Source organism: Dyadobacter sp. CY351 (assembly GCF_021502625.1).
Lineage (GTDB): Bacteria > Bacteroidota > Bacteroidia > Cytophagales > Spirosomataceae > Dyadobacter > Dyadobacter chenhuakuii.
This window is the reverse complement of sequence record NZ_JAKFFU010000002.1, coordinates 519,043-576,713: the sequence shown is the minus strand read 5'-3', so window position 1 is coordinate 576,713 and position 57,671 is coordinate 519,043. Positions and strand designations below refer to the sequence as shown.

Sequence of the window (57,671 nt, the reverse complement as noted above, 5' to 3'; positions counted from 1 at the left end):
GGCGGCTTGCAATGGAAGCAGCTGGACCCGAACACATTGATCCACAAAACCAACCAGGGCGCACGGATCATCCGCACCGGTGTAGGTAACTTATCCAAAGCCGCTCAGGTGCACACCCGCATTCCCGCAGGTCACCCGGAAGGCTATTTTGAGGCATTTGCGAACCTATACCGCAATTTTGCCATCCATTTGAGAGCATACTGGGAAGGCGGCAAAGCTGATCCCGTTTATGATTTCCCGTCGGCACAGGATGGCCTTAGGGGTATGAAGTTCATTGATGCCGTCATAGCATCAAATGCTTCGGATACCAAATGGACAAATTTCTGATCTAATCTTTTTTCACCTTTTCATTCAATACCCGTTTTATGAACAAAATTAAAGTTGGCGTTGTCGGAACCGGCTTCATTGGGCCCGCACACATCGAAGCTTTGAGACGTCTTCCCAATGTAGAAGTTGCTGCACTTTGCGAAGTAACCGCTGAGCTTGCAAAAGAAAAAGCAGATGGACTCGGAATCGCCCGTTCCTACACATTTGATGAATTACTGAAACAAGATGACATTCAGGCAATTCACATTTGTACACCAAACTTTCTTCACTATTCCCAGTCAAAAGCCGCATTGCTTGCCGGGAAACATGTTATTTGTGAAAAACCACTTGCTAAGGACCTGCATGAGGCAGAGGAACTGGTAAAACTGGCTGCTGAAACTGGCTTGGTTAATGCAGTTCACTTTAATTTGCGTTATTACCCTCTGGCGCGCCAGATGAAATCCATGCGTGAAAAAGGTGAATTGGGAGAAATTTATTCTTTCATCGGTTCTTACCTGCAAGACTGGCTGTTCTACCAAACCGATTACAACTGGCGCCTTGAACCGGACAAATCCGGCGATTCCCGCGCGATTGCTGACATTGGCTCGCACTTAATGGATATTCTCGAATACATTACGGGATTGAAAACCGTTGCCGTTATGGCCGATTTCAACACCGTTCATAAAACGCGTAAAAAGCCGCTCAAAGCCGTTGAAACTTATTCAGGCAAAATGTTACAGCCGGAAGATTACGCAGACGTCCCCATTACAACCGAAGATCATGCGAACGTTTTGCTTCGTTTCGATAATGGTAACAAAGGGGTCATCACTGTTTCACAAGTTTCCGCAGGCCGTAAAAACCGCATGAGCCTGGAAATTTCCGGTTCGAAGAAAACATTCAGCTGGTGCTCCGAATCTCCCAACGAAATGTGGATCGGAAACCGCGATAAAGCGAATGAAATCCTGATGCGCGACCCGTCTCTGGTGAATGAAGACGTTCGCTCCACTATCACATTCCCGGGCGGACACAACGAAGGCTTCCCGGACACTTCAAAACAAATGTTCAAAGAAGTGTACGCCGCCATCGCAGAAGGCAAACAACCAGAAAAACCAACATTCCCAACCTTCGCAGACGGCTACCGCGAACTGCTGATCTGCGAAAAAATCCTGGAAAGCAATAAAGCACAGGCTTGGGTAACTATTTAATTTTGAATCAATAACATTATGAAAACAATAAAAGGACCTGGAATCTTTCTTGCCCAGTTTTTGGGCGATGAGGCTCCGTTTAATTCATTGGATTCTATCGCTGATTACATGGCGGGGTTGGGCTATAAAGGCTTGCAGCTTCCTACCTGGGATCCGCGTGTGATTGATGTGAAGCAGGCTGCTGAATCGCAGACCTATGCGGATGAGCTGAAAGGAAAGCTGGCTGATAAAGGTTTGGAAATCACTGAACTGGCGTCTCACATTATCGGACAATTGGTTGCTTCGCACCCGGTGTATGATGAAATGTATGACGGTTTTGCGGTTCCGGAAGTTCGGAATAACCCAAAAGCACGTGCAGAATGGGCAACGCAGCATTTGAAATATGTTGCCAAAGCGAGCGCAAACCTGGGTTTGAAAGCCAGTGCAACATTCTCAGGCGCATTGGCGTGGCCATTCCTTTATCCATGGCCGCAACGCCCTGCCGGTTTGGTTGAAACTGCTTTCAAAGAACTGGCAGCGCGCTGGAAACCGATCCTGGATGTTTATGACGAAAACGGCGTGGATGTATGCTACGAGCTGCACCCGGGCGAGGACTTGTTCGATGGCTCAACATTCGAAATGTTTGTTGACTATCTGGACGGCCATACGCGCGCTAACATTAACTACGATCCAAGCCATTTTGTACTGCAGCAATTGGATTATCTGCAATTCATCGACCTTTACCACGACCGTATCAAGGCGTTCCACGTAAAAGACGCGGAATTCAATCCAACCGGTAAGCAAGGCGTTTACAGCGGTTTTGCAGGCTGGGCCGATCGTGCCGGACGTTTCCGCTCATTAGGCGATGGTCAGGTTGATTTTAACAGCATTTTCTCGAAATTATCTCAGTATGATTATGATAGCTGGGCGGTTTTGGAATGGGAATGCTGCATTAAGTCACCCGTTCAGGGAGCTGCGGAAGGCGCACCGTTTATTGAGAGCCATATTATTGAAGTTACAACCAAAGCATTTGACGATTTTGCCGGAACCGGTGCCGATGAGGCATTCAACCGCAAGGTGTTAGGACTTTAATTGTCGACTTCACAAGTATATTGAAAACCTATTTTCCTTATGGAAGATAGGTTTTTTTGCTATATCAGTTAACCCCATTATGACTCTAAGAATGAGTAATTTTTTAAATCAGATTTTACCAAAACAGCTGCGGAAGATTGGCATTGTGGCTATGGCCTGTTTTTGTGTAAATGCAACCGCGCAAACGGTGACCCCTGAAAAGCGGGTGCTTGTTTTCTCAAAAACGGCAGGCTTCCGACATGCATCAATCCCTGCCGGACGGACGGCGCTTATTAAGCTGGGCAAAGAGAAGGGCTTTGCAGTGGATACAACAGAGAATTCCTCTGTTTTTAATGAAAAAAACTTACAAAAATACAGCGCTGTCGTTTTCCTGAATACAACAGGCGACATCCTGAACGACAAGCAGCAGGATGCATTTGAACGTTACATTCAGGCTGGCGGTGGTTACCTCGGCATTCACGCGTCTACGGACACAGAATACGAATGGCCGTGGTATAACAAGCTGGCAGGCGCGCAATTCCTGAGCCATCCGGGCAATCCGAATGTGCAGGAAGGTGAGGCGTATGTGGTGAATGAAAAGCACGAATCGATGACCGATTTTCCTAAAAAATGGAAGATTAAGGATGAGTTTTATGATTTCAAAAACTTCAATCCGAAAGTGAATGTGTTGGTTAAGATCGATGAAAAGTCTTACAAAGACGGCAAAATGGGCGATGACCATCCCATGTCATGGTATCACGAATACGACGGTGGAAAGGCATTTTATACCAATTTCGGCCACGAGGACGCAACATTCGTTAACCCGGTTTTTGTAAAACATTTAACAGGCGGCTTGAATTACGTCATGGCTTCCAAGCTGGATTATTCCAAATCCCGTCCGGAAGAAAACCGCTTCACCAAGAAAGTACTGGCAACAAAACTGGACGAGCCAACCGAGCTTGTTGTGCTTGACGATCAACGCGTTTTATTAAGTGAGCGTAAAGGGAAGCTTAAACTTTATAATCCGAAAACAGGTAAGATCAAGGTCGTTGCTGATGTTCCGGTTTATATCAAACAAGAATATGGCTTAATGGGATTAAACATTGATCCTAATTTCAAGACCAACAAGCTGGTTTACCTTTACTATTCGCCGCCTTCAACTGAAAAAGACACCGCTCAGCATTTGTCGCGCTTCAAATATGATGATGTAAAAGACACCTTGCTGCTTTCAACCGAGGAAGTTTTGCTGACTGTGCCTGTGAAAAGAAATGATTGCTGCCATACGGGAGGTTCTATCGCCTGGGATGCAAAGGGCAATCTGTATTTATCTACGGGTGATGACGTAAACCCTTTCCAATCAAATGGTTATGGACCAATCGACGGACGTCCGGGACGTGAAGGCTGGGATGGTCGCCATACTTCGTCAAACACGAATTCCTTGCGTGGTAAGGTGCTCAGGATCAAGCCAAGATATGGCGATCGTCGTGCTAATATGCCGGGCGGAACCAACTTGTATGACATTCCGGAAGGAAACCTGTTTCCTCCCGGAGACCCCAAAGCCAGACCAGAGATTTATGTTATGGGAACGAGAAACCCGTATCGTATTTCAGTCGATCAGCATACAGGTTATTTGTATTGGGGTGACGTAGGCCCTGATGCATCCAATGATGATCCAAAACGCGGCCCGCGCGGTTATGACGAGGTTAACCAGGCAAGAAAAGCAGGCTACTTCGGTTATCCGCTGTTTATTGCTGACAATAAGCCATACGTCGAATTCAATTTTGCGGACAGCACGTCGGGAAAACCGTTCGATCCGGCTAAGCCTATCAACAATTCACCGCATAACACTGGTTTACAGGAACTTCCGCCTGCGCAGCCTGCATACATTTACTACCCATATGCCGATTCACCTGACTTTGGCGCTATTGTAGGCAAAGGCGGCCGTAATGCAATGGCTGGCCCTGTTTACTATGCTGCTGATTTTCAGGATAGCAAGAGCAAATTCCCTGGTTATTATAGTGGCAAATTCTTCTCTTACGACTGGATCCGTGATTACATTAATGTTGTAACCATGAATGAGCAGGGTGATTTGCAGAACATTGAGCGCTTCCTGCCTAATACGAAATTCAGTCACCCGATTGATATGCAGTTTGCTAATGACGGCTCATTGTATACATTGGAATACGGCCCGAACTGGTTTGCACAAAATGATGAGGCGAGCTTGTCGCACATTACTTACAATGCAGGAAACCGCGTTCCGGTTGCATTAGCAACTGCTACAAATACAGTGGGAGCGGTTCCTTTAAAAGTTAATTTCTCGTCAAAAGGCTCTATCGATCATGACGGCGATGCGGTGAAATATGAATGGACGTTTGGTAAAGGATTTCCAAAAAGCACGGTTGCCAATCCAAGCTTCACTTATGCAAAACCAGGTGAGTACATCGCGATTTTGAAAGTGACGGACAGCGCCGGCAATTCGAACACTTCTGAAGTAACTGTGAAAGCTGGCAATGCGATTCCAAAAGTGGATGTGGCCATCAAGGGAAACAAGACTTTCTATTGGAATGATAAACCTGTAAACTACGAAGTTTCCGTTGCGGATAAGGAAGACGGAAGCCTGGCCGACAAGAAGATTCCGGAAGATGAGGTAACATTGACCATCAATTATCTGGAAGGCTTTGATAAAACGCAATTGGCACAGGGCCACGTTGCGAATACAGGTTTTGAAACGGGCAAACGGCTGATCGAGCTGAGCGATTGCAAGGCTTGCCATTCGATTGATAAGAAATCGATCGGACCGGCTTACATAGAAGTAGCAAAACGCTATGAAAAAGAACGCAACTCGGTTAAAACACTGGCTGACAAGGTGATCAGAGGCGGTGGCGGTGTTTGGGGAGAGCAGGCTATGGCAGCGCATCCGCAGCATAAGCCGGAAGAAGCGGAAGAAATGGTGAAATACATTCTTTCCCTGGCGAAGGAAAAAGTGGTGGATAAAAAGCCGCTCAAAAGCAGTTATGTGACCGAAGCCAAGAAAAAAGACGGTTCGTACATTTTCACGGCCAGCTATACCGACAAAGGGAGCGCAGCCATGGGACCATTAACCGGCTCAAAAACGATTGCATTGCGTCCTGCAACATTGCTGGCGAACGCGGCAGACAGCACCAGCAACATTTTCAAATTCAAAAATGAAAAGAGCGGTGAAATGGTCATTGGAACAAAAAACGGCAGTTTCATCACATTTGATGACATTGATCTGAGTGGAATTTCAAATCTGTCGGTGGCCGTTACTTCGGTTGCGGAACGGACAGCAGGCGGAATACTTGAAATTCACCTCGATGGTGTTGCCGGACCAAAAGTTGGCGAAGGAAAGGTTGATAAGGCCGAAACCATCAACATTGCTATTAAAGCGCCGGCAGACAACAAGATGCACAAGCTATTTTTCGTGTTCAGAAACTCCTCAGCAGGCCCGAAACCGCTTTTCGGAATCGAATGGATAAAGTTCGATAGCGCAGCGATGTAAGGTTTTGATGTTGATTTAAATAAAAAATGCTGGCTTCGAGATGGAGCCAGCATTTTTTTATTTTGTACAGGAAAAAATCACTTCGCAAATCCCTCAATCCCTAACCCAAAAAGCGCGAAATCATACTTCACGGGATCTTCCGGGCTTAGTTGCTTTAATGATGCGGTGAGCTCTTTGGCGGTTTGCCAGTCGGTGAGCGGGCGTTTGATGAGGCCTAGCAGTCGTGCGACGCGGTCCACGTGGACGTCGCAGGGGCAGACTAGCTGGGATGGTTTAATGGTGTTCCAGATGCCAAAGTCTACGCCTTTGTCGTCTTTCCTGACCATCCAGCGCAGGAACATGTTCAGGCGCTTGCAGGAGGATTTTCTTAGTGGTGTGGCAATGTGTTTGGCCGTTCTGGTTGGGAAGTCCTCCGAGTCGCGGAATAAATTATGAAAACCTATTAATGCGTTTTCAATAGTTTCTTCGCCTTCCTGCATATGGCTGCTGAATGCAAATTCAAGCGATTCATGCTGGCGGTAATACTGTTGGAAAAAATGCAGGAAATAAAGCGTATCCGTCGAGTTGAATGTGCGGTGTTTAAAATGCAGGAATGGTTTTAGGTCGCTTTCTGTGTGATTCAGAACGAAGTCGTAAGGTGCGCCATCCATCAGCGCAGACAATTCGTGACATTTATTAATAATCGTTTTTCGTTGTCCCCAGGCAAGCACAGCCGCCCAAAAGCCCATAATCTCAATGTCCTGTTTTACAGAAAATGAATGCGGAATGCTGATCGGGTCCATAGGAATGAATGCGGGCTGATTATATTGCTCAGCCTTTTCTTCCAGTAAATCCGTGACGAATGATGAAAATGTAGGGATGATAACCTCAGTGCCGTGCATGGCTTCCTCCGAACAGGTAAGCCAAAACTTTTGAAATACCCGAAAAAAACATAATGATGCCCGAAAACAAGAAGGTAAAGATGGCAATAAACGGATAGAGAATCGTGAACATCACGCTCCATAATTTATAGCCGGTTGTGTTTTTCAGTGCTGCTCGCTCCTCTTCTCTTTTTGAACGAAATTGAGGTAAATGCTTCATAATGTTGATGTGGGATGCTTATTCAAGATAACTCACAACTGCCCGGAATCGTTTGCTGTTAGGCGAAACTTTTTCAAAAGCCCTTGAAGATAACTTGATTACAATGTCATCGTTAATGCTCGTATCGGGAATACGGCCAATGATGCGTACAATGATTTTTTCCTGATTATATTCATTCAAAACCTCCACCAAAGCGCCCACAGGAGCGGTGCGGTGCAAGCCCAGAAATTTGCTGGTGCTTTCATCCGTCTCGATCACTTCCGCAAGACCGGATTCTGATTTCTTCTTGCCCTTTACGACTTTTGGAGGCGCAACTTCTTCAACCGGCTTTACTACTTTCTCAGGAACAATGGCTTTTGCCTTTACAGAATCCTTTACCACAGTGGTTGTAGTAGTAACCTTTGGCGCAGGCGCTGCAACCGTTGGAGCCGGCTTTTCTGGTGCTTTCTCGCTGACGATCAGCTCCTGTCCGTCTTTCAGATTGTCGTCGGCCAGGTTGTTCCACTTTCTCAGATCGGCCATTAATACGCCGTATTTTACTGCAACACGGTAAAGCGTCTCGCCTGGTTCAACTTTGTGTATGCCGTTGGCTGGCGCAGCGACGGTTGCGCTGGCAGTTGGTGCAGATGTTGTTGTAGGTGCCGGTGCAGCGGGTGTCGCAGCGGCGGGTGCTGTGGGAGCAGGTGTTGAAGCCGCCGGCGTGGTTACAGTCGGTTTTACCTCCTTCACCTCAGCTTTTGCTGCTTCTTTTTTATCTTCTTTTTTATCCTCTTTCCTGTCTTCTTTTTTCGAATCCTTCTTGCTGGTTTTTGGCGTGTAAGGCACCCTTATCGTTTGTCCCGACTGGATCTGATCAGCCATACCGGGGTTAGCCTCGCGAAGTGCCTGAATGGAAGTGCCATACTGACGGACCACCGCAAACATGGTCTGCCCCTGGTTTACCCTATGCAGAACGAAAATCTTACCTCCCACTCTTTCGACCCCAACGGAGTCAACCTTATAACTCCCGTTTGACCGGGCCTCACTCATACCTGTCAACAAACCTAACAAAATGGTCAGGCAAAAAATGTATTTCATTTATTATGAAAGTGTTAGACTCGAAAACTCGTTGTTATTTTTAAGATAAACCAATGTAGATGCTTTTAACATCATCGTTGAGCGGCCCATTCCTTCGCGTTCTTCAGATAGTTGTTCATGTAAAACCAACTGCCTTTGATCTGTCACAATGAGGAGGTATTGAACTGATTTATCCCGATCGTAAATATAATAAGAAAACATTATATAGGGTCTTTTCTCCAAATAATCAATCGTTACGGCTTCATGCCCGTTGGTTATTTCACGGATAAAGGAGGCCAGCTTTTGGAAATAAACACTGTCCTTCCTGTAACGAACCGGTTCCTGTAAAATTACTTTTTCCATTTGGGGCCCATAATTTTCTTTCAGCGACGCGGTTGCAGCTGTCTCCACATCACATTCTTTATGAATAAACTGCTCTCCCGACTTGGTTGCGACTTCTATATGCCTGGAATCCAGCTGCCTTACCATTAAATGTCCGGGTAAGGCCCACCGAAAATGCCCGTCGGTGGCTGAGAATGCCAGTAAGTCTGTGGGTTCGGGAATATCCGGATAACGATAATTGTGCAGGAAAATGCTGTTCTGGGAAAATGCGGTCAGGGAGCTCCACCAATCGGCTTCGTCGGGCGAATGATGCCAAAGTTGTGTCATTTGTGCCGTATCAATGACAGAAAATGATACTTTTTTCAATGTCGTGTCGCGCAATTCCACCACCCAAAGATCGCTGTCGGGATCGGCGTTTGGTAAAATCCGCCAGATATTTTGTAAAAACCGTTGAGAAAAGACCTTTTGCAATTTTTTAGCTTTATTTTGAAACAAAATTCAACAAAAATATAGACCAACCGACCTCGTGCGAATATTAGGAATAATCCCTGCCCGCTACGCTTCCACCCGTTTTCCAGCCAAAGCACTGGTTGATATAGGCGGAAAAAGCATGATCCAGCGGGTTTACGAACAATCGTCCAAAGCTACACAACTCGATCAGGTAATTGTTGCCACGGATGACGAAAGAATCTTTAACCATGTTGTGGATTTTGGCGGCAAAGCCATTATGACGGACAGCGCGCACCAGAGCGGGACGGACCGTTGTTTCGAAGCACTTTCCAAAACGGATGGCATATACGAATATGTGATCAACATTCAGGGCGACGAGCCATTTATCAGCCCGGAACCCATTGATAATCTGGCAGAAGCATTGAATGGGGAAGTGGAACTCGCAACGCTTGTCAAAGTGATTGACAGCGATGAAATCCTTTTCAATCACAATGTACCCAAAGCCGTTCTGAACAAACGCAACGAAGTCCTGTATTTCAGCAGGCAGACAATCCCTTATTTACGCAACCCGGAATCGGGCCAATGGCTTGGCGCTCATACATTTTACAAACATATAGGCATCTACGCTTACCGGGCGGACGTCCTTGCGGAAATCACGAAATTACCCGTTTCCTCGCTCGAAAAAGCAGAAGCACTGGAGCAACTTCGGTGGCTGGAAAATGGTTATGCAATCAAAGCGGTGATCACTTCTGACGACTCTCATGGCGTGGATACGCCGGAGGACCTGATTCGCGTAAGCAGAAAGTTTTTGCTTTAAATACCGGCATCTGGAACGCTATTTGTAACTTTTTAGGCAACGCGCTTTCAGATTTTATTCTCTTAAAAAACGTTAAAATGGGTATTTTTATACGACCCGTTCAAACTGGGGCGTTACCCTTGTAGTGATTTTTATTAACAACAATTGAAAAAACGTATCTATGCAATATAACATTCTTTGGGCCGATGACGAAATAGATCTTCTCAAACCACATATCATGTTTTTGACCAATAAAGGTTACAGTGTTACGCCCGTGAACAGCGGTGCCGATGCACTGGACCGCATTGAAAATGATCGGTTTGACATTGTTTTTCTGGACGAAATGATGCCGGGTATGACCGGCCTCGAAACATTGGCACAAATAAAACAGCAACAGCCGAATTTGCCTGTTGTGATGATTACAAAGAGTGAGGAAGAGCATATTATGGAAGATGCCATCGGTTCCAAAATCGATGACTACTTGATCAAACCACTGAATCCCAATCAAATATTACTTTCTGTAAAGAAGATCCTGGACAATAAAAGACTCGTTACTGAAAAAACGACATTAAGTTACCAGCAGGAATTCCGGAATCTGGCGATGCAATATCAGGACCGGATTGGACATGAAGAATGGGCGGATATTTATAAAAAGCTGATTTACTGGGAGTTGGAACTGGAAAGCTCCGAAGACCAAGGTATGGCGGAGGTTTTCAGCATGCAAAAAAGCGAGGCGAATGCTAATTTCTGCAAATTCATTGAAGACGAGTATGAAGAATGGCTGAACGATCCGCGTTCGGATAAGCCTATTTTGTCACATCAATTGATGAAACAAAAGGTTTTCCCGCATCTTAAGGGATCGGATGAACCATTGTTTTTCCTGCTGATCGATAATTTCCGTTATGATCAATGGAAAATGATCCAGCCGATTTTGCAGGAATATTTCAACATTGAGGAAGAGTCTTCCTACTACTCGATCCTGCCTACAACGACCGGGTATGCCCGTAATGCGATTTTCTCAGGCCTTATGCCGAGCGAAATGGAGCGTAAGCATCCGCAATGGTGGGTAAGTGACGAAAATACGCCCGAAGGTGAAGAGGGATTGAACAATCACGAGCATGACTTCCTGCAAAAGCAGTTGGAAATGAATCACCTTAATAACGTAAAAAGCTCATATCACAAGATCCTGAACGCCAACCAGGGTAAAGCATTGATTGACAACTTCAACAACATGCTGAATAACCAGCTGAATGTGGTGGTTTACAACTTTGTGGATATGCTATCGCATGCACGGACGGACGTTCAGATGATAAAAGAACTGGCGCCGGATGAGGCTGCTTACAGGTCTATTACCAAATCCTGGTTCCAGCATTCACCACTTTTGGACTTCATTAAAAAGGTGGCGGAGAAAAAATGCAGATTGATCCTGACTACGGACCACGGCATGATCCGCGTTCAGAAACCGGTAAAAATCATTGGTTATCGTGAAACGAATACGAACCTCCGTTACAAACACGGAAAGAATTTGGGCTTTGATGATAAAAACCTGATGGTGTGCCGCAAGCCTGAAAGAATTTTCCTTCCAAAACCACACGTTTCTACATCTTATGTGTTTACCAAGGAAGATTATTTCTTTGCTTACCCGAACAACTATAATCAATACGTGAATTTGTACCGGGATACATTCCAGCACGGAGGTGTGTCACTGGAAGAAATGATTATTCCGATCATTGATTTGACTGCAAAGTAATTTAAGGTTCATATAAAAAAGTAAAGCATCCCGTCGCTCGACAGGATGCTTTTCCCTTTACAGGCTTATTTAATTCAGCCTTCTATAACACTTCCGTTCTCGCATTTCAAAACACGCGCCGGGAATTTCCTCAGGAATTCGTGGTTATGGGTTGCCATCAGAATAGCAACGCCAGCGTTGTTGATCGTCTTAAAAACCTGCATAATCTGCTCCGCTACTTCTGGGTCCAGATTACCCGTGGGCTCATCGGCGATTAGTATCCGCGGCTCGTTCAGCATGGCGCGGGCAATTACTACCCGCTGCTGCTCACCGCCCGAAAGCTGGTGAGGCATTCTTTTCTGTGCAGTTCCAAGTCCTACCTGCATTAAAACCTCAGCAATGCGCTTTGAGATTTTGCCCTTATCGTCCCAGCCAGTTGCTTTTAAAACAAATGAAAGGTTATCCTCAACAGAGCGATCGGAAAGCAACTGAAAGTCCTGAAAAACAATGCCTATTTTACGGCGGAGAAAAGGAATATCAGATCTTTTAATGTTGTGCAGCTCGTAACCAACTACTTTGGCAGATCCTGTGTGCAGCCACAAGTCCGCGTACAACGTCTTCAAAAGAGAACTTTTTCCGCTTCCGGTCCGTCCGATCATATAGACGAACTCACCGTTTTTTATTTCAAAATGTACATCGTTTAAAACAGGCCGCTCACCCTGATAAATATCTGCCCGATCCAGTATGATAATTGGCTCTGTTGACTCCGTCATAAAAAATTAGGTATTTGGATTTCCCTTTTTGTAATCAGCAAGGAATTTTTCCAGTCCGATATCCGTAAGCGGGTGTTTCAGCAATGCTTCCATCGCGCTCAAAGGACCAGTCATTACATCTGCACCAACTTCTGCGCATTGGATAATGTGCATTGGGTGACGAACAGATGCTGCCAGAACTTGTGTATCAAAACCGTAGTTTCTGTAAATCAAAAGGATTTGCTCGATCAACGCGATACCGTCTGTTGAAATATCGTCCAGACGACCAATGAATGGAGAAACATATGTAGCACCTGCTTTTGCAGCCAAAAGAGCCTGTCCTGCTGAGAAAATCAATGTACAGTTGGTACGAACACCTTTTCCAGAGAAATATTTCAAAGCTTTAACGCCTTCTTTCGTCATAGGGATCTTCACAACGATCTTGTCGTCGATCTCGATCAATTCTTCACCTTCACGGATCATTCCAGCCAAATCGATTGAAATAACCTCTGCACTTACATCTCCTTCTACGATGTCGCAGATTGCTTTGTAGTGGCGCATGATGTTATCCCTGCCCGTAATTCCTTCCTTAGCCATTAACGATGGGTTGGTAGTAACGCCGTCCAAAACACCAAGTGCCTGTGCTTCCTGAATCTCTGCCAGGTTAGCAGTATCAATAAAAAATTTCATAACGGGAATTTATTGGTTAGAATATTCCACAAAAGTAGAAAACCCTGGTCAAAAGCAAAAAGAAAGAGGAGAATAGAACCGAAAGGACATAAAAAAAGGCAAACCGAGAATCTCACCGCATCGACCACCTACCCTTGCTTCCGTCAGGACCTGGGGGATTCGGAAGGAGCTGGTAGTTCCGATTTGCCAGGTGCAAAGATAAAGACATTTTATTGACAAAAAGAAAACATTCATTTAACGTTTGGGCTTACTTTTGTGCGAATCAATTAGAAATGAACAGTTATGCCGCGTTATTTTTTTTTATTTTTCCTCTATTTATGTGTTTCATGTGCCCAATCTTCTGATGCTTTTTTGCAAAAAGGGAAAGAATTAATGCAACAGGGCAAGACCCGTGAAGCCATTGAGTTCATCAACAAAGCCATTGAAAAAGACGATGCGAACGCTGATGCATTCAATTTACGGGGCGTTGCTTATTACGAACTGAAAGAATACCCAAGCGCACTCCTCGACTTTGGCCAGGCAATCAAGATAAAACCAACCTCCTACCGACCCTATTTTAACCGTGCGCTGCTTTACACAGATGAGAACAAGCTGGATTCCGCATTTGCAGATTACAACAAATCAGCCGAACTCGCGCCGGACACCGCCGACGTCTTCCTTAACCGCGGTCAGTTATTGGTTTTGATGGAAAAACCCACCGAAGCCATCGCTGACTTTGAGAAAGCCACCAAACTGGATGACAACAATAAAATGGCCTGGTATAACCTCGGAAACACCTACTATCGCAACAAAGACTACAAGAAAGCCACACTGGCCTTTCGCCAGACCGTACGTTTGGACGCAGCTTATGGCAAAGCATTTTATGGGCTCGGCCTTGCGCAATGGAATGACGGTGAAAAGGATTTGGGTTGTACGAATCTGAAACAAGCCCTTAATGTTGGTTACTCGGATGCTGCCAATGCGCTGGCGCAATTTTGTAAATAAAACCAATCTAACCCCACTTCGATATGAGACTTTTTAAGATTGCTTCCGGAATACTTTTCATCGCTTTTGCTTATTTACAGCTTAACGACCCCGATTCGGGCTTATGGATTGCTATTTACAGTTTTGCAGCGCTTGCCTGTTTTATGAGCATTCGTGAACTGTGGCCTAGCTGGGTGTTTTATGCGCTTGGGGCGGGATATCTGGTCGCGGCTGTGCTGCAATGGCCGCCGGAATTTGAAGGGGTATTCTTTGGAGAAACTGCCATGCGAAGCCTCAACATTGAATTGGCAAGAGAATCGCTCGGCTTGGGAATCTGTACGATTGTGATGATTGTGATAGGCAAATGGGGCTGATCTAATCTTTCAGCCATTCTATTTCTTTCAGCCCGACTTCCAGCATGCCGCTTTCGGAAAGCAATTTCAAAACCAGCTTGCCCTGCAAAGTAACATGGCTTACCGTGCCTTCAAGAACGCGGTCCTGATATTTAAACCGAACAGCGTGATTGTATCCGAACAGGTTTGTCAAATAATCTTTACGGATACGATCATTTAATGTTCTGGATTTCAAATCAGCATAGGAATGATCGAGGCAGCGAAGCAGCTTGTGAAATTCTTCGCTAAGCACAAACTGCCGTCCTGTTTCCCTGCCAATAGACGTGGCGTAAGAATTCGTAAATGCTGTCTGGTTAATGTTAACGCCTATGCCTATGATAGAGCTGGCAATTTTGCGTCCCTGAATGGAATTTTCAATCAGGACGCCGCTTACTTTTTTGCCATTCACATGCACATCATTTGGCCATTTCACTTTGGCGTCATTTACGTATAATGCAGCATAAGCTCGGATTCCCAAAGCCACTGTCTGGCTCAATAAAAACTGGTCTGCAACCGGCAGGAAACCTGGCGTTAAAATAACCGAAAATGTGAGATTCTGACCCGGATCGGCCACCCATTCGGTCCCTCGCTGCCCCCTCCCTTTTACCTGATTGTCGGTTATGACAATAGTCCCTTCGTCGAACAACCCTGCGTGCACTATTTCAGCCGCTATGTCGTTTGTAGAGTGACAAGTTGGCAGATATATAACTTTTTTACCAATTATTAAGGTATCCTGTATAGAGTTGTACAATTTTTTTGTTTTACTTTAGGGTTTAGAAAAGGAATTAACTACGAATGAAAGAACGCAAAAATAAAGAACTATCCTCAAAAGATCTCTCTGAGCTGGTAGCAAAAGGAATGATAGAAAAGAAGGGCCTGGACATCGCAATACTTGACCTCAGAAATGTAAAAAACTCAATCACTGATTTTTTTGTAATTTGTTCGGGTAACTCCGACACGCAGATAGATGCTTTGGCCAATTCGGTTGAAGACGAAGTTTATAAAATGTCCAAAACAGAACCCTGGCAGAAGGAAGGAAAGGCGAATGGAGAGTGGATCTTGATTGATTATGTTGACGTTGTCGCACACATATTCAACAAAGATCGCCGCAAGCATTATGATCTGGAAGAACTTTGGGGAGATGCAGAGGTGACATACCTGGAAGATTCCATGGTATAAATGACCGGCAGGTGAACATTCGCCTGGACCGGAATGTTGTTTATTATATTTCCTCTTAATTAAAAACACAGAATGTCCGAAAACGATAACAAAAGAGGGCCTCTCAGTCCTAAAAGTCCCCAAAAAGGATATCAGGGCTGGATTATCGCTGCTCTGATTGCCACTATACTTGGAATAACATATCTAAACCGGACCTCAACCATTCGCGAGACGACGCAAAAGCGTTTCGAGAAAATGATGGCTGACAAAGAAGTCGAACGGGTAACGATTGTTAATGACAAGTCTGTTGAGGTAACGCTGAAACCAGAGGCCCTGAAACAAGATAAATACAAGGTTGTTGCAAAGGAGAATAATTACTTCGGTGGTGAGACAGTTTCTCATTACCAATTCCAGGTAACGTCCGCTGAAACATTTAAGAAAGATTTCGACAAGATGCAGGAAGGCATTCCTGACGATGACAAGGTGCCTTTTGTTGTAGATACGCGCAACGACTGGACCAGCTTCCTCGGAACCTGGGGCTTTTTCATTGTCATGATCCTGGTGATGTATTTCATTCTGGGCAGAATGTCCGGCGGCGTTGGGCCGGGTGGTCAGATCTTTAACATTGGTCGTTCACGTGCTACATTGTTCGATGCTGAAAACAAAGTTAAAATCACTTTTAACGACGTTGCAGGCCTTGACGAAGCGAAAGAAGAGATTAAAGAGATCGTTGAATATCTGCAAAGCCCGGACAAATTCAAGAAGCTGGGTGCTAAAATTCCAAAAGGTGCATTGCTTGTAGGACCTCCGGGAACGGGTAAAACATTGTTGGCCAAGGCTGTTGCCGGTGAAGCTGGAGTTCCATTCTTCTCCCTGTCCGGTTCCGACTTTGTTGAAATGTTCGTGGGTGTGGGTGCGGCGCGTGTCCGTGACCTTTTTAAGCAAGCAAAAGAAAAAGCGCCTTGTATCATCTTTATTGATGAGATCGACGCAGTTGGCCGTTCACGTGGACGTGGTGCAATGCCAGGTTCTAATGATGAACGCGAAAATACATTGAACTCGCTGCTGGTTGAAATGGATGGTTTTGCTACCGATTCCGGTATCATTATCGTAGCAGCAACCAACCGTCCTGATGTTTTGGACCCAGCTTTGCTTCGTCCAGGCCGTTTTGACCGTCAGATCTCTGTTGATAAGCCGGATGTTATCGGTCGTGAAGCGATTTTCAAAGTGCATTTGAAACCTTTGAAATTGTCGACTGACGTTAACATTCAAAAACTATCTTCTCAGACGCCCGGTTTTGCGGGAGCTGAAATTGCGAACGTTTGTAACGAGGCAGCATTAATTGCAGCCCGTCGTAACCGTGAGGAAGTAACTATGCAGGACTTCCAGGATGCAATGGACCGGGTTATCGGTGGTTTGGAAAAGAAAAACAAACTGATCTCCCCTGAGGAAAAGGAAATCGTTGCTTACCATGAAGCAGGTCACGCAGTTGCAGGCTGGTTCCTGGAACACGCTGATCCATTGGTTAAAGTATCGATCGTTCCCCGTGGTGTTGCAGCATTAGGTTACGCCCAGTATCTGCCGAGAGAACAGTATTTGTATCGTACAGAACAGCTGTTTGACGAAATGTGTATGACATTAGGCGGTCGCGCTGCGGAAGATGTGGTTTTCGGCAAGATCTCTACCGGTGCATTAAGTGACCTTGAACGCGTTACGAAAGTGGCGTATAGCATGGTAACTATGTACGGAATGAACGAGCGTATCGGAAACATTTCTTACTACGATTCCAAACAAAGCGACTACGCATTCACGAAGCCATATTCCGAATCAACGTCACAAGCTATTGATGAAGAAGTTAGAAAGCTGATCGATCAGGCATACCAGTTTGTTAAAAATCTTTTATTCGAGAAGCGAGACAAATTGGAAGTGTTGGCGAAAGAGCTTTTGGAAAAGGAAATTTTGTTCCAGAGTGATCTTGAAAAACTGATTGGAAAACGTCCTTACGAGAAGGAAACGAGCTATCAGGCCTACATTAACCGTCGTTCCAATGAAGAAGCAGCGATCCATGAGGAAGTTGTAAAACATACATTGGAAAAAGACAACAAAGAAGAAGAATTGGCAGAGGCTGGTAAAGACGTTTCAAACGAATAAGCCGCTTTGACTTCATAATGATATATATAGCCGGGCAATCACATTGTCCGGCTATTATTTTTGTAACAAACATCCATCCCAAACTCCGCAACAGATGTCTTTTGAAATATTTGAACAACAATTTGGCGAGCTTACTGAACTTGTAATCCAGGAATCAACAACTGGAAATCGCTGTGTTATTATTCCTGAGTTAGGCGGCATTGTTCGCCAGTTATCACTGAGAAAAGGGATTACTTTGTTTTCTCTGTTGAAGACGCCGCCTACTCCCGACAGCCTCCTTGCGGATACAAAGAGCGCTAGCGAACTCCTCTTTCCGTTTGCCAGCAGGATTCCGGATGGGAAATATAAGTTTCTGGGTAAAGAATATCAGTTGGTTAAAAATGAAACCGGCAACCTGAACGCCATACACGGATTGGTGAGAAAACAATCATTCAACATTGAGGAGCAGGACATTCAGGCCGACAGGGCTTCGGTGAAACTTTCCTATTCGATCAATAATCCCGAAGGCTATCCATTTGCCGTGGATTTCTCCGTGCTTTATACATTGCACGCAGACGGGCGGTTTGTATTAACTTATGAGGCGATTAATCAAGGTAATGAGCCGGCTCCGGCAATGTTTGGGTGGCATCCGTATTTCGTTCTTGGTAATGAGCAGGCCGACGCATGGAAGATCAACATTCCTTCTGATGAAGTTGTAGATTTTGACAATAACCAGATTCCGGTTGGCAGGAAGCCGTTTCTTGTAGAAAAGCCGACCAAAATATATCAGAAAGCATTTGATAATTGCTTCGTGGTAAATGCTGCGTCTGACAGTGTCACAACTGAGCTGATTTCAGAGAATCAGGACATCACATTGCGGATCAAACAGGAAACCGGAGAAGGTAAGTTTAATTATCTGGTCGTATACACCCCGCCTGCGCGCGACTGTGTGGCTATTGAGCCATTGACAGCCAATGTGGATTCATTCAATTCCGGTGAAGGGCTTAACATTCTTGCGCATGGAAAGAGCATTTCCGGCTCCATTACGCTTACGCTGGTTTAAGAGCGGTGTTGCTTGTACCAAAAGGCCTTATGCCAGAGCAACTTCCAGTAAGTGAGATAGCGTAAATGAGCAGCAATAATTGATAATTTAACGCTCAGATTATCCCTATGGCGCATATTATAAGTAAATATGCGCCACGATTTTGACTTCAATACCGGACGTTCGTTTTCCCAATGCGTAAGAATTGCATTTCTGAAATGTTCGGAAGGAGCGTTCACAGTATCTGCCATGTTCGGGCTTGAAAAGGTTTCACCAGTAAGCATATGGGCCATCGCAAGCGATTCCATGAGCAGCCGGTTGAAACCTTTCTTAATGGTCATGTCCTGAATGTAATCCCAATTAAGTTCACCCGCATGTTTCCGTAAAAGTCTTACGAAATCGCCCATGTATTTCAGCTTGTCCCACTGCTCGATGCCGCCATGGTGAATCACCATCAGGAGCAATTGGTTTTCCATGCGGGGAATGTGGATAGCAGCACCAGCCATTTGCACCTCAATCATATCCTTTGAAAGTTCTTCCCAGGTCAGATTATAGCAGTAACGAGGGTAACTCGGCCTCCACTGGACTTCCAGTGACTGTAATGTATGTTCTCCGACCGGTTCCAAAGGAAGCTGATAATCCGTATCCAGATAGGCCTGTCTCAATGCATCCTCACTCAATAAATACCTGCGGTAAGCGTCTGGTGCAAAGCCACTTGCTTTTAATGTGTCAAGACTCCGGGGAACATCTTCTTCCTTGATAAAAAAGTCAATATCGCCGAATTCCCGCTGATTGGGCTTGTCATACAACAGCCAGGCCCACAATGCACCTTTCATTAAAAAAGCTTTGACGTCAGCCGCAATAAGCTGCTGATATAAGCGCACGGAAATTCCTAAAAACGCCATATTTGTCACGGCCTGCCCCATCGCGAATTCTTTCAAAGCCGCTAAATGTTTAACAGGAATTTCAGGCTGTTCTGCCCCGTTTTGCAAATGATCCAACAATAATGGTCTCACCTGATGCCAGTTGGCCTGCCTTGTGAATTTTGGCCAGATTACCTCGCGTTGATGTATTTGGAATGGCGGTTTTGATTTCCCTCCGAGCGCAGCTTCAATCAGCAGGGCCAGCTCAGGAGAAATTTTCAGGTCTGGCATATTATCCGGCTGTTTGTTGTTCCGGAATGCATTCACTGACCCATTTTTCCAGGTTTTCAAATCCGTCCGGACGTTTCTTCTTCCACAGCTTCGCGGATTTGCTGCATTGAAAGCTCTGTAAAAAAAGTCTTTTCAAAACGTCCCGGGTAAGCAGCTGGCTGGGCAGCGGGAAGTGCTTCAATGTCTCGGTAGGAATCTCAGCAGCAGACAGCGCTGCCAACGGTTTCCTATTGCGTGCTCTATGCAAAAAAAACACTTCCTTTAATGGCACTGGCTCATGTGAAAAACCTGATTTCGGCTCATAAGAGAATTTGTTGACGCCTTCGCTCACCGGATGTAGTTCGGATTCCGAGTAGTGCAGGCCGGCGACCGTTTTGTCCCAGATTTTAAGCTGTGGGTATGCAGGAACAATGTAAGCTGATCCATCTTCATGGAAGGCGATGGCGGTTAGGTCGTCGCTTAGCAATTTGCAACCTGCTTTAATAAACGCAGCTGCCGTTGTTGATTTTCCGGCTCCCGGCGTTCCCATGAAACACCAGCCTTCATTGCCAACCTGCACCGAGCTGGCATGCAGGAGAAACAACCCGCGTTGAAACAGGATCAAACCGATAGCCTCACTTACTGTAAACAGGCTTATCAGATTACCGTCATCAGTTAATGCATTTACATACAGATAATTGCCATTTGTAGCTTTAAACGAGGCTATATTATCCCAATGCAAATAAAGATTCTCGTCAGCATCTTTCCCGAAAGATGCCCGCACGCCTCTTCGATATAACTGTGTTTTGCCCAGAGCAAGCAATTCGAATGCTGCTGATTTGATATATAAATCGGGATCGGAGTTAGCGTCTCCGTGACTTAATTCGGGCAGTTGTATTTCGGAAAGGATATTTAACCCAAAGGCTTTGTAATAATGCATGTATATTATGGTAAAATCATTTCCAAACCCAAATTCGCTGATAAAGAACTGATTCCGGCCAGTTACCCATAATGACGGAGCCGTTTTTCTCCACCCACGCATGCGCCTCGAATTGCTTGGCAGGATTTACTTCGATGCCTATTTCTAATGTTAATGCGGGCACTTTACGGAGCAGATATTTGGTTGCCAGCGCGCGCGGGAGACATAGCAATTCTAATGGCAATATATGGGAGGCAGTATCAACGGCCCAGACAGTCTGATCGATTCTTTCCTGGGATATTTCACCGGTGGATTCACTTTTGCAAAGCCAATGGAATATTTTCCTGAATGTGCCAAAGGGTAAAATCGCCAGACCCGTTTTGATAAGCACCAGACTCACAGCCGCTTTCAGAAAAATGAGCTTTCCTTCATGCGATAAACCGTTCCATTTGGCAATATGGTGCTTAAATCGTCCCAATCGTCCCTAATTAGTTACCTCCACCAGTTTTTCAGAAATAAGGTCTTTCAGCAAAAAATCTATGTCATTTTTACAAGTTTCAGCATCAATCTCATATTCGCTGATCACTGCATCACAAAGAGAATCAATGGTTTGCGGGCCTTTTTCCAGATTATCCCAGACAAGCATTCCCACTTCGTTCAGTCCGTAATAAGCACCTTTGCTGTGATTGAGTATGACTGTTTCGCCGGCTACTTTGGAGCTAATCTGGTCTGAGGTAAGGTGGTATTTAGTCATGAGGGGCTATTCTGATGTTATATAATGTGTTTTGATTTGTACAAAGTTAAAAATTTTAATTACTCAATCTCAAACTTTATTCCCTGCGCCAGCGGGAGTGCCGTTCCGTAATTGATCGTGTTTGTCTGCCTGCGCATATAAACTTTCCAGGCATCCGAACCCGATTCACGACCGCCGCCCGTTTCCTTTTCTCCGCCGAATGCCCCGCCAATCTCCGCTCCCGAAGTGCCAATGTTCACATTAGCAATCCCGCAATCGGATCCTCCATGAGAAAGGAACAGCTCTGATTCTCTGATATTTAGCGTAAAAATAGCAGATGATAATCCTTGCGGAACGTCATTCTGAATGGCGATGGCTTCTTCCATATCATTGTATTTAATCAAATAAAGAATGGGCGCGAAGGTCTCATGCTGCACAATTGCATATCTATTTTGAACCTCCGCAATACAAGGCGCAACGTAACATCCGGACGAAAATTCTGGCCCATTCAGCACTTGCGGCTCGACAATAAAAGTGCCACCGGCGTCTATCACTTTTTCTACGGCAAGCTGATATTGAGAAACAGCATCCTTATCGATCAACGGACCGACGTGCATGTTGGCATCAAGTGGATTTCCAATGCGCAGTTGCGCGTATGCTTTCACCAGCCGCTGCTTCACCTCTTCATAAATCTCAGCCTGGACAATGATCCTTCTGGTAGATGTGCATCGCTGGCCTGCTGTTCCCACTGCCCCGAATACGATGCCGGGGATAGCAATGTGCAGGTCGGCCGACGGCGTGATGATGATGGCATTGTTACCGCCCAGTTCAAGCAAGCTTTTACCTAGCCGCCTAGCCACAGCTTCACCCACCGCTTTCCCCATCCGTGTGCTTCCCGTTGCCGAAACCAATGCGATCCGGGGATCATTTGCCAGCCATGCTCCTACTTCGCGGCCGCCCGTCAAAATACACGACACGCCTTCCGGCACATCGTTTTCTTCAAGCACTGTTTTGATAATGTTTTGTGATGCCAATGCCGTTAGCGGCGTTTTTTCCGAAGGTTTCCAGATACAAACATCCCCGCAAACCCACGCCAGCATGGCATTCCACGACCAGACCGCAACCGGAAAATTAAATGCAGAAATAATGCCGACGACACCGATCGGATGCCATTGCTCATACATCCGGTGTTGCGGGCGTTCGCTATGCATGCTTAATCCGTAAAGCTGGCGCGAAAGACCCACTGCAAAATCGCAGATATCGATCATTTCCTGCACTTCTCCCAATCCTTCCTGCAAGCTTTTACCCATTTCATAACTTGCCAGTGTGCCAAGCTCCGTTTTAAATTTCCGAAGCTGATCACCCATCTGGCGCACAATCTCACCGCGTTTTGGTGCAGGGATCTGTTTCCAAATTTTAAACGCTTCTACCGCTTTCTGCACCACGAAGTCATAATCAGAGCGATCAGCCTGGTTTACCTGCGCTATTCTTTTGCCGTCAACCGGCGAAACGGATTCCAAAATCCCTCCATTTCCGGCCTGATGAACTTTGCCTGTGCTAACACCATTATTAAGCTGCTGAATGCCTAGCGCATCCAGGACAGTTTGTATATTTTCCATTAATCAGTCTTTTGTGTGTAATGTTCCTTCTCAATTAAAAAACGAACCATTTTGCGTTTGAAGGAAATCTTGCAATAAAATATCTTCCTGACGAATGAAACCCTTACTGGGTAACACGCCATTTGCAACCATCTCTACAACCGAAGCAATGGAGGCGGCAGTTGTCCAGGAAATAGCGCGCCAATGTTGCCCGTCGATCTCAATGGGATGGTATGCCCGGTAAAACTCTTCCCTTTCCAACCGGTTCTCTTTCCAGCCTTCAACAACTGCATAAACGTAAACAACATCCTGCTGCACAGGCGGTTTTGCCTCTGTCAATATTTGCTCGATCAGTTCGCGCTTATCCTTCAAGCAAAGTTCGTAAAGCATGAAACGCATCAGGCTACAATGTCCGGGATATCGTATCGTCTTGTAATTCAGCGTATCCAGCTTCCCCTCCAATGTTTCACACATAGTCCCTAAACCTCCTGAGGTGATGAAAGCTTCAAACTCCTGCCCTTCTATATTGATCATTTCAATGCCTTCCAATGAAGGAACCATCTTCCGGACGCCATTGTGGATCACTTCCGCATCATTGATATACTCATTCACGACACCCGCCGGAGACCATGTAAAAGAATAGCCCATCAAACCATTCGGATAGCGTGGCAAAGCGCCTACGCGCAGTTCGATGTCACGTAATTTGGTAAAACGTTTGGCAAGATCCATCCCTACTATGCCAATAAAACCAGGCGCCAGGCCACATTGCGGTGCAAGCACGCTCTTGCTTTCCTTTGCCATTTCCCGTATCGCGGCGGTCGTGGCAACGTCTTCGGTCAGATCGAAATAATGTATTCCCTGCTCGCAGGCTTTACGCGCGATGGGTAAGTTGAGATTATAAGGCATGCAGGATACAACTGCATCAAACCCGGCAAGTGTTTGTTCCAGAAATTCCGGATTGCTGATGTCGCCGGGGATTACAGGAAATGGAAGCAGCACAGCAGGTTGGGTTTTATCAACCCCGGTAACATTGAATTTTTTACTCAATAAAGTCCCGACGAGAGACCCCACTTTTCCGAGACCGATAACGAGGATTTTTTGCATGTATAGTCAAACATTTAGGTTGCAAATATTTTAGCTGTGGAGAAAGATATGAAAAGAAATAGCAGTTTTTAAAACTTACATGTCATTTTTGTATGATGAATAGAAGTGCTATGCAGATTGTCATTGTGGGTGGAGGCGCCTCCGGGTTTATGGCTGCTATAACGGCGGCAGAAGAGAACCCGGACGCGAAAATTGTGATTTTGGAGAAGAATAAGACGGTTTTGAACAAAGTCCGGGTGTCGGGCGGTGGCCGCTGCAATGTGACGCATAACCCGTCCGATCTGCGTTTTTTTATTAAAAATTATCCCCGTGGTGAAAAGTTGCTTCGGAAATTGCTGCATCATTTCGATGCGAAGGACACCGTCAGTTGGTTTGAGAATAAGGGTGTGAAATTGAAGACCGAGCCCGATGGCAGAATGTTCCCGGTTACAGATTCTTCACAAACGATTATTGAATGCATGATCAGAACGGCTCGTAACCTCAACATTGAGATCAGAACGAGCACGTCTGTTCAGTCATTTTCTAAAATTACAGGGGAGGGCCGTGAAGGTTTTTCGGTTCAGCTAAATGATGATGAAAAACTCTATGCGGATAAACTGCTAATTGCAACCGGCGGCTATCCGAAGGCGAGCGGATTTGATTGGCTTCAAACGCATGATCACACGATCATTAACCCGCTTCCATCTCTTTTTACATTTAACACACCCGGCAATTATCTTCTGCCGCTGGCCGGTGTCTCAGTTCAGGATGCTCTTGTGAAAATTTCGGGAACCAAACATGAATGGCAAGGCCCGCTGCTGATAACACATTGGGGTTTTAGTGGCCCGGCCGTTCTGAAACTGTCGGCCTGGGGCGCACGCGATCTTGCGGAAAAGGATTACAATTTTATTTGCAAGATCAATTGGGTTCCTCAAATGAATGAGCAGCAGGTCAGGGAATTTTTGATGGGTGAAAAAACCAAAACGCCGAAACAGCAAATCTCCTCGCATGCAAGGTTGGGCATTCCCGCACGGTTATGGAAAGCGTTCGTTGCAAAATCAGAAATTCCGGACGAGCTGCGCTGGTCAGATGCGACGAACAAAGCATTGAACCGGCTTACGGAATTACTGACAAACAGTCAGTTTGATGTAAAAGGAAAAACTACTTTTAAGGAAGAGTTCGTGACATGCGGCGGAATTTCCCTGAACGACATTGATCATAAAACACTAGAAAGCAAAGCAGTCCCAGGTTTATATTTCTCAGGAGAAGTGCTTGACATTGATGGCATTACAGGCGGATTCAATTTTCAAAATGCCTGGACAACCGGATACATTGCCGGCAAAAACCTGGCCGGTCACTCAACATTGTCTGCCATAGCATCGAAGTAAGCCCTTACCTTCTTCGCCCGGTCAAGCCCGACGAGCCCCGCCAACTGTTCCAATGAACTCTCACGGATACCACGAACAGACCCGAAGAATTTGAGCAATTTCGCAGCCGTCACCTTACCTACGCCGTCCACACCGTCCAGTTCACTGATCAGGCTGGCTTTGCTTCTCTTATCCCTGTGAAACGTGATCCCGAACCGGTGCGCTTCATCGCGGATCTGCTGAATGAGCTTCAATGATTCAGATTTTTTATCAATGTAAAGCGGCAGGGAATCTTCCGGAAAGTAGATTTCTTCCAACCTTTTAGCAATGCCGATAATGGGCACCTGGCCATATATACCCAGATTTTTCAAGGCATCACAGGCAGCGCCAAGCTGACCTTTTCCACCATCCACCACTATTAAGTCCGGGAGCGGCTGCTCTTCTGCAATCAGCCTGAGATAACGCCTTCCTACCACCTCGTTCATGGATGCAAAGTCATTGGGGCCGATCACGGTTTTAATGTTGAAATGCCGGTAGTCCTTTTTAGAAGGCTTTCCGTCCTTAAAACAAACCATGGCAGCAACCGGGTTCGTACCCTGAATGTTGGAGTTATCGAAGCATTCAATGTGCCTAGGGAGCGTTTTTAATTGCAAATCTGCCTTTAAACGGATTAGAATCCTGTCTTTTTTGGACGAAGTCGCAGATGCTTCCACTTCCCTGCGCTCGGCTTTATCGCGGCGGAAATACATCACATTCTTCATGGACATATCGAGCAGCTTCTTTTTGTCACCTATCTGAGGGACAGTCAGTTCCAGGCGCATTTCCAAATCGGGTTTAATGTTCGAGATCAGCTCTTTGGCTTCGGCCCCAAACTTGGAACGCATTTCGACGATCATTAATGCCAGGATCTCCGCATCGCTTTCATCAAGCTTCTTCTTCACTTCAATGGTCTGTGTAGCAACCATATATCCCTGTTTTATTTTCATAAAATTGAGATAAGCGGCTTCTTCATCGGACACGATGGTCAGCACATCAATGTTCCCGATCTTCGGATTCGTAACAGTGGCTTTACTTTGGAAATTAGAAAGGCTTTCGATTTTCGTTTTCCAGGAATGTGCTTTTTCAAATTCCATTTGCTCGGCAGCTTTCAACATTTTGTCTTTAAAATATTGTTGCGGCAGCGATAAATTGCCTTTAAGGATATTATGGACCTGTTCGATTTCCGCATTGTACTCGGCTTCGTCCTGCAACCCTTCGCACGGGCCTTTGCAGTTGCCAATGTGGTATTCCAGACAAACTTTAAATTTCCCTGCTTCAATGTTCGCCTGCGAAAGCGGCAACTGGCACGAACGGATGGTGTAAAGCGATCTGAACATATCAAGGAGTGTGTGCATGGTCCGCAAACTGGCAAATGGCCCGTAAAAAGTGCCCTTAGTCCTGTCCAGGTTGCGCGTCACGTACACACGCGGAAAGCGCTCCTGCGTAACGCATATGAAAGGGTATGTTTTATCGTCTTTAAGGAGAATGTTGAATTTCGGCTGCAACTGCTTGATAAGCTGATTTTCAAGCAATAATGCATCCCATTCGCTGTGAACAATGGTGTATTCAATGCGGCGGATCTGACTTACGAGCCGTTTGGTTTTACGGTCGTGCTGATTGGATTTCAGGAAATAACTCGAAACCCTGCTTCTGAGGCTTTTTGCCTTACCCACATATATTACTTCCCCGGTTTCATCAAAATAGCGATATACACCTGGATCAAGCGGAATTTTTGAAAGTTCTTCTTTATAATTGAATTCAGACATTGAATAAATTTCTGGACCTTATCTATTTGAAAAAAACAACCGCACAAGATGAAAAGTTGCGTCCTTAACCAACTCAAAAGCATCTGCCTGGGCCTGATTAAGATCCATAGGCCGGTTCAAAACGGACACTGCATAAGTTATGCCAGCATCACGCACTTGCTCGGGTGTAATCTGCAAAGTGCCGCAAACCACAGCCAGCGGAACCTGGTTTATGCTGCAAAAATCGGCCAGTCCTTTTACAACTTTACCTGCCAATGTCTGCTCGTCGACCTTACCCTCGCCGGTAAGAACCAGATCGGCATCTTTAATGCGCTCGGCAATGTGCGTTTGCTCAATAACAATGCTCACGCCGTCTTTCAAGACTGCATTTAAAAACCAGAGACAACCTGCACCTAAGCCACCCGCAGCACCTGCGCCCGGATGGTTACTAATGTCTTTTCCAAAAGTTTTTGAAGCAATTTCACTCAAAGTTTTCAAGCCATTGTCGAGCAATTCGACCATTTCGGGATCGGCACCTTTCTGCGGACCGTAAATGTGTGCGGCGCCATTTGGACCGTAAAGTGGGTTGGTAACATCGCAAGCAACGGTGATGGAAACTGCATTTAAACGGCGATCCTTTTCAGTTTCGTCAATACGCGCGACCTCATGCATCGATTCACCTTTTGCAGGCAATTGCACATTGTTTTTATCATAAAAATGATAGCCCAATGCTTCCGCCATGCCCATACCACCGTCGGTCGTAGCGCTTCCGCCTATGCCTAAAATAATTTGCTGAACACCGCGGTCCAAGGCATCTTTGATGAGTTGACCAGTCCCGTATGTGCTGGTTAGCAACGGATTGCGCTCCTCCTGAGACAGCAATGCCAAACCAGACGCAGCCGCCATCTCAATATAGGCAGTTTGCCCATCACCGGACAGGCCGTAAGAAACTGTAATTGAACGCCCTAACGGATCACTTACTTCAATGCGGATGGTATTACCTCGTGCTTGGCGTGTCAGGATTTGCGCTGTTCCCTCGCCACCATCAGCTAGCGGGATGGTTGTGACATTCGCATCGGGGTAAGCAAGTAAAATACCCGCTTCGATCGCCCTGCAAACGTCAATTGCTTCAAGAGAGCCGCGAAATTTGTCAGGTGCAACTAGAATGTTCACAATCAGTGCATTATCCCATTAAAACAACACGCCTTCGTCGTCTGAGCGGGAAGGTGGAACATATGTGTCGGTGCTGTCGGTGGACACGCCGCCGCATTCCCGCACGTAATTTTCAGGTTTTTTGAAAGGTTCTTTTCTGTATTGAACCAGCGTGGGATCTTTGTAAACCTTTTGCATAAACATTCCCCAGGCCGGCATCGCAATGCGGCCACCTTGCCCGTAGGCAATGGTCCGGAAGTGAATGCTGCGATCCTCTCCTCCAACCCAGATTCCGGATACCAAATGTTGTGTCATGCCCATGAACCAGCCGTCCGAATAATTGGAAGTTGTTCCGGTTTTAGCCGCGATCTCGTTGCCTTCGGTTACGCCATATTGTCTCAGCCTTCCAGCCGTTCCACCCGGATCTTCCACGGCTCCACGCATCAGATACAGCATATTATAAGCCATATTCTCACTGATTTCCTGATTTTGCTTTTGGAAAAATTCCTGCAAAACATTGCCATAACGGTCCTCAATGCGGAGAATGGTCATAGGCTCAGTCCTGTGGCCGCCGTTGGCGAATGCACTGTAAGCGCCTACCATTTCAAAAACCGATACATCACTGATCCCAAGACAAAGCGAAGGAACTTCCTGCAACTTGCTAGTAATGCCCAGCTTATGCGCATACTCAGCCACGGTTTTGGCCTTCACCATTTTTATCAGATAAGCACTGACCGTATTCACAGACTTACCCAAAGCCTGACGCAGTGAAAGTGACTGGTAAGAGTATTTATTGTTGGAGTTTTTAGGAGACCAACCGCCGGGCACACCGTCGGAAGGACCAAAATAAATCGGGGCATCCGTTACGTGATCACAAGGCGTCAGGAAGTTTTTGTCCAATGCCGAAACGTATACAAAAGGCTTGAATGTAGAGCCCGGCTGCCGTGATCCCTGCTTAACGTGATCATATTTGAAATACTTAAAATTGATGCCGCCTACCCAAGCCTTAACATGGCCGTTTCTTGGATCCATTGACATCATACCCGCTCTTAAAAACCGCTTGTAATATGCAATTGAATCGATCGGGCTCATCATCACTTCCTTTTCCCCATTCCATGAGAAAACCTTCATTTTATAAGGCTTACGCATTATTTTCCAAGCTTCTTCCTCGCCCAGATCACGCTTTAATGAGATGAAATGTGGTGATCTCCGAGCGGCTGTTGTCAGGAAACCCGGAATTTCTTTTCCGTTATCAAATGACCAGGGGTTACGACCTTTCCAGTGTTCGTCAAAGAGCTTTTGCTGTCCCTTCATATGCTCGGTCAGCGCGTCCTCCTGGTAACGCTGCATTCTTGAATCAATGGTAGTATAAATGCGCAAACCGCTGGTATACAGATCATAATTCATATCATGCTCCTCATTATACATCTTCACCCAGCTTTTCAGATAACCCCGCATGGATTCCCTGAAATAAGGCGCTAACCCTGTATTATGGCCTTCTACATTAAAATCGATGCCCAGGGGCTTTTCCTTATATCTCTCAAAATCTTCTCTCGGGATGTAATCGTATTTGGTCATTTGCGCCAAAACCGTATTTCGGCGGTTCATAGCATTGGTAGGGAAGCGCAATGGGTTGAACAGCGTTGGGTTTTGCAGCATTCCAACCAGCAATGCAGCTTCTGTGACATTCAGATCCCATGCCTCTTTATTGAAATATGTCTTCGCAGCAACCTTGATGCCGTAGGTGTTATTACCAAAGGAAACTGTGTTGAGATACATTTGCATGATCTCCTGTTTGGTATATTTCCTTTCCAGGATCACAGCCAAAACCCATTCTTTGGTCTTTGCAATTACAATTCTTACCAAAGGAATTTTTCCCAAAAGGCCTTCAAATTCCTCTGAACGTGTGTTGAAAAGGTTTTTGGCAACCTGCTGCGTGAGCGTACTTCCCCCGCCTGAGCTCGAATTTCTGGAAACAACACCCTTGAAAACACGCAACAAACTTCTTGGATCTATCCCCGAATGGTTCACAAAACGCGCATCCTCAGTAGCAACCAACGCGTCTATCAGATTGGGAGAAATCTGCGAAATATCAATCTGCGTTCTGTTTTCGAAGAAATACTTACCCAATGACTTCCCATCTTCACTGATCAGCTCGGATGCAAGTTCACTTTTAGGGTTTTCAAGTGTTTTCAAATCGGGCATTCCGCCGAATAACCAGAAAAAGTTAAAGCTGACGGCAACAATGTAAAGTATAAACAGACCCAGTCCAATTCCGATAGTCCGCCAGAGACGGATTATGGTGCGGCGATACTTTCCGGGTTGGAATTCAAGCATATAAAACGGAGTTAATTAATTGTAAACAGACAAATATACAATTTCGGCCAATTATCTCTTTCCCATGGAAAGCGAATTCAGCTCTTGCATCTCTTTGAGCCTTGGAAGATAGATGCTGGAAGGATATAACCTCATAAATTCTGCAATGGCCTGTGTGTAAGCATCTTTGCCGCGCACTTTGCCGATCAGGAAAACGCGTAAAAGCGCAAATTTGTCCTCCATAGCGTGGCCTTTATAAGCCGGAAGATTTTGTTCAATATCATCAAGTGCTTTGGTATAATCACCTTTTGAATAAAGGGCATAGGCAGCTTCATATTCCTTCACAGGGTTTCCCGAACCGGCCAGGTTACTGTCGGATGCCTTACCAACAAGCCGGGCATAGGTGGAAGTCGGATATTCGTCGAACAGCTTGTTTTTCCATGTATTTTTACCATTATCAGCCTCATAGGTAAGATAAAGCAGATAATAAAGCTCTTCCTTGTATTGAGTTTTAGGATATTCAGTAAGAACACGCTCGAATGTGTTGATTGACCGCTGCGATTCCTGCAAATCGAACCTGTAAATCTTGCCCAGATTATAAAGTGCATCCTCTTTTTTCTTTTGAGAATCGGCCATCTGTCCTTCTGTGAGAGGGATATTTTGTTTTAAAGATGCGTGCAAAGCGTCCCATTCCGGTGTGCCCTTTTTCAGGCTGTTGTCGGCTATGACTTCGGTCTGTGCAGCAAGTGAGTCGGGTGCATTCGGATCATTACCGGCCAGTGAGCGCATTTGCCGGCTGCTCCTGCGCCAGTCGTCTTCCAAAGGACGGTTACCCCAGGTTCTTTTAAACTCTGTCCGTCCTTGATTAATCAGTGCCGGATCGTAAAGCTCCCACCTGCGTTCGCCACCATTGATCAGCGGGTTTTGCACACTTTGAACATTCGTGTTCTGAGCGGCCAACATTGCTTTTCTTTCTTTTGCTTCCTGCTCCTTTCTTGCGGCTTCCTGCGCTTCAATAATAGCATCTATCCGGTTATCAAGCGCGGCAGGGTTCATTTGCGCCAGCTTTTGCAAACTGTCTTCTGTATTTACAACGCTATAATGCTTTACAAACTCATCCAGCGCCCTTTTTCTCTCTGAAACAAGCTTGTATTCAGGCGCTTGCTGCGGCAGAATGGTAAGTGCGCTGTCATAATATGCTTTTGACAACTCAAATTTTTCCAAAGATTCATAGTTGACTCGCGCGAGTTGCAGGTAACTGTAAGCTTTCTGCTCCATATTTGTTCCTTTTGAGGCTGCAACGGCCTTTTGCAAATAACCAATGGCCTCGGGGATCTGCTTTCTATGCTCAGCCAACAAGCCCATGGTGAAATAGATCTTGTCGTTCAGGTCTGCATTCTTGCGATCACGAAGCATTTTATCGAAACCGACATCATCCAGATCCTTTTTGGGGTTCAGCACAACTTCATTTTGAAGCGAATTCATGGCAGAATAAAAACCCAGATCATAGCCCGGCCGATTTTTACTTACACTTTTATAATGCTTATTCGCCAGTCCATACTGTCCCAGGCGGTCGTACATCTGAGCGGCCGCAAAGTGGATACGGGCTGTTTCGGTAGATTTTTTAAGGAGCGGAAATGCCTCTTCCAGTATCGCCACGGAAGTCAGATATTCTCCGTTTTGCTGGTGCAGGTAGGCTTTGGTAAGATAAAATTCGCGGGTCGATGCTTTGCTGAGCGGCTGCTGGCTCAAATATTCGGCCACACCCAGTGCATTGGAAAAATCCTTTCTGATAATGTAAGCCCGCATAAGCAGGATTAGCGCATTGTTCTTGTCATTTTCATCCTTGCCATTTGCATATACATAGCGCAATGCTTCAAGCCCGTCTGCCCATTCGCCGAGATATAATCTGGATTTACCAAGGACGATATAACTGTTGTCAACCCATTTGCTGTTCTGGTGCTTTTCGGCAACTATGGACGCTTTTTTAATGGCATCCTGCAACTGCGGCTTTACCGGCAGGGAAAGCACTGAGTCCATGGGCAGCAGGATGGGCAGCAATTCGTTATAGTTTTCTTTGTAAGCCTTATTCATTTGAAACTCCGCCTCGGCAAGACCCTGCTCGGCGATGAAATAGGCATTGTAATGTGCGGAAAGATTGTGGAAACCGACCGCCGCAGGTCTTGTACTGAACTGCGAACAACTTGCCACCAAACTGATCATGGTTAGTGAAAGGGCTGTGCGGCAGATGTGGAGGGCAAAACGGTTGGTCACAAATATGAAGTTAGGGATGTCTTTGGTCTTCTTATAAGCAAATCTAAAACGGTAATTTAAATAATTACGTATCGAAGATAAGCGCAATTGTAAAATTTGAAGCAATTTTGCCTCATATAATCCGGCAACTACATGGAAACGAACAATGATGATGCGGCAAAGGAAGAGCGTAAAAGGACGCTGCAAAAACAATCTTCGGGTTTCCTGAAATATTCCGGCATGGCCACCCAAATGCTCGGGACCATTCTGATCTTCACTTACGGGGGCTATAAGCTCGACGAATGGCAGCAAAATGATGTTCCGGTCTGGACGCTGGTGCTGTCGCTGCTGTCGATTGCAGGTTCATTATATATGTTGATCAAAGGTTTTACAAAAAAATAGATTGCACTTAAAGCGCCACGCATGTTACGAACAGTTGCTGCTACTATCATTATCGGAATTGCATTTTTCCTTGCTCAGCATTTTCACTTCGACCGCTTTTTGCACCCTTATATATGGTACATTCTGGTATTCTTCTTCGGGCTCTCGTTTTTCGCCCATCGCCTGATGGAGATCGGGTTTCGAAACAATCGTGAAAAATTTGTCACTTTTTACATTGCAGTCATCGTCGGAAGGATCATTCTCAGCCTGATTTTCATTGCATTATTTTTGTTCAAGGGGCTAAGTGATTCATTCCTATTTATTACCAACTTTTTTGCACTCTATTTATTTTATACATGCTTTGAAATATATGGTTTGTATCGTAACTTGCGCCGCAATTGACAAAGCATAGCATTTCAAGCCTTTATGTACACCCATTTGAGACTGTTTTTTACTACTGCCCTGGTTGCGGCAACCTGCCTTTTGAATGTTCCTGCAAGGGCGGACGAACCTACCCAGCACGAGGCTGAAAAGTTGGTTGAAGGCATTAATGAGCAAGAGCATAAAATTGAACATAATCTTGAAGAGTCAGAAGAGGAGTTCAATATTGGTCAGATGATCATGCACCACATTGCTGATTCCCATGAGTGGGAAATCACGCATGGCGTGGTTCTTCCGCTTCCTGTAATTCTTTATTCAGCAGATCGCGGAATTGAAGTTTTCTCATCTTCGAACTTTCACAACGAGCACCACGAATACAATGGTTATCACCTGGTTCACGGTGATGCTGAGACGATTGTCCCTGTTGACGAGTCCCGCGTTGTGTATGATTTCTCGATCACCAAGAACGTAGCATCCATGATGCTGAGCGCGGTGATTCTGATCCTGATCTTCACCAGCATTGCAGGTTACTACAAAAACAGCAAGGGTAAGGCACCGAAAGGTTTCCAATCCGCCATGGAGGTCATTATCCTTTTCATCCGCGATGATGTTGTGAAGCCTAATGTGGGCCCTAAATACGAAAAATACCTTCCTTACCTGCTGACATTGTTCTTCTTTATATTGGTCAACAACATTCTGGGTTTGCTTCCGGGATCGGCCAACGTGACGGGTAACATTGCTATTACAATGACGCTTGCCGTTCTGACATTCATCGTAGTTCACCTGAATGCAAATGGCAATTATTATAAGCACCTTGTAAAGCCAGATGGCGTTCCCATTCCATTGTTGCTGATTATGATTCCGGTTGAGATCGTAGGTGTGTTTATGAAGCCTTTCTCTCTCATGGTCCGGTTGTTCGCAAACATGACAGCAGGTCACATTATCCTTTTGAGTCTTTTCGGTCTGATCTTTATTTTCCAAAGCATTGTGATCGCTCCTGTTATTTCGCTTTTCGCCTTGTTCCTCAACTTTATCGAGATCATGGTGGCGTTTATCCAGGCATTTATCTTTACCCTTTTGTCGTCCATGTACATTGGAAGTGCTATTGAAGAGCACAGCCATGCAGATCACGGACATTGATTGAATCTCTTTTTTATTAATTATATATTTTAACAAACACAATTATGTTGTTTCAAATCTTGCTTCAAGCTGCAGAACAAAGTGGTGCTGGTCTAGCTGTATTCGGTGCTGCAATCGGCGCTGGTCTTGCTGCTATCGGTGCTGGTCTTGGTATTGGTAGAATCGGTGGAAGCGCTGTTGAAGGTATCGCTCGTCAGCCAGAAGCTGCTGGTGCTATCCAGACTGCAATGCTTATCATCGCCGCTCTTATCGAGGCGGTTGCGCTTTTCGCAGCGGTTATCTGTCTGCTGATTTCGTTCAAGCTGTAGTAAAAAACATTGGGCCCCGGGCCCTTACTTCTTTTGCATTAGGCGGCTGAGGTAACATTGAAATTCTTCGTGGGAGCATTAGGCTTCCACGATTTTTTAAGAAATAAAAGAGAGCGGTTCTTACACTCAAAACTCATTATACTATGTCATTGCTTACTCCAAACCCAGGCCTTATTTTCTGGATGCTGGTTGTATTCTTGCTGGTTGTTTTCATCTTAGCCAAATTTGCCTGGAAACCAATCATTAAAGGCCTTAAAGACCGTGAAAATGAAATCCAGGGCGCACTTGATCTTGCAGAAAGAACAAGAGCCGAAATGATTAAATTGAAATCGGACAACGAAAAACTAATCGCAGAAGCAAACGCCGTTCGTGATCAGATCCTTCGTGATGCGAAAGATGCGGCTGACCGCACCATCCTTGAATCAAAAGATAAGGCAGCTGTTGAAGCACAAAAAATGATCGACAGCGCACGTGAAGCAATCCGTAACGAACAACAAATGGCCGTTACGAAAATCAGAAAAGAGGTTGCTGTTCTTTCCCTTGAAATTGCTGAGAAGGTTTTACAACGCGAGTTGAAAGACAGAGAAGCACAGGAAAAACTGATCGCAGACCTTGCTTCCTCTGCCCGCTTAAACTAATTAGTCCCTTAAATTAAAAATCAATGTCAGTAAGTATAGTTGCTTCCAGATATGCAAAGTCGCTGATCGAGCTAGCCAAAGAACAGAATGTTCTGGAAGCGGTTTATCAGGATATGCTTTTATTTAAGGATACGGCTGAGAAAAACAGGGGCTTAATGCTTGCATTGAAAAGCCCGGTTGTGCGTCACGAGAAGAAACTGAATATTTTGAAAGCGCTATTTGAAACGCGTGTCAATTCGGTTTCCTACGCGATTTTCACCATCATTACCAAGAAAAACAGGGAGGCGATCCTTGACGAAATAGCAAACGAATTTATCAAAAGCTATAACCTGAACCAGGGAATCCAGAGAGCGACGGTTACCACAACTATCCCGCTTACGGATGAGCTTCGCAAGCAATTCTCTGACATGGTTACTGCAAAAACCGGCCGCACCGTGCAGCTGGCTGAGAAAATCGATCCAAATCTGATCGGTGGATATGTGCTGAAAATCGATGACCGTCAGATCGACGCATCTTTGAGAAGCCGTTTGAACGAGCTTAAATTACAGTTTGTAAACTGATATTTTTATCTGCATAATTTGGAAGACCCGGCTGCTATGCGGCCAGGTCTTTTTTTATGTCCAAATGTTGCTATACTTTCATTTTTGTAACGTTCTTGAAGCTGATGTCGATCGCTTCCAAAGCCGGGCGCTTCGCTACATCCTGCTCCACGAAGAAATGCTGCAGACCAGCGATTTTGCGCGCGTCAAAGATCTTTTTGAAGTCGATAGAACCAGTTCCCACCTCTGCGAAAGACTGATCGGTTTTGTCCATATCCTTCACGTGCCACAATGGGAAACGGCCCGGATATTTTTTGAACAAATCAACCGGATCAAGACCTGCTTTTACGATCCAGTACAAATCCAATTCAAGCTTAACCAAGTCAGGATCCGTGCTAGCAATCAAATCGTAAGGAAGCTGGCCGTCCATTTTCTTGAACTCAAAATCGTGGTTGTGATAACCAAACTGCAAACCTGCTTTCTTAGCAACCTCTCCTGATTTGTTAAACAGGTCAACGTATTTCTTATAATCTTCAATTGACTTTCTTTCGCCGTCCGTCAGATAAGCGCAGTTCACGTATTTCTGCCCGATAGCAGCTGCGTCGTCAACCGCGCGCTGCCAGTCGTTGGATAATGTGCCTTTTTGGTCTTTCATCTGAACACCTGCGCCATAATGTCCGCTTACGGGGTTTAGTCCCAGGCCGTCCAGGATCGCTTTGAATTCTTTTGGTGTTTTTCCAAAAAATTTGCCGTCGTTATATCCAAAAAGCTCAACTTCCTTGTATCCGATCGCAGCAACTTTTTTCAATGTCCCCTCCAAATCCTTCGCAAGGTCTGTCCGTAGCGTGTAAAGCTGCAAACCGATCTTAGAGGATGCCTTAGCCGTCAAATCAAATTTTGAAAGCATAGGAGCTGCCAACATAAAAGCACTCGCTTTCATGAATGATTTCCGTGAAATCTTCTCGTTGTAATTCATTTGTTTTCTGTCGAAAATTGGGGTTGGTTATATTTATTTGGTAATCGTAATTGCTCCTGAATTGGAAAGCTTCGTCTTCATTTCGTCCGTCACTTTCCAGTCTTCCGAAAAGTTTCCGTCGACAATCACATTGGTGGACGAATCTTTAAAGAAAAACAGGTCCTTGAATTCCGGAAGCCTGCGGTGCACAGGAGATATGAACGCAGCATCCTTATTATCCGCGCCAGTCCACCACGGCAAACCGGAGCTTACCGCCACATAATGCTTATCCACAGGGAATATGTAAAAAAGGCCATGTGACTTATCAGCAGCATTCAAATGCACCGGCAGCCGGTCTGCATATTTTGCAATCAGCGAATTGGTTTCTTTTGTCCCGAACAGAATCAAATTGCCATGCTCTATATCGCTTGGCCGCACATTTTTATCAGACAAAGTCCTCGGAAAGAACATGATCCTGCCTACAAATTCACCTCTGTAATAGGACCAGTTCGCGGCATTCGTGGCAGCGTCTACGCGCTTTTTCAACTCTTCGGGTGAAGGATTGTCAGCAGTGCCATACACGTAAATATGAGGGGTTGAGAATGCTTCGTATATCGGGCCTTCTGCTCCTTTTTTCTTAACCAAACCCGTCGCAATGGGACTTGTAGCCACTGCCCACACATTATTATTTTTCACGAATGAAACCGAGCTGTCCATTTTCGCCGAAAGCGCTTTTCCGTCTATGCTGAACGTTACATTGCTTGCCGCATTAAATTTCGGGTGACCTTTCAGGTTGACCGTAAATGCAGAAAGGTTTTTCGTAGTAATAGTCGCAGCATTGGGCTTGTTCAGATTGGCGTCGATCTCTGCCAGCGTTCCCAGGTTCATTTTATCAAACTGAACCCAGAATGCCTTATTGTATTTGTATTGCTTGCTGACAAACTTCACTCGATCAGGAAACGGATTACGTTCGGCGTGGCCGAACCATTCGAAGATAAATTCATTGTCATAGGCACTTACCCAGCTGTCATGTTTGACATCCACAAACTCTTTATAACTCACTTCCACTCCAATATCCTGCAGATGCTGCACCCACTTCCGCGTGTCCGCAACAGGAACCACGGGATCTGCATCGCCATGGAAAAAGTGGATCGGAAAATTCAATGCATTGGCTGCCAGATCGAACGTTCCGTTCGGCGGCGCAGGGCAAACAGGCGCTATTGCTGCCCATATGTCCGGCCTTGTCAGTCCGAGCCAAAGCGTTCCTCCCCCACCCATGGACAAGCCCGTGAGATAGGTTTTATTTTCATCGATTTTAAAGCGCTTTTTTACATCGTCCAACACATCGTAAACGTCCTCTTCCGGGATGCCCTGATAACCTGCTGTTCCTCTTGCAAATGGCGCAGCAACAATGAAATCTACATCTTCCCATTGTGGAAAATAGCGGGTTGCTTCTTTATCTGTCTCGTCCTCTGCATTGCTTTTTCCAAAAACACGACGCAAGTCCAAACGGTGATTGGAACCAGCGCCATGCAGCATAATTACCAGCGGATATTTTTTATTTTCATCGAAATTCTTGGGAAGATAGAGGCCATATGGCTGCTCGGTGTCGTCGGCGTCTGAGAAGAAAGTCAGGACTTGCGGGCCGGTAGCAAGCTTTTGCGCTTGTAAATTGGTAAAGCCCAGCAGTAAGCCCAGTACAATTAGAACTGCTTGATTCCGGAATTTGACAGTCATTTGATATGATAATTTTCTTGGGCTAAATATAAACTAAATCATAACGACTATTTGCTAAAATCTGCATTTCATTCTTGATAATGAATGTTAACAAAAAAAGAGGCGGATCAAATGACCCGCCTCTTCAAGCATTGTTACTTTAAAAGATCCGCCGATTAGTTGGCAAGCTCTTCTTCTTTTTTACGAACACTGATAACAAGTTGTTCACTGTTCTCTTCGTGATTGGCAACCAGCACATCGCCTTCGCGCAAATCACCTTTCAATATTTCCTCTGCTACGGGATCTTCGAGATATTTCTGGATCGCCCGGTTCAAAGGACGCGCTCCGTATTGCGGATCGTAACCTTTTTCCGACAGGAAGTCCTTCGCAGGAATTGTCAATTCTATTTCGTAACCCAAACCTTTCACACGGTTAAACAATTTACCCAGCGAAATGTCGATGATTCTGTGCAGATCTTCACGTTGCAGTGAGTTGAACACGATCACATCATCCAAACGGTTCAGGAACTCAGGAGAGAATGCTTTACGAAGTGCACTTTGAATGGTGCCTTTCATAATGTCGTCCTGATTCTCTGTTTTTGCTTTGGTCGAGAAACCGATGCCGGATCCGAAATCCTTCAAGTCACGCGCTCCAATGTTTGAAGTCATGATAATGATCGTGTTTCTGAAATCCACTCTGCGTCCCAGACCGTCTGTCAGAATTCCATCGTCAAGCACTTGCAGCAGAATGTTGAACACATCCGGGTGCGCTTTTTCGATCTCATCCAGAAGGACTACGCTATAAGGTTTCCGTCTGATCTTTTCAGTTAACTGACCACCTTCTTCATAACCCACATATCCCGGAGGCGCTCCTACCAAACGCGATACGCTGAATTTCTCCATGTATTCGCTCATATCGATCCGAACCAAAGAATCATCTTTGTCAAACAGATAAGTGGAAAGCACTTTTGCCAACTCAGTTTTACCTACACCCGTTGGTCCAAGGAAGATGAATGATCCAATTGGTTTTTTAGGATCCTTCAAACCTACCCTCGTGCGCTGAATTGCTTTCACAAGCTTTTCAATCGGAGGGTTCTGGCCGATAACTTTTGCTTTCAGTTCGTCAGCCATGTTCAGCAATTTCTTGCCTTCGTCCATGGAAACATTTGTTACCGGAATGCCCGTCATCATTGCTACCACTTCGGCTACATTATGCTCGGTTACGGTGTAACGTTTTTGTTTCGTTTCTTCTTCCCAAGCCAGCTTCGCACGGTCAAGCTGATCGATCAATTTCTTCTCACGATCTCTCAGTTGTGCCGCTTCTTCGTATTTCTGGCTCTTAACTACCCTGTTCTTTTCCTGCTTGATGTTTTCGATCTGCTCTTCAAGAACGAGAATGTCTTCCGGAACTGTAATGTTGCTAATGTGAACCCTAGCTCCTACTTCGTCCAGAACGTCGATCGCCTTATCCGGCAAGAAACGATCTGTAATGTATCTTTCAGAAAGCTTAACAGCCGTGCTGATCGATTCAGGCGTGTAGTTCACATGGTGGTGATCTTCGTATTTATCCTTAATGTTTTCAAGGATCTGAATGGTTTCTTCAATCGAAGTTGCATCCACCATCACCATTTGAAAACGACGTGCTAATGCACCGTCCTTCTCAATATACTGACGATATTCGTCTAATGTCGTAGCGCCGATGCACTGGATTTCTCCGCGTGACAATGCAGGTTTGAACATGTTGGAAGCATCCAGCGAACCGGAAGCGCCACCTGCGCCTACAATCGTATGCAACTCATCAATGAAAAGGATCACATCCGGAGATTTTTCCAGTTCATTCATTACAGCCTTCATTCTTTCCTCAAACTGACCGCGGTATTTTGTTCCTGCAACCAGAGAAGCCAGATCCAATGTTACAACGCGTTTTCCGAAAAGTACACGCGACACTTTTTTCTGAACAATTCTTAGTGCAAGACCTTCTGCAATCGCAGTTTTACCCACACCGGGCTCACCGATAAGGATCGGGTTATTCTTTTTACGACGGCTAAGGATCTGGGCTACACGTTCGATCTCCTTTTCACGTCCAACGATCGGATCCAGTTTACCAACCTCGGCCATTTTGGTCAGGTCGCGTCCAAAGTTATCCAACACCGGAGTCCGTGATTTCTCTGCTCCTTTCGATTCTTTACCAGATGCAGAGCCGCTTCCTCCTCCGAACATGCCTCCTCTTGCCTCATCATCTCCGTCTTCGGTCTCCGGCCCCATGTGAGGTTTGGATCCTGATGATTGATATTCTAACATTTCTTTGATGACTTCGTAGTTAACATTAAATTTATGAAGAATCTGGGTGCCAACATTATCTTCATCACGCAAAATCGAAAGCAGCAAATGCTCTGTCCCGATCAAATTACTTTTAAAAATTTTGGCTTCCAGATAGGTAATTTTCAAAACTTTTTCCGACTGTCTTGTCAGGGGTATATTTTGTAAATTCTTAACGTTATTGGTCGCTGCGCCCTTTGTTGCCTGCTCAATGGTCTGTCGGACATCGTCCAGTGAAACGCCAAGCTTCTTTAATAAGCCAATCGCCACGCCGTCTCCTTCACGAATCATTCCTAACAACAAATGCTCTGCTCCAATGTAATCATGACCGAGGCGAAGGGCTTCTTCCCGGCTCATCGTGATTACTTCTTTCACTCTATTCGAAAATTTTGCTTCCATTATGCAGCAATAAAAAGTGTTTAATATTCTAAACGCTACTTGATCCTCGTTTGTTCAAAATAGCTTTACTGGAACTTACAGGATCTTAACAAAACACTCCTTGCTTCCGGCCCCATATTAAATAGTAAATCGATAATACTCAAGTTACTTACAAAATCATTCCCAAATGTCTGGTAATAAGGCTCTGGCTTATAATATTCGGGTGAAAAGTCGCTTTTCTTATTGTTAATGAGGGAAATAGCATTAAAAACGCTGCTTTCCTCCATTTCCAAACCTGACAAATTGTACTGTAAATCCTTTTTAACTCCTACCAATCTAAGACAAATTGTCAATAATTCATAATTCAAATCGACGAGATAAGCTAATTTTTTGTCGTATATCTGCAAAAGCTCCGGGGCGTAAAACTCGTAGAACGGTGATTTTCCGTAAGCTGATTGCAGGCAGCCTAAATGACGGCGGAGCCAATCCTGGCCGTAGTCGATCTTAATGTCTTTCGTGGGGGCGGCTGTCTCGTACTTCTGAACCGGAACTGTCAGCTGGTCTACTTTATTAGCAGTTAGTACACTGCATCTGTTTCGATAGGTCTGCTTTACGTACCGTTCCTCAATGTCAATATAAATACGGTCGTACTTTAATAAACTTGTAAAATACGCTATACAAGGCAAATACTGTAACTCGATCCGTATTCCGCTAATTTCCTTACTGTTACTCTCAATTTCTGACACTATCAAATATGCTAAAGCCTCACCATATTATCAAAAAATTTATAATAAATATTTCGCCCGGATAGCATTATACCATACGAACTTAAAACATTACAATTTCGGCCTATAAAAACATACTCGTATCGCCCAGCCCTTCCCGTATGATCTCGAATCCGTCACTGTCCGATTTCACGATCGTCGAAGCAATGTTCCCGCCGTATCCGCCGTCGATAACAATGTCCACCTGGTGCTGGAATTTCTCATATATCAGCTCAGGATCAGTGGAATATTCGATGATCTCATCGTCGTCTTTGATAGAAGTCGTGACAATGGGATTACCAAGCTCTTTCACGATCAGGCGGGCAATGTTATTGTCAGGGACACGGATTCCAACCGTTTTTTTATTGGTATTTAAAAGTTTGGGAACTGCGCTGGTGGCTTCCAGAATGAATGTGTAAGGACCCGGTAAAACCCTCTTCATGATTTTGAATGCGGAATTATCAACGCGGGCAAAATCTGAAATGTGGCTCAGATCGTAGCAGATAAAGGAAAAATCGTTTTTCTGAGGCTTAATCCCTTTGATACGGGCGATTTTCTCGACAGCCCTGGAATTATAAATATCGCATCCGAGCCCGTAAACCGTGTCGGTAGGATAAATCACCAGACCACCATTTCTAAGCACATCCACGACCTGGCGGATTCTTCTTTCGTCAGGATTTTGCGGGTAAATTTTTATAAATTCAGCAGGCATAGGCAATAATAACTTTTTAAAATAACAATCCTAAAAGCTAAAACCTTCCTGACCAAGCGCTTTTTTTAAGTTTTTGATATAAAAACGATAGGCAAAATTAACAGGAAGATGAAGTCTGCACATTAAAACAACGAGTTCGGTTTGCCATCCCGGATTCTCAATGTAGTTCAGCAAAACCCGAAAACGAACTGCAAGTTCATATTCTTGTGCATACCAGCATTTTCTGATAAATGTACGGATGCGTGCAGCCAAAAGATCGAATTCCTGCTGGTCTCTGTTCAGGTCGTAAGCTTTGTTGCAGACTGCATAGTATGAGGCCAGCATGCCGCTTCCTTTTTTATAAACCATGGAAGAAAGGGATGAAGGCACGATGCGCTTTTGGGTAAGAATTTCATCCAGATAAAAGTATTGGAATTTGGCAGCCGAGCGCACCCAAAAGTCGAAATCCTCAAATGTAAGCGTTTCATCATAGCCGCCGAGTTCAAGCATCGTGCTCGTACGCATCATCATGGTAGGCGTGCAAATGAAGTAACGTTCCAGCACTTTTTTATAGACATCACCCGAAGGAATCGGCCTGACCGCGCTGCCCTGCGCATCCACTTCGTAATGATTACCAAGCTTTTTTCCGGCTGAATCAATGTATTGCGCATTGGAAAAAATAACCGCATAATTCTCCGGCAGCAATTCGAAAGCTGCCACCTGTTTTTCAATGCGATCGGGCATCAGCACATCGTCTCCCGAAAGGTCGATTACATATTTACCCTTTGCAATGGATAGCCCGTAATTGAAGGCGGCGCACAAGCCGGAGTTTCTTCTGTTTTTGACCAATGAAAAATTCCGGGAAGGATTTTTGAAAGTCTGGATGACCGCCACCGTATCGTCGGCGCTGGCATTGTCGATGACAATTAGTTCGAGGTTGGGGTAAGTTTGGTTAAAGACCGATGCGAGTGTGTCGCCAATGTATTTTTCCTGATTATAGGCTGTCAGGATAACAGTCACCAATGGATTCTCCTTTTCTTTCATCTCAACACGAAGGGCAATTCAGGGCGTTCAGCCACTTTTTTAGTTCTTAATGAAGCCGTAAAGAACAAAACTAGCAACATTGAGGCGATGTCAGAAAAGTAGTTATTTTGCGGTAGGTCCGCGTTTGGAGATAGCTTTGGCCCTGGTTGCTGTGTTAATTCCCGCATTGATTTCAAACCCAAGAATGATCACGAAGGCTAGCAGATAAAGCCAGATCATTAACGCAATCATGGTTCCTATGGAGCCGTAAAGTTTGTTATAGGAGCTGAAACGAGACAAATAAAAGGAGAAGCCGTAAGTAGCAAAAAGGATCAGCACAGAAGCAATGACAGCGCCGGCGTTGATAAAGCTGAATTGCCTTCCATGCGAGGGTGCAAACCTGTAAATCATCGAAATCGTGAGCATTAACGAGCCAAAACTGATCAGATAGCGGGTAATGTTCAGCAAGCTGATCATCCAGGTGTCGCGCAAAATGTTCCAATCGCTCAGAATATTCATTACTGCATCACCCACGATCAGCAGGATTACTGACAGGAAAAGCACGAGGATCAAAAGCAATGTGAGCAGTGTAGCAATGCCGCGCAGTTTCAGAAAACCACGCGTATCGTTGTCATCATACACCATATCAAATGACCGCATCAGAGACATCATTCCATTCGTCGACGCGATCATGGCAAAAATAAAACCGAACGAAAGCACGCCTTTCCGGGGCCTGCTGATAATGTCCATGATCGTCTGGTCGGCGTCCTCATAAATGCCGCTCGGAATATTCTCGCGCAGCAGCTCCATGATCTGCTGATCCAGGTGCTCGATGGGAATGTAGGGGATTAATGTAAAAAGGAAGATAATGGCCGGGAAAGCCGCCAGCGTAAGACTGTAAGCAACCGCGGAAGCGCGCTGGTCAATGTCGTATTTCCGGTTGCTCCTTACCAGGTTCACCAGAATTTCGTACAGAGAAACTGTCCCGCCCAGAAAAACGGTCTGCTGCAACCAGACAATTAGCCGCTTCACATGACGGTTCTTCAACAGTTTCTCAAGCATAGGCAGTTAATTAAATTGCAAAATACGGTTTCAGCTTATTCAGGAGCTTTTCAGGGGCCACGCAAAGTTTTCCGTTGTCGCGTCTTTGAAACACCAGTGTCGTTTCGCCGGTATTAAGAAGCACATTCAGCTGGTTACGGATCTCATAATGAAAAACGACCCTTATGCCCGGCATTTCCTGCAAAATAACGCGGATACTCAGTTCATCGTCATAGCGGGCAGGTTTAATGTAGCGAGAATGATTTTCGTAAACCGGCATCATAACCCCTTCGTCTTCCATCACCTTATAATGAAAATCCAGGCTCCGCAATGCCTCCACCCTTCCTATTTCGTAATAGCGCGCATAATTTCCATAATACACATATCCCATCTGATCCGTATCCGCATACCGGACCCGAATGCCCTTAACTTCGTGAATGAACATTATTTCATGATTTTGAGTCGGTTCAACTCAGCCTGGTACATTCTTGCGTTGTTCAGGTGGTCCGAATAATTGGTGGCAAAAGCATGGTAACCCGAAAGGTCCGCCTTTGCACACATATATACATAATCGTGCTTTTCGTAGTTCAGCACAGCATTCAGCGAATTAAGATCTGCAACGCGGATCGGGCCGGGAGGCAAGCCCACATTGACATATGTATTGTAAGGAGATTTTATCGAAAGCTGCCCATTCAAAATCCGTTTGATAGCGAAGTCCTGCAAAGCAAATTTAATGGTTGGGTCGGCTTGCAAAGGCATCTGGGCGTTCAGGCGGTTCATGTAAAGCCCTGCCACTTTGGCCCGCTCGTCTACTTTCCGCGCTTGTTCTTCTTCCACAATGGAAGCCAGGATCGATACCTGCTCGGGCGTCAATCCGATGGCTTTTGCTTTTGCAGTTCTTTCCTCATTCCAATATTTTTTATACTCACTGTGCATCCTGTCCAGGAATTTCTCCGTGCCGGTTGTCCAGTATATTTCATAAGTGTTTGGTAAAAACATGGAAACGATCGTCAGTGTATCCAGCCCGTATTTATTGCAAACGGCCGGATCGTTCAATGCTTTTCTGAAACCCTCTTCTCCAAACTCGAACCGACTGCCGATTCTTTTGATAAGATCCTCTTTCAGCCTGATATTGTTGAAAGTCAGCTTCACAGCATCCTGGTTTCCCGCCGCGAGCTTTTTAACCACTGTATAATTACTTGACTTTGGCTTAATGACATATCTTCCCGGCTTTACCTTGTCAGGATAGTTCAGAAGCTTTGCCAGAAACTGAAATGAAATGTGATCATTAATAACGTCATGCTTATTCAGCGAATCAAGCACGCCTTTATAAGTCCCGTTTTCAGGAATAAGCAATGCAAAGCTTGTCTCTTTATCCGCTTGCAGGTTTGGCGTTTTGAATATCTGCCAGAAATAAAACGTGAATGTTGTAGTCAGAATGGCAATTGTTACAAACAACCCTACTTTGAAATTACGCGACATAAGTGATACGGCTATCGGCTTCCGGCAGGCGGCCGTCGGCTTTTGTGTTTAATGTTATAAATTGATTTCAAAGGGTATGCCAAATCTTTTGGCCAACTCCTGTAATGACAAAACGACGGGTTCGAGTAAATGAATGCCATTCACGCTGCGATCCGCTTCACTTTCACGCTCTGGATCACCGGGAATAAGCACTTTTTGTCCGTCTACAGCCCGTGCGCCGCGAAATGCTTTAATCCATTTGTCCATATCCTGCTTGAATTCCTCCGCAGGACGGAAACCATCCACGCGCATGGCGCCCAGAAAATGTCCAGTTCCCAAACCAACACCCTGCTGCGCAGTCATGAATCCGGCAGTTGCAAATGGCGGAACCCAGGGGCCGAAATTAGCACCCGAAAGCACGCCCGAAAATATATCTACGATGGCTCCGAGTCCGTAACCTTTATGACTTCCATGCTCGCGGTCGGAGCCCAGCGGAAGCAAGCCGCCCCCACTTTTCACGGCATTGGAATCCGTCGTGGCGTTCCCCTCCGCATCCTGCGCCCAACCAAGCGGGGCAGGCAATCCTTTGCGCTGCAATATTTCAAATTTTCCGTAAGCAACGGCTGTTGAAGCAAAATCTGCTACAAATGCAGGTTCCGTCAGAGCAGGCACAGCAACGGCTATGGGATTGGTCCCCAATAATTTATCCAAAGAAAAAGTAGGCGTTACCAACGGCGCAGCATTCGTCATAGTCCAGCCGATCATGTCTTTTTCCAAAGCCAGCATCGCATGATATCCGGCAATGCCAAAGTGGTTTGAATTCCGGACAGAAACCCAGCCTGAACCCACTTTTTCGGCCTTTTCCATGGCAATTTCCATCGCTTTCGGTGCCACAACGAGACCTAAGCCTCTGTCGCCGTCCACAACGGCTGTGCTTGGGGTTTCATAAACAACTTTTACATCCGGCGTGGGATTAAGCCTTCCGTGATCATACAGTCGCACATAACCTGCCAGACGCGCAATGCCGTGGGAGTCAACACCACGCAAATCGGCGCTTACCAAAACCGTTGAAGCCAGTTTCGCCTCTTCCGGCGAGCATCCGATGGCAAGAAAAACTTCTTCCGTGAAATGTTTTAAATAACTGGCCTGATACATATACGTCAAATGAGTGAACTTCTTTTCAAGTCCGCAAATATCCTAATTCAATTCGCATCGTCCAATATTTCATGGAAATCTGTTCAGCTGTGCTGTAAGACGGGCAGATTAATGCATTTTAAACCGCTGGCGAAGATTAGTTTACGCTTAAAATGTGCGCAACAATGCAACACTTTTGCCCGTTTCAGAGAATGATTCCCTATATTTGAAACATTCTTTTAACGCTATGAGACAGCTTTTCGTTATCGCAATTTTTCTACTCACAGGGAGTCTTCATGCATGGTCGCAGGACCATTATGATGCCAGAAAAGCACTTTCAAGCGAAGAACTTTTTATCAAACAAGGCAATACAAGCCGCGTAATTGCTACACCCGGACAAAAATATCTGGTCCTGGATGCATCTCCGGTAATCGGCGGGTTTCACAGATACCGCTTCTTTCCCGGCGACAACATTAAGTTCAGGATGCGCAATGAAACCATCCGTTTCAACGAAACCATAGCCAGCGTCAGCGATTCCTCTTTTAGCATTGCCATTATCAATGAGGCAGTTGGCAGGATGGATTATCAGGAAATCCTGTTAAAAGATATTCGTTTGATGAAGGTTTCGCGACGGATCCCGTTCATTTCTCAGCTGGCACCGTTACTGCCTCTGGCCGGCCTCCTTTATGTGGGTGCCGATTTTTTTAACAAAGGCGTTGATGACAAAAGATTCACAACTGATGCATCTTCGCTTGTTGTGGGCGGTGCGTTCATTGCCGCAGGTTTTGTTTGCTACAAACTGACTTTCTCCTCGCTCAAAATAAACGGCAGGAATAAGCTGAAAGTCCTGGAAACATATTAATACTTACCGAATTACCCGAAGGCCGATGCCTTCAATTTGTCCTTAATCTGATTCTTTACAGTGAAATCCATTCTAGTCAACCCACCCCAGAAATCCATACGCGCAGAAATACGGCTTGCAGCATCCAAAAGCGAATGCAACCGTGCTTTGATCATTAATGCCTTAACCGGTTTTGAATGCGAGCTCACCAACATTTCGGAAGCAAGGGACTCACAAACCATGCTCAGATTGCTCAATTCCAATGATCCCATCGCCGATGTGATCGATGCGGGCACGACAATGCGTTTTTTGACGGCTTATTTTGCTGTAACGGGTCAGTCCAAAATCATGACCGGCACGCCGCGGATGTGTGAAAGGCCCATAGGCATCTTGGTAGATGCGTTAAGGATTTTAGGTGCAGACATTGAATATCAGAAAGAAACAGGTTACCCGCCATTAAAACTGAATGGTTTCACTTATTCCGGTCAGAACGAAATCAACATGCGCGGCGATGTGAGCAGCCAGTATATTTCAGCATTGCTGTTAATAGCGCCGGGATTGCCCAGCGGGTTGAAAATACAGCTGGAAGGTGAAGTTGGTTCGAAGCCCTATATTGAAATGACATTAAATCAAATGGCTCATTTTGGTATCAACTATCATGCAGACTGGCACACAAACACCATTATAATTCCTCCGTTCAAGTATCAGCCGCATCCCTATGCCATCGAATCAGACTGGTCGGGAGCGAGTTACTGGTATAGCATTGTGGCGCTTGCTGATGATGCCGAAGTGGAATTGCTGGGCCTGAAAAAAGATTCTTTGCAAGGTGATAGCGCCATTGTCGACATTATGCGTCATTTGGGCGTCGAGAGTGTTTTCACGGAAAGAGGGGTTCTTTTAACTAAAATTCCCCCTGCCGCATCCATAGGCTGGGATTTTACCGCTTGCCCGGATCTTGCCCAAACCGTCGCAGTTTGTTGCGCCGTTAAAGGCATCACCTTGTCCCTTACCGGCATCGAAAGCCTCAAAATCAAGGAAACAGACCGTGTTTTTGCCTTACAGCAGGAATTGCAGAAGCTGGGCGCCACATTAAAGGAAATAGAAAAAGACCACCTCTACGAAGTCGCCCGGATTCCGGGTTTTGAGTCCGCAGAAACGCCATCCATCCACACGTATGACGACCACCGCATGGCTATGGCTTTTGCGCCAGCCGGAATGGTTTCGACCATCATTATTGAAGAACCAGGCGTGGTCGTAAAATCGTATCCTGGTTACTGGAAGGATCTCGCGGTGGTAACCACCTGGGAAGAGGTCTGACCTTCCGTTCACTAAACCCATCAATTCATGGAAAACGTTGCGTCGTACTTTGCTGCTGTCCCGATATGGGCATACCTGATCCTGATTCCCGTTATCATTGCCGTCAGGGACATTTTGCAGCGAAAGCATACGATCCAGCATAATTTTCCATTGGTAGGCCATTTCCGCTATATGCTGGAAACGATCGGACCGGAATTGCGGCAGTATATTGTGGCCAACAACCGTGAAGAGCTGCCCTTCAACAGGCGCCAGCGTTCGTGGATTTACGCTTCTTCCAAAAAAGAAAATAATTACCAGGGTTTTGGCACAGACCAGAACATGCAAGAGCCTGGATATGTGCTCATTAAACCAGCAATGCTTCCTTTTCGGCTGGATACTACGCATAGCCATCACATCAAGAATGGCAATGATCCGCATCATTATACTATTCCTTCGGCCAAAGTAATCGGTCAATCCCATAACCGGAAACGCCCTTATCGCCCGCGCTCCATTGTGAATGTAAGCGCAATGAGCTTTGGTTCGCTTTCCTCGCGGGCCATTGAATCATTGAATAAAGGTTCGTATCAATTTGGCAATTACCATAACACCGGCGAAGGCGGCTTGTCGCCCTACCATAAGTTCGGGGCGGACGTGGTCTTCAATATGGGGACTTCGTACTTTGGTGTCCGGGACGATGATGGCAATTTTGTGATGGAAAAGCTTGTGAAAATGACACAGCAAAACCCATTCGTGCGATTGATCGAGCTTAAACTTTCACAAGGTGCAAAACCGGGAAAAGGCGGCGTGCTGCCTGCGAGTAAAATCACGGCAGAGATTGCCGAGATCCGCGGCGTACCCATCGGCAAAGACGTGGTTTCCCCACCCTATCACAGCGCATTTTCGAATGTAAAGGAAATGGTGGATTTTATCGAGGCCATGGCGGATGCGACGGGCTTGCCGGTCGGGCTGAAATCAGCCGTCGGGAAAACCGATATGTGGGAAGAATTAGCAGATATTATGGCCGAAACCGGCAAAGGCCCAGACTTTATCGCCATTGACGGCGGTGAAGGCGGAACGGGTGCAGCACCGCCTTCTTTTGCCGATCACGTTTCGTTGCCATTGGTTTTTGCTTTCAGCACAGTTTATAAAATATTTCAAAAGAGAAATCTTACAGACAAGATCACTTTTATTGCTTCGGGCAAGCTGGGCCTTCCGGCACAAGCAGTGATGGCTTTTTCTATGGGGGCGGACATCATCAATGTGGCACGCGAGGCAATGATGTCAATCGGCTGCATTCAGGCACAAACCTGTCATACCAACCGCTGCCCTACCGGCATCGCCACCAACAACAAATGGCTCGAAGCGGGCATTGATCCAACATTAAAAAGTGAGCGCTTCAACAGTTATATGAGCACGCTGGCCAAAGAGATCATCGAAATCACACACGCCACGGGATATGAGCATCCTTGCCAGTTTGGAATGAATGATATTGATATTTCAATGGGCGATCTCAATAAAACCATTACTTTGGCAGACAATTATGGTTATATGAAAACCATTGTCCCCTATTCCGGCATTCGCGAGCTCCTCGATTGTCCGCATCTGGGAGGCAGAAAGATTCCAGGTGAAAAGACGGTTTAACCTTTTAGGAACATGATAAGAACTATACAAACCACACTCATTGCTTCATTCCTTTGCCTTAACTTTTGTTTCGCGCAAAACAACCCACGTTATTTTGTTCTTTTTAAGGATAAAACCAACACAACATTCTCCGCGGACAAACCGGCAGAGTTTCTGTCAGCCCGGTCTATCGAAAGAAGGACGCGGCAGAATATCCCCGTTACCACGCGCGATTTCCCTGTGAATCAAACTTACACAGCTGCAATAAAACAGCTGGGCGCGTCGGTCATTTTTACTTCCCGCTGGTTCAATGGCGCCGTGGTAGAAGCCAATGCTGCTCAGCTGGCGAACATTAAAAAGCTGGCATTTTACAAAAGCATTGAATTCGACCTGCCCGTTGCCAACATTAACGGACAATCCCCCGGCGTTGAGCGCGTGGGCGCATTGAACCGGAAACTGGAAGCGGAGGAAGATCTCAATTATGGAAATATGAATGCGCAGCTTGCATTGATGGACGTCCCGCAGCTGCATACCAAGGGTTTCCATGGAGAAAATATGCTGATCGCGATCCTCGACAATGGCTTTTTGAATGCCGATCAGGTCGGCTTTTTGAAACCGCTCCGCGATGAAAAAAGAATCATGGACACTTATGATTTCATGGGTCGCGAAAGCAATGTTTATAATGATGGATCGCACGGTTTGCACGTAATGTCCACCATGGCGGCGAACCAGCCAGGAACGATGATAGGCGCTGCGTTTAGAGCCAATTATGCCCTGTATCGCACAGAAAATGACTTTCTGGAATCACCCTACGAAGAAATTGCCTGGTTAATGGCAGCTGAACGCGCAGACAGCGTGGGCGCGGACGTGATCAATTCCTCTTTGGGTTACAGCCAGTTTGACGCGGAATTTAACAAACCCGAATACAATTACACCTACGAAGATATGGATGGAAAAACCACCATTATAAGCCGTGCCGCGCGCTATGCAACCCGCACCGGCATGCTGGTGGTGTGCTCAGCCGGTAACGAAGGGAATAAGCCGTGGCACTATGTCACTGCTCCCGCGGATGTGGATTCTGTCTTAACCGTCGGCGCGACCAATTACGAGCGGGCTTATGCAGCATTAAGTTCAGTAGGGCCAAATGCGGCAGGCCAGCAAAAGCCGGATGTTGCTGCCGTGGGCCTGGGCTCGGTGATCGGTAACACGTCGGGTAATGTGGCGAGCAGCAACGGAACATCATTTTCATCGCCTTTGATCGCTGGCTTTTCGACCATTTTGTGGCAGGCTTATCCTAATCTGACCGCGCAGCAGCTCATTTATGTAATCAAAAAATCGGGACATCAGGCCAGCGCGCCTGATAACTTGCTAGGCTACGGTGTTCCAAGCACGGTTAAGGCTGAACAGATCATTCAAGATGAATTTATGCCGCTTGGTACAGAGGACGATCTGCTTACAGCCATTGTGCTGTTGCCCAACCCTGTCCAGGAGAATGCAAGCCTTTCTATCCCGCCACATTTGATCGGCAAAAAAGCTACGCTTAGTATATATGGATTAAATGGAAAGGCATTAAGTATCTCAGAGTCAAGACTGACCAGCACACAGCCCATCGCTACAAACCAATTGGCAGCAGGCCTTTATCTTGTTAACATCCGGGTGGATAATCACGAAAAAGCACTTAAATTCATCAAGCAGTAATCTTCCGGATCATCCGCACCACGGATTCGGAATCGTTCAGCTTTTGCACTTCCTGCAACGGAATCCACTGCACATCCAGCGATTCATCATTCACAACGATTTCCTGGCCGGGCGCAGCCTTAAAAGCAAACCGAATGTCATAATGGTTATGTGCAGGAAGGCCTTTTCGCTCGGGAATCAGATGAATATCGACATCAAAAATTCCGCTTTTATACAGATCCAAATGTTGGATCCCTGTTTCTTCCCATACTTCTTTACGCGCAACCCGTTCTGTGTCAGAGTCGCCATCACAATGTCCGCCTGGCTGTAACCACCGTCCCAGTTTCTGATGATGCATGAGCAGGACTGATTGCTCGTCCGTAGAAAGAACTAGTCCCGAAGCCGTTACATGCCCGATTTCCAGTGACCGTTCGAAACAATCCGGGTGCATTTTCACAAATGCAATCGTGTCCTGATACATTTCTCTTTCAATTCCATCTTCCGGCGTATATGCATCAAGGAGGGTAAGCAAACTATTCCGCTTCATGTAGGCTATGTGATTTTTTCATTCTAATTTCACCACAAGTTTAATACTTCAAGAAATAAACCACCTTATTAAGAAATGAAAAAGTATTTATTATCGGTTTCCCTTGCCGCATTATTGGCTACAACCGCCATCGGTCAACGCACGCCACAGGCCAGTCAGGCCGCTACGGTAATGCAAAGCATTGGAGTAACCGATTTCACTCTAAAATATTCACGTCCAGCCCTTAAAGGAAGAAAAGTATTTGCCGACAGCTCCGCATTGGCTCCCTATAACCAGGTCTGGCGCACAGGCGCTAACATGGCCACCATATTAGAAGCCGGAACAGATTTCTCATTCGGAGGCAAAAAAGTCCCCGCAGGAAAATACGCATTGTTTTCCATCCCATCCGGCGCTTCCTGGACTGTGATTTTGAATAAAAACTTCAACCAGGGCGGAACGCAGGATTATAAAGAAGCGGAAGACGTGGCAAGAGTCATGGTCGTTCCTACATCCGCTGAATTTACCGAAAACTTCAAGATCAGCATCGAACCTACCTCGGATAGCACGGGCTTCCTGAACATTGCCTGGTCGTCCGTTAATGTGCCTGTTCCGTTGGCTGTAAATACGGAGTCACTCACGATGGCTGGCCTCAATAAGGCAGTTGCAGAAAAACCGGAGGACGTTGCGGCTTTACAGAGCACGGCAGGTTACTTGTTGTCCAAAGGCAGAGATCTGCAAGTGGCGCTTTCGCTGGCTGATAAGGCGATCGCACTGAAAGAATCTTACTCCAATTTATGGCTCAAAGCCCAGATTTTAAGTAAGCTGGGCAAGAATGCAGAAGCATTGCCGGTTGCCCAGAAAGCATTGACATTGGGAGCTGCTGCGAATGATGTCGCTTTTTCAAGTTTTTATAAAGGACAAATCGAAAGCGGGATCAAGCAAATCCAATCCAAAGTTTCGACCGCGCCCAAGCAGGCTTCCCCGGCAGTAAAAGGCAAGAAAAAGAAGAGTTAACAGAGAATGTTCAGATAGTATGGGATGCGGCAGATTTCGTCGCATCCTTTTTTTTGCATTTTGGAAGTCGTTACATCCCTCCGGGATTCAGATCCCCACACGCACGTTGCTACCAATATTACATGCCTCCGGCATTTGCTGGCAACAACGCCAAGTCGCGGAGCGACGCAATATTGGTAACAATGCCGGAGGCATGAAATATCGGTAGCGACGCAATATTGGTAACAAACGCTGGAGGCATAAAATATCGGTAGCGACGCAATATTGGTAATAAATGCCAGAGGCATGAAATATTGGTAGCGACGTAATATCGCAGCAAATGCCAGAGGCATAAAATATAGGTAGCGACGTAATATTGCCAGCAAATGCCAGAGGCATGAAATATTGGTAGCGACGCAATATTGGTAATAAATGCCAGAGGCATGAAATATTGGTAGCGACGTAATATCGCAGCAAATGCCAGAGGCATAAAATATAGGTAGCGACGTAATATTGCCAGCAAATGCCAGAGACATGAAATATTGGTAGCAACGCAATATTGCCAGCAAATGCCAGAGGTATAAAATATTGGTAGCGACGTAACATTGCCAGCAAATGCCGGAGGCATATAATATTGGTAGCAATGGATATGCGAATGTTGAATTTTAATGCCGGAGGCATGTAATGACATTCGTAACGCCACCCTGGAACCCATGGTAGCAACGCAATATTGGTAGCAAATGCCGGAGGCATGTAATAGTGGTAGCGACGCAATGTCGCCAGCAAATGCCAGAGGCATATAATATTGGTAGCAATGGATATGCGAATATTGAATTTTAATGCCGGAGGCATGTAATGACATTCGTAGCGCCACCCCGGAACCCATGGTAGCAACGCGCAATATTGGTAGCAAAATGCCGGAGGCATGAAATATTGGTAGCAACGCAATATTGCCAGCAAATGCCGGAGGCATATAATATTGGTAGCAATGGATATGCGAATGTTGAATTTTAATGCCGGAGGCATGTGATGACCTTCGTAACGCCACCCTGGAATCCACGTTAGCGGAAAAACCGTGGGACAGTCCAGCCGTATTTTACGGCTAAAATGCGGATGGCTATGATGACGAGCGAGGCGGAAATGAACGCAACATTACGCCCGGCCCCAATGCTATCCAGCAGCAAATAACTGCAAGCGCCTGCAAAACAAGCGGTTGCATACACTTCCTTCCGATAAATGATCGGAATCTCATTGGTCATCATGTCGCGGATTACACCGCCCATAGTGGCTGTGAAGATGCCCATAATGACAGCTATCTCAGGCCGGACGCCCAGATGCAACGCTTTTTCTGTCCCGATAATCGTGAATAATGCTATCCCGAAAGTATCGAACAGAAAAAGCGTTTTACGAAGTCTGAGCAGGAATTTATAAAAAATAAATGTAGCCAGAATGCCCGCCATAATGGCGTAAATGATCGTGATATCACTGATCCAGACGAGCGGGTAACTGCCCAGCAGAATGTCGCGCAATGTTCCTCCGCCAATGGACGAAATAAAAGCCGTGAAACTCGCTCCAAACCAGTCCTGGTGCTTCTGATCTTTCACAGCCAGCGCGCCGGAAATAGCAAAAGCGAATGTGCCGATGATCTCTAAAATATACTGAATGCTCATCCCACGAAATTGCTAAACCGCAACCGGGGCCTTGATGCCCGGCCAGGGACTGTAATCCTGCAATTCAAAATCTTCAAATTTGAAATCAAAAACACTCTTAACATCCGGATTGATGACCATTTTTGGAAGGGCACGCGGTTCGCGGCTCAGTTGCAAGCCGACTTGCTCCAAATGGTTCAGGTAAATGTGCGTATCGCCGCCGGTCCAGATGAAATCACCCAGATCGAGATCACATTCCTGCGCGATCATCATGGTAAGCAACGCATAACTGGCAATGTTAAATGGCACGCCCAGGAAAACATCCGCGCTGCGCTGGTAAAGCTGGCAAGACAATTTCCCACGTGTTTCACCTGAATCTTCATCCGGAGGTGCCACGTAAAACTGGAACAATGCATGACAAGGCTGCAATTTCATTTCCGATAATTGCGACGGATTCCATGCCGAAACCATGATCCGGCGCGAATCCGGCGAAGTTTTCAATTGCTTCAACACCTCCTGCAACTGGTCCACAGTCTTGCCGTCAGGCCCCTCCCAACTCCTCCACTGCTTGCCGTACACCGGACCCAGATCGCCATTTTCATCCGCCCATTCGTCCCAGATCGAGACGCCGTTCTCTTTCAGATACTGAATGTTGGTATCGCCTTTCAGAAACCACAAAAGCTCGTGAATGATCGATTTTGTATGCACTTTTTTGGTGGTAACCAAAGGAAATCCGTCTTTCAGGTTGAAGCGCATTTGATAACCAAAAACACTGACCGTTCCTGTGCCGGTTCGGTCGGTTTTACGAACTCCGTGTTTGAGTACATGGCGTAACAAATCCTGATATTGCTGCATTGCGATATAATTAATGCGTTATAAAAGAAGGTAATGTTGAATTAAACGGTTGCGATCTCAACGTCATAAGTGATCGTTGCAAGCGCTTCCAGCTGGGCTGTTGCCGAGCAATATTTTTCCATCGACAAGCCGATAGCACGGTTGATTTTGCTTTCATCCAACTGATTACCAGCGAATTTGAATGTCAGATGTATCTTGGTAAATGGCTTGCGCTGCGTGTCTTCTTCCTGTGTGCGGTCGCCGTCGGCGATAACGCGAAAATCGGTGATATCCTGGCGTTGCTTTTTGAGGATCAGTACCACGTCGATGGCGCTGCAGCTGGCCAGTCCCATCAATAATAATTCCAT

General features: G+C 45.7%; 55 protein-coding genes (2 of these 55 only partly in view). 23 read left to right on the top strand and 32 right to left on the bottom strand.

Annotated elements, in window-relative coordinates; translation table 11 throughout:
* From L0660_RS04470 to L0660_RS04455, 4 genes are all read left to right on the top strand, one after another.
* A protein-coding gene (locus tag L0660_RS04470) for a Gfo/Idh/MocA family protein (RefSeq protein ID WP_235158506.1) crosses the window boundary here: on the top strand, positions 1 to 327 show its end. It extends 801 nt beyond the left edge of the window; the window shows 327 of its 1,128 coding nt (coding positions 802-1,128); its start codon lies off the left edge, out of view; it ends in the stop codon at positions 325 to 327.
* A gap of 38 nt (positions 328 to 365) precedes the next feature.
* Positions 366 to 1,511: a Gfo/Idh/MocA family protein gene (locus L0660_RS04465; protein WP_026630904.1), complete on the top strand. Its 1,146-nt coding sequence runs from the start codon at positions 366 to 368 to the stop codon at positions 1,509 to 1,511.
* A gap of 18 nt (positions 1,512 to 1,529) precedes the next feature.
* On the top strand, positions 1,530 to 2,582 hold the full coding sequence (locus L0660_RS04460) for a sugar phosphate isomerase/epimerase (protein ID WP_026630903.1): 1,053 nt from the start codon (positions 1,530 to 1,532) through the stop codon (positions 2,580 to 2,582).
* A 91-nt stretch (positions 2,583 to 2,673) separates the two neighbouring features.
* Positions 2,674 to 6,081, top strand: a complete 3,408-nt coding sequence (locus L0660_RS04455; RefSeq protein WP_235158336.1) for a ThuA domain-containing protein — start codon at positions 2,674 to 2,676, stop codon at positions 6,079 to 6,081.
* A 77-nt stretch (positions 6,082 to 6,158) separates the two neighbouring features.
* On the opposite strand, the gene L0660_RS04450 is transcribed toward L0660_RS04455, so the two are convergent.
* The 4 genes from L0660_RS04450 to L0660_RS04435 are packed head-to-tail and all read right to left on the bottom strand — an operon-like array spanning position 6,159 to position 9,030.
* On the bottom strand, positions 6,159 to 6,962 hold the full coding sequence (locus L0660_RS04450; RefSeq protein ID WP_235158335.1) for a TIGR02757 family protein: 804 nt from the start codon (positions 6,960 to 6,962) through the stop codon (positions 6,159 to 6,161).
* The gene (locus tag L0660_RS04445) at positions 6,949 to 7,161 is read right to left on the bottom strand and encodes a hypothetical protein (RefSeq protein ID WP_035361453.1); all 213 of its coding nucleotides are present in this window, start codon (positions 7,159 to 7,161) and stop codon (positions 6,949 to 6,951) included. The genes L0660_RS04450 and L0660_RS04445 overlap by 14 nt, the downstream gene beginning before the upstream one ends.
* Positions 7,162 to 7,179: 18 nt before the next feature.
* On the bottom strand, positions 7,180 to 8,238 hold the full coding sequence (locus L0660_RS04440) for a LysM peptidoglycan-binding domain-containing protein (RefSeq protein ID WP_235158334.1): 1,059 nt from the start codon (positions 8,236 to 8,238) through the stop codon (positions 7,180 to 7,182).
* 3 nt (positions 8,239 to 8,241) lie between these two features.
* Positions 8,242 to 9,030 carry a DUF4905 domain-containing protein gene (locus tag L0660_RS04435; RefSeq protein WP_235158333.1) on the bottom strand — a complete coding sequence of 263 codons (789 nt, stop codon included), beginning with the start codon at positions 9,028 to 9,030 and terminating at the stop codon, positions 8,242 to 8,244.
* A gap of 55 nt (positions 9,031 to 9,085) precedes the next feature.
* Between L0660_RS04435 and kdsB the strand changes: the two genes are divergently transcribed.
* Positions 9,086 to 9,826, top strand: coding sequence for a 3-deoxy-manno-octulosonate cytidylyltransferase (kdsB, locus tag L0660_RS04430; RefSeq protein WP_233795748.1), 741 nt, complete (start codon positions 9,086 to 9,088; stop codon positions 9,824 to 9,826).
* A 160-nt stretch (positions 9,827 to 9,986) separates the two neighbouring features.
* The gene (locus L0660_RS04425) at positions 9,987 to 11,555 is read left to right on the top strand and encodes a bifunctional response regulator/alkaline phosphatase family protein (RefSeq protein WP_026630896.1); all 1,569 of its coding nucleotides are present in this window, start codon (positions 9,987 to 9,989) and stop codon (positions 11,553 to 11,555) included.
* 74 nt (positions 11,556 to 11,629) lie between these two features.
* Here the strand turns inward: L0660_RS04425 and L0660_RS04420 are convergent, their stop codons facing one another.
* Together L0660_RS04420 and fsa are read right to left on the bottom strand one after the other, a co-directional pair.
* Positions 11,630 to 12,286, bottom strand: coding sequence for a cell division ATP-binding protein FtsE (locus tag L0660_RS04420; RefSeq protein WP_409013383.1), 657 nt, complete (start codon positions 12,284 to 12,286; stop codon positions 11,630 to 11,632).
* Positions 12,287 to 12,313: 27 nt separating this feature from the next.
* Positions 12,314 to 12,976: a fructose-6-phosphate aldolase gene (fsa, locus tag L0660_RS04415; RefSeq protein ID WP_233795746.1), complete on the bottom strand. Its 663-nt coding sequence runs from the start codon at positions 12,974 to 12,976 to the stop codon at positions 12,314 to 12,316.
* 282 nt (positions 12,977 to 13,258) lie between these two features.
* Here fsa and L0660_RS04410 point away from each other — a divergent pair, with 282 nt between their 5' ends.
* Positions 13,259 to 13,960: a tetratricopeptide repeat protein gene (locus L0660_RS04410; RefSeq protein WP_255712153.1), complete on the top strand. Its 702-nt coding sequence runs from the start codon at positions 13,259 to 13,261 to the stop codon at positions 13,958 to 13,960.
* 23 nt (positions 13,961 to 13,983) lie between these two features.
* Positions 13,984 to 14,313, top strand: a complete 330-nt coding sequence (locus tag L0660_RS04405; RefSeq protein ID WP_026630892.1) for a transmembrane 220 family protein — start codon at positions 13,984 to 13,986, stop codon at positions 14,311 to 14,313.
* 1 nt (position 14,314) lies between these two features.
* On the opposite strand, the gene L0660_RS04400 is transcribed toward L0660_RS04405, so the two are convergent.
* Positions 14,315 to 15,082 carry a biotin--[acetyl-CoA-carboxylase] ligase gene (locus L0660_RS04400; protein ID WP_235158331.1) on the bottom strand — a complete coding sequence of 256 codons (768 nt, stop codon included), beginning with the start codon at positions 15,080 to 15,082 and terminating at the stop codon, positions 14,315 to 14,317.
* Positions 15,083 to 15,126: 44 nt separating this feature from the next.
* Between L0660_RS04400 and rsfS the strand changes: the two genes are divergently transcribed.
* The 3 genes from rsfS (at position 15,127) to L0660_RS04385 (ending at position 18,682) form a co-directional block, all read left to right on the top strand.
* Positions 15,127 to 15,510: a ribosome silencing factor gene (gene rsfS, locus L0660_RS04395; RefSeq protein WP_026630890.1), complete on the top strand. Its 384-nt coding sequence runs from the start codon at positions 15,127 to 15,129 to the stop codon at positions 15,508 to 15,510.
* 72 nt (positions 15,511 to 15,582) lie between these two features.
* Complete coding sequence (gene ftsH / locus L0660_RS04390; protein ID WP_233795742.1) at positions 15,583 to 17,640, top strand: ATP-dependent zinc metalloprotease FtsH; 2,058 nt, start codon at positions 15,583 to 15,585, stop codon at positions 17,638 to 17,640.
* 94 nt (positions 17,641 to 17,734) lie between these two features.
* The gene (locus L0660_RS04385) at positions 17,735 to 18,682 is read left to right on the top strand and encodes an aldose 1-epimerase (protein WP_235158330.1); all 948 of its coding nucleotides are present in this window, start codon (positions 17,735 to 17,737) and stop codon (positions 18,680 to 18,682) included.
* Here L0660_RS04385 and L0660_RS04380 read toward each other — a convergent pair.
* Genes L0660_RS04380 through L0660_RS04355 form a run of 6 tightly spaced genes read right to left on the bottom strand, consistent with a single transcriptional unit; the run spans position 18,679 to position 24,148 of the window.
* Positions 18,679 to 19,815 carry a nucleotidyltransferase family protein gene (locus L0660_RS04380; protein ID WP_235158329.1) on the bottom strand — a complete coding sequence of 379 codons (1,137 nt, stop codon included), beginning with the start codon at positions 19,813 to 19,815 and terminating at the stop codon, positions 18,679 to 18,681. The two genes, L0660_RS04385 and L0660_RS04380, sit on opposite strands and share 4 nt — an antisense overlap.
* Before the next feature lies 1 nt (position 19,816).
* A complete protein-coding gene (locus L0660_RS04375) occupies positions 19,817 to 20,734 on the bottom strand; it encodes a serine kinase (RefSeq protein ID WP_235158328.1) in 918 nt (305 codons plus the stop codon).
* Positions 20,735 to 20,750: 16 nt separating this feature from the next.
* A complete protein-coding gene (locus tag L0660_RS04370) occupies positions 20,751 to 21,191 on the bottom strand; it encodes a lasso peptide biosynthesis B2 protein (RefSeq protein ID WP_235158327.1) in 441 nt (146 codons plus the stop codon).
* A gap of 6 nt (positions 21,192 to 21,197) precedes the next feature.
* Positions 21,198 to 21,467, bottom strand: a complete 270-nt coding sequence (locus L0660_RS04365) for a PqqD family protein (protein ID WP_235158326.1) — start codon at positions 21,465 to 21,467, stop codon at positions 21,198 to 21,200.
* A 59-nt stretch (positions 21,468 to 21,526) separates the two neighbouring features.
* Entirely contained in the window at positions 21,527 to 23,065 is a 1,539-nt protein-coding gene (locus L0660_RS04360) for an aldehyde dehydrogenase family protein (protein ID WP_235158325.1), read from the bottom strand.
* 30 nt (positions 23,066 to 23,095) lie between these two features.
* On the bottom strand, positions 23,096 to 24,148 hold the full coding sequence (locus tag L0660_RS04355; RefSeq protein ID WP_235158324.1) for a saccharopine dehydrogenase family protein: 1,053 nt from the start codon (positions 24,146 to 24,148) through the stop codon (positions 23,096 to 23,098).
* A gap of 92 nt (positions 24,149 to 24,240) precedes the next feature.
* Here L0660_RS04355 and L0660_RS04350 point away from each other — a divergent pair, with 92 nt between their 5' ends.
* Positions 24,241 to 25,515: an NAD(P)/FAD-dependent oxidoreductase gene (locus tag L0660_RS04350; protein WP_235158323.1), complete on the top strand. Its 1,275-nt coding sequence runs from the start codon at positions 24,241 to 24,243 to the stop codon at positions 25,513 to 25,515.
* Here L0660_RS04350 and uvrC read toward each other — a convergent pair.
* Genes uvrC through L0660_RS04330 form a run of 4 tightly spaced genes read right to left on the bottom strand, consistent with a single transcriptional unit; the run spans position 25,482 to position 33,020 of the window.
* Complete coding sequence (gene uvrC / locus L0660_RS04345; protein WP_233795733.1) at positions 25,482 to 27,299, bottom strand: excinuclease ABC subunit UvrC; 1,818 nt, start codon at positions 27,297 to 27,299, stop codon at positions 25,482 to 25,484. The two genes, L0660_RS04350 and uvrC, sit on opposite strands and share 34 nt — an antisense overlap.
* Before the next feature lie 18 nt (positions 27,300 to 27,317).
* Positions 27,318 to 28,451 (bottom strand): glycerate kinase, encoded by a 1,134-nt coding sequence (locus L0660_RS04340; RefSeq protein ID WP_235158322.1) that lies wholly within the window; start codon positions 28,449 to 28,451, stop codon positions 27,318 to 27,320.
* Between the two features lie 18 nt (positions 28,452 to 28,469).
* Positions 28,470 to 30,767 (bottom strand): penicillin-binding protein 1A, encoded by a 2,298-nt coding sequence (locus tag L0660_RS04335; RefSeq protein ID WP_235158321.1) that lies wholly within the window; start codon positions 30,765 to 30,767, stop codon positions 28,470 to 28,472.
* 51 nt (positions 30,768 to 30,818) lie between these two features.
* Positions 30,819 to 33,020 carry a tetratricopeptide repeat protein gene (locus L0660_RS04330; RefSeq protein ID WP_235158320.1) on the bottom strand — a complete coding sequence of 734 codons (2,202 nt, stop codon included), beginning with the start codon at positions 33,018 to 33,020 and terminating at the stop codon, positions 30,819 to 30,821.
* Positions 33,021 to 33,152: 132 nt separating this feature from the next.
* Between L0660_RS04330 and L0660_RS04325 the strand changes: the two genes are divergently transcribed.
* The 6 genes from L0660_RS04325 (at position 33,153) to atpH (ending at position 36,407) form a co-directional block, all read left to right on the top strand.
* Positions 33,153 to 33,401, top strand: coding sequence for an AtpZ/AtpI family protein (locus L0660_RS04325; RefSeq protein WP_233795729.1), 249 nt, complete (start codon positions 33,153 to 33,155; stop codon positions 33,399 to 33,401).
* 21 nt (positions 33,402 to 33,422) lie between these two features.
* Positions 33,423 to 33,782, top strand: a complete 360-nt coding sequence (locus L0660_RS04320) for a hypothetical protein (RefSeq protein WP_233795728.1) — start codon at positions 33,423 to 33,425, stop codon at positions 33,780 to 33,782.
* A gap of 24 nt (positions 33,783 to 33,806) precedes the next feature.
* Positions 33,807 to 34,901 (top strand): F0F1 ATP synthase subunit A, encoded by a 1,095-nt coding sequence (gene atpB / locus L0660_RS04315; RefSeq protein WP_233795727.1) that lies wholly within the window; start codon positions 33,807 to 33,809, stop codon positions 34,899 to 34,901.
* A 44-nt stretch (positions 34,902 to 34,945) separates the two neighbouring features.
* Positions 34,946 to 35,209 carry an ATP synthase F0 subunit C gene (gene atpE / locus L0660_RS04310; RefSeq protein ID WP_026630873.1) on the top strand — a complete coding sequence of 88 codons (264 nt, stop codon included), beginning with the start codon at positions 34,946 to 34,948 and terminating at the stop codon, positions 35,207 to 35,209.
* A 143-nt stretch (positions 35,210 to 35,352) separates the two neighbouring features.
* Complete coding sequence (gene atpF, locus L0660_RS04305) at positions 35,353 to 35,847, top strand: F0F1 ATP synthase subunit B (protein WP_235158319.1); 495 nt, start codon at positions 35,353 to 35,355, stop codon at positions 35,845 to 35,847.
* 23 nt (positions 35,848 to 35,870) lie between these two features.
* Entirely contained in the window at positions 35,871 to 36,407 is a 537-nt protein-coding gene (atpH, locus tag L0660_RS04300) for an ATP synthase F1 subunit delta (RefSeq protein WP_235158318.1), read from the top strand.
* A 70-nt stretch (positions 36,408 to 36,477) separates the two neighbouring features.
* On the opposite strand, the gene L0660_RS04295 is transcribed toward atpH, so the two are convergent.
* The 10 genes from L0660_RS04295 to L0660_RS04250 all read right to left on the bottom strand — a co-directional run bounded on the left by L0660_RS04295 (position 36,478) and on the right by L0660_RS04250 (position 47,888).
* Positions 36,478 to 37,362 (bottom strand): sugar phosphate isomerase/epimerase, encoded by an 885-nt coding sequence (locus L0660_RS04295; RefSeq protein WP_233795724.1) that lies wholly within the window; start codon positions 37,360 to 37,362, stop codon positions 36,478 to 36,480.
* A 33-nt stretch (positions 37,363 to 37,395) separates the two neighbouring features.
* A complete protein-coding gene (locus L0660_RS04290) occupies positions 37,396 to 39,078 on the bottom strand; it encodes an alpha/beta hydrolase-fold protein (RefSeq protein ID WP_235158317.1) in 1,683 nt (560 codons plus the stop codon).
* A gap of 155 nt (positions 39,079 to 39,233) precedes the next feature.
* Positions 39,234 to 41,774, bottom strand: coding sequence for an ATP-dependent Clp protease ATP-binding subunit (locus tag L0660_RS04285; protein ID WP_235158316.1), 2,541 nt, complete (start codon positions 41,772 to 41,774; stop codon positions 39,234 to 39,236).
* A gap of 65 nt (positions 41,775 to 41,839) precedes the next feature.
* A complete protein-coding gene (locus L0660_RS04280) occupies positions 41,840 to 42,499 on the bottom strand; it encodes a WbqC family protein (RefSeq protein ID WP_235158315.1) in 660 nt (219 codons plus the stop codon).
* Between the two features lie 103 nt (positions 42,500 to 42,602).
* Positions 42,603 to 43,229 carry an L-threonylcarbamoyladenylate synthase gene (locus L0660_RS04275; RefSeq protein WP_235158314.1) on the bottom strand — a complete coding sequence of 209 codons (627 nt, stop codon included), beginning with the start codon at positions 43,227 to 43,229 and terminating at the stop codon, positions 42,603 to 42,605.
* 30 nt (positions 43,230 to 43,259) lie between these two features.
* Positions 43,260 to 44,252, bottom strand: a complete 993-nt coding sequence (locus tag L0660_RS04270) for a glycosyltransferase (RefSeq protein WP_235158313.1) — start codon at positions 44,250 to 44,252, stop codon at positions 43,260 to 43,262.
* A 102-nt stretch (positions 44,253 to 44,354) separates the two neighbouring features.
* Positions 44,355 to 45,293 (bottom strand): YihY/virulence factor BrkB family protein, encoded by a 939-nt coding sequence (locus tag L0660_RS04265; protein ID WP_235158312.1) that lies wholly within the window; start codon positions 45,291 to 45,293, stop codon positions 44,355 to 44,357.
* A gap of 10 nt (positions 45,294 to 45,303) precedes the next feature.
* Positions 45,304 to 45,717: a thioesterase family protein gene (locus L0660_RS04260; protein WP_235158311.1), complete on the bottom strand. Its 414-nt coding sequence runs from the start codon at positions 45,715 to 45,717 to the stop codon at positions 45,304 to 45,306.
* Positions 45,717 to 46,754 carry an endolytic transglycosylase MltG gene (mltG, locus tag L0660_RS04255; protein ID WP_235158310.1) on the bottom strand — a complete coding sequence of 346 codons (1,038 nt, stop codon included), beginning with the start codon at positions 46,752 to 46,754 and terminating at the stop codon, positions 45,717 to 45,719. The genes L0660_RS04260 and mltG overlap by 1 nt, the downstream gene beginning before the upstream one ends.
* A 54-nt stretch (positions 46,755 to 46,808) precedes the next feature.
* Positions 46,809 to 47,888: an Ldh family oxidoreductase gene (locus L0660_RS04250; protein ID WP_233795715.1), complete on the bottom strand. Its 1,080-nt coding sequence runs from the start codon at positions 47,886 to 47,888 to the stop codon at positions 46,809 to 46,811.
* 226 nt (positions 47,889 to 48,114) lie between these two features.
* On the opposite strand from L0660_RS04250, the gene L0660_RS04245 reads away from it, so the two are divergent.
* From L0660_RS04245 to L0660_RS04230, 4 genes are read left to right on the top strand one after another with little or no spacing between them, the layout of a single operon-like run.
* Entirely contained in the window at positions 48,115 to 48,729 is a 615-nt protein-coding gene (locus L0660_RS04245) for a hypothetical protein (RefSeq protein WP_235158309.1), read from the top strand.
* 60 nt (positions 48,730 to 48,789) lie between these two features.
* Entirely contained in the window at positions 48,790 to 50,025 is a 1,236-nt protein-coding gene (locus tag L0660_RS04240; protein ID WP_235158308.1) for a 3-phosphoshikimate 1-carboxyvinyltransferase, read from the top strand.
* Positions 50,026 to 50,052: 27 nt separating this feature from the next.
* Entirely contained in the window at positions 50,053 to 51,645 is a 1,593-nt protein-coding gene (locus L0660_RS04235) for an FMN-binding glutamate synthase family protein (protein ID WP_235158307.1), read from the top strand.
* A gap of 12 nt (positions 51,646 to 51,657) precedes the next feature.
* Positions 51,658 to 53,322 (top strand): S8 family peptidase, encoded by a 1,665-nt coding sequence (locus L0660_RS04230; protein ID WP_235158306.1) that lies wholly within the window; start codon positions 51,658 to 51,660, stop codon positions 53,320 to 53,322.
* Here L0660_RS04230 and L0660_RS04225 read toward each other — a convergent pair.
* The gene (locus L0660_RS04225; protein ID WP_235158305.1) at positions 53,312 to 53,848 is read right to left on the bottom strand and encodes an NUDIX hydrolase; all 537 of its coding nucleotides are present in this window, start codon (positions 53,846 to 53,848) and stop codon (positions 53,312 to 53,314) included. The genes L0660_RS04230 and L0660_RS04225 overlap by 11 nt on opposite strands.
* Positions 53,849 to 53,923: 75 nt before the next feature.
* Between L0660_RS04225 and L0660_RS04220 the strand changes: the two genes are divergently transcribed.
* Positions 53,924 to 54,841: a DUF2911 domain-containing protein gene (locus L0660_RS04220; protein ID WP_235158304.1), complete on the top strand. Its 918-nt coding sequence runs from the start codon at positions 53,924 to 53,926 to the stop codon at positions 54,839 to 54,841.
* Between the two features lie 118 nt (positions 54,842 to 54,959).
* On the opposite strand, the gene L0660_RS04215 is transcribed toward L0660_RS04220, so the two are convergent.
* The 4 genes from L0660_RS04215 to L0660_RS04200 all read right to left on the bottom strand — a co-directional run.
* The gene (locus L0660_RS04215) at positions 54,960 to 55,793 is read right to left on the bottom strand and encodes a hypothetical protein (RefSeq protein ID WP_235158303.1); all 834 of its coding nucleotides are present in this window, start codon (positions 55,791 to 55,793) and stop codon (positions 54,960 to 54,962) included.
* An 88-nt stretch (positions 55,794 to 55,881) separates the two neighbouring features.
* Complete coding sequence (locus L0660_RS04210; RefSeq protein WP_235158302.1) at positions 55,882 to 56,490, bottom strand: trimeric intracellular cation channel family protein; 609 nt, start codon at positions 56,488 to 56,490, stop codon at positions 55,882 to 55,884.
* A gap of 12 nt (positions 56,491 to 56,502) precedes the next feature.
* Positions 56,503 to 57,324, bottom strand: a complete 822-nt coding sequence (locus L0660_RS04205) for a thymidylate synthase (RefSeq protein WP_235158301.1) — start codon at positions 57,322 to 57,324, stop codon at positions 56,503 to 56,505.
* Between the two features lie 41 nt (positions 57,325 to 57,365).
* Positions 57,366 to 57,671: the 3' portion of an OsmC family protein gene (locus tag L0660_RS04200; RefSeq protein WP_233795706.1), read on the bottom strand. 123 nt of this gene lie beyond the right edge of the window; the window shows 306 of its 429 coding nt (coding positions 124-429); the start codon falls outside the window, past its right edge; the stop codon is at positions 57,366 to 57,368.

Excerpts from the sequence above, each read along its gene's own strand:
- L0660_RS04465 (WP_026630904.1), top strand. The coding sequence starts at position 366 with ATGAACAAAATTAAAGTTGGCGTTGTCGGAACCGGCTTCATTGGGCCC.
- L0660_RS04460 (WP_026630903.1), top strand. The coding sequence starts at position 1,530 with ATGAAAACAATAAAAGGACCTGGAATCTTTCTTGCCCAGTTTTTGGGC.
- L0660_RS04455 (WP_235158336.1), top strand. The coding sequence starts at position 2,674 with ATGAGTAATTTTTTAAATCAGATTTTACCAAAACAGCTGCGGAAGATT.
- L0660_RS04450 (WP_235158335.1), bottom strand. The coding sequence starts at position 6,962 with ATGCACGGCACTGAGGTTATCATCCCTACATTTTCATCATTCGTCACG.
- L0660_RS04445 (WP_035361453.1), bottom strand. The coding sequence starts at position 7,161 with ATGAAGCATTTACCTCAATTTCGTTCAAAAAGAGAAGAGGAGCGAGCA.
- L0660_RS04440 (WP_235158334.1), bottom strand. The coding sequence starts at position 8,238 with ATGAAATACATTTTTTGCCTGACCATTTTGTTAGGTTTGTTGACAGGT.
- L0660_RS04425 (WP_026630896.1), top strand. The coding sequence starts at position 9,987 with ATGCAATATAACATTCTTTGGGCCGATGACGAAATAGATCTTCTCAAA.
- fsa (WP_233795746.1), bottom strand. The coding sequence starts at position 12,976 with ATGAAATTTTTTATTGATACTGCTAACCTGGCAGAGATTCAGGAAGCA.
- L0660_RS04410 (WP_255712153.1), top strand. The coding sequence starts at position 13,259 with ATGCCGCGTTATTTTTTTTTATTTTTCCTCTATTTATGTGTTTCATGT.
- L0660_RS04405 (WP_026630892.1), top strand. The coding sequence starts at position 13,984 with ATGAGACTTTTTAAGATTGCTTCCGGAATACTTTTCATCGCTTTTGCT.
- rsfS (WP_026630890.1), top strand. The coding sequence starts at position 15,127 with ATGAAAGAACGCAAAAATAAAGAACTATCCTCAAAAGATCTCTCTGAG.
- ftsH (WP_233795742.1), top strand. The coding sequence starts at position 15,583 with ATGTCCGAAAACGATAACAAAAGAGGGCCTCTCAGTCCTAAAAGTCCC.
- L0660_RS04385 (WP_235158330.1), top strand. The coding sequence starts at position 17,735 with ATGTCTTTTGAAATATTTGAACAACAATTTGGCGAGCTTACTGAACTT.
- L0660_RS04380 (WP_235158329.1), bottom strand. The coding sequence starts at position 19,815 with ATGCCAGACCTGAAAATTTCTCCTGAGCTGGCCCTGCTGATTGAAGCT.
- L0660_RS04375 (WP_235158328.1), bottom strand. The coding sequence starts at position 20,734 with ATGCATTATTACAAAGCCTTTGGGTTAAATATCCTTTCCGAAATACAA.
- L0660_RS04365 (WP_235158326.1), bottom strand. The coding sequence starts at position 21,467 with ATGACTAAATACCACCTTACCTCAGACCAGATTAGCTCCAAAGTAGCC.
- L0660_RS04360 (WP_235158325.1), bottom strand. The coding sequence starts at position 23,065 with ATGGAAAATATACAAACTGTCCTGGATGCGCTAGGCATTCAGCAGCTT.
- L0660_RS04355 (WP_235158324.1), bottom strand. The coding sequence starts at position 24,148 with ATGCAAAAAATCCTCGTTATCGGTCTCGGAAAAGTGGGGTCTCTCGTC.
- L0660_RS04350 (WP_235158323.1), top strand. The coding sequence starts at position 24,241 with ATGATGAATAGAAGTGCTATGCAGATTGTCATTGTGGGTGGAGGCGCC.
- uvrC (WP_233795733.1), bottom strand. The coding sequence starts at position 27,299 with ATGTCTGAATTCAATTATAAAGAAGAACTTTCAAAAATTCCGCTTGAT.
- L0660_RS04335 (WP_235158321.1), bottom strand. The coding sequence starts at position 30,767 with ATGCTTGAATTCCAACCCGGAAAGTATCGCCGCACCATAATCCGTCTC.
- L0660_RS04325 (WP_233795729.1), top strand. The coding sequence starts at position 33,153 with ATGGAAACGAACAATGATGATGCGGCAAAGGAAGAGCGTAAAAGGACG.
- L0660_RS04320 (WP_233795728.1), top strand. The coding sequence starts at position 33,423 with ATGTTACGAACAGTTGCTGCTACTATCATTATCGGAATTGCATTTTTC.
- atpB (WP_233795727.1), top strand. The coding sequence starts at position 33,807 with ATGTACACCCATTTGAGACTGTTTTTTACTACTGCCCTGGTTGCGGCA.
- atpE (WP_026630873.1), top strand. The coding sequence starts at position 34,946 with ATGTTGTTTCAAATCTTGCTTCAAGCTGCAGAACAAAGTGGTGCTGGT.
- atpF (WP_235158319.1), top strand. The coding sequence starts at position 35,353 with ATGTCATTGCTTACTCCAAACCCAGGCCTTATTTTCTGGATGCTGGTT.
- atpH (WP_235158318.1), top strand. The coding sequence starts at position 35,871 with ATGTCAGTAAGTATAGTTGCTTCCAGATATGCAAAGTCGCTGATCGAG.
- L0660_RS04295 (WP_233795724.1), bottom strand. The coding sequence starts at position 37,362 with ATGAATTACAACGAGAAGATTTCACGGAAATCATTCATGAAAGCGAGT.
- L0660_RS04290 (WP_235158317.1), bottom strand. The coding sequence starts at position 39,078 with ATGACTGTCAAATTCCGGAATCAAGCAGTTCTAATTGTACTGGGCTTA.
- L0660_RS04285 (WP_235158316.1), bottom strand. The coding sequence starts at position 41,774 with ATGGAAGCAAAATTTTCGAATAGAGTGAAAGAAGTAATCACGATGAGC.
- L0660_RS04275 (WP_235158314.1), bottom strand. The coding sequence starts at position 43,229 with ATGCCTGCTGAATTTATAAAAATTTACCCGCAAAATCCTGACGAAAGA.
- L0660_RS04270 (WP_235158313.1), bottom strand. The coding sequence starts at position 44,252 with ATGAAAGAAAAGGAGAATCCATTGGTGACTGTTATCCTGACAGCCTAT.
- L0660_RS04265 (WP_235158312.1), bottom strand. The coding sequence starts at position 45,293 with ATGCTTGAGAAACTGTTGAAGAACCGTCATGTGAAGCGGCTAATTGTC.
- L0660_RS04260 (WP_235158311.1), bottom strand. The coding sequence starts at position 45,717 with ATGTTCATTCACGAAGTTAAGGGCATTCGGGTCCGGTATGCGGATACG.
- mltG (WP_235158310.1), bottom strand. The coding sequence starts at position 46,754 with ATGTCGCGTAATTTCAAAGTAGGGTTGTTTGTAACAATTGCCATTCTG.
- L0660_RS04250 (WP_233795715.1), bottom strand. The coding sequence starts at position 47,888 with ATGTATCAGGCCAGTTATTTAAAACATTTCACGGAAGAAGTTTTTCTT.
- L0660_RS04245 (WP_235158309.1), top strand. The coding sequence starts at position 48,115 with ATGAGACAGCTTTTCGTTATCGCAATTTTTCTACTCACAGGGAGTCTT.
- L0660_RS04235 (WP_235158307.1), top strand. The coding sequence starts at position 50,053 with ATGGAAAACGTTGCGTCGTACTTTGCTGCTGTCCCGATATGGGCATAC.
- L0660_RS04230 (WP_235158306.1), top strand. The coding sequence starts at position 51,658 with ATGATAAGAACTATACAAACCACACTCATTGCTTCATTCCTTTGCCTT.
- L0660_RS04225 (WP_235158305.1), bottom strand. The coding sequence starts at position 53,848 with ATGAAGCGGAATAGTTTGCTTACCCTCCTTGATGCATATACGCCGGAA.
- L0660_RS04220 (WP_235158304.1), top strand. The coding sequence starts at position 53,924 with ATGAAAAAGTATTTATTATCGGTTTCCCTTGCCGCATTATTGGCTACA.
- L0660_RS04215 (WP_235158303.1), bottom strand. The coding sequence starts at position 55,793 with ATGCCTCCGGCATTTGCTGGCAATATTGCGTTGCTACCAATATTTCAT.
- L0660_RS04210 (WP_235158302.1), bottom strand. The coding sequence starts at position 56,490 with ATGAGCATTCAGTATATTTTAGAGATCATCGGCACATTCGCTTTTGCT.
- L0660_RS04205 (WP_235158301.1), bottom strand. The coding sequence starts at position 57,324 with ATGCAGCAATATCAGGATTTGTTACGCCATGTACTCAAACACGGAGTT.